Raw genomic sequence first — 56985 nt, 5'->3', positions numbered from 1 at the left:
CGATGGCCAAACTGGTTAAGGTCCGCTCCGGCTACGAAGCGGCGCTGGCCGCGGTCTTGGGATCGGCGGCCGACGCGCTGGCCGCCGAGAGCTTCGGCGCGGCCCGGTCCGCGGTCGCCGCGCTCAAACAAGCCGACGGCGGGCGCGCCGCGCTGGTGCTCGGAGACTGGCCCGCCGATCACCCCGACCCGCAGACCGCCCCGGCGGGGGCGCTGTGGGCGCTCGACCTGATCGATGCCCCCGCGCGGCTGCGCGGGGCGATCACGGCCATGCTCTCGGGCGTGGCGGTGGTCGGCGACCTGGACCGGGCGCTGACCCTGGTGGCGGAGTATCCCCGGTTGCGCGCGGTCACCCTCGACGGCGACCTGGTGGGCGCCGGCTGGGTGAGCGGCGGCTCCGATCGCAAGCTGTCCACGCTCGAAGTGACCTCCGAAATCGACAAGGCCGGCGACGAGCTGACCGCCGCGGAGGCCCGGGTGGCTCAGCTGAGCGCGGCGCTCTCCGGCGCGCTGACCGAGCAGGCCGCCCGGCAGGACTCCGCCGAACAGGCGCTGGCCGCCCTCAACGAATCCGACAGCGCCATCTCGGGGATGTACGAACAGCTCGGCCGGCTCGGTCAGGAAGCCCGCACGTCCGAAGACGAGTGGAGCAGGCTGCTGCGGCAGCGCGAGGAGCTCGAAGCGGGCCGGACCCAGACCGTCGCCGAAGTCACCGAACTGGAAACCCGGCTGCGTAACGCCCAGGAGAACCGGCAGGTGCCGGCCGACGAACCCGTGAACCGTCAGCAGATCGCCGCCGCCACCGAAAACGCGCGCAGCGTCGAGGTGGAGGCCCGGCTCGCGGTGCGCACCGCCGAAGAGCGCGCGAACGCCGTGCGCGGGCGGGCGGATTCGTTGCGCCGCGCGGCCGCCGCCGAACGCGAAGCCCGGGTGCGCGCCCAGCAGGCGCGTGAGGCGCGACTGCGCGCGGCCGCGGTGGCGGCGGCGGTGGCCGACGCCGGCCGGTTGCTGGCGCGGCGGTTGAGCGGGGTCGTCGAGGCGGCGTCGGCGATCCGCGACGCGCTGGCCGCCGAGCGCCAGCAGCGCGCGACGGCGATGGCGGCGGTGCGCGACGAGGTGAACGCGCTCAGCGCCCGGGTGGCCGCGCTGACCGACTCGCTGCACCGCGACGAGGTGGCCAACGCCCAGGCGGCGATGCGGATCGAGCAGCTCGAGCAGATGGTGCTCGAGCAGTTCGGCATGGCGCCCGCCGATCTGGTCGCCGAGTACGGACCGGAGAATCAGCTGCCGCCGACGGATCTCGAAATCGCCGAGTACGAGCAGGCCAAGGAGCGCGGCGAGCAGGTCTTCGCGCCCGCGCCCATTCCCTACGACCGGGCCACCCAGGAGCGCCGGGCCAAGCGGGCCGAGCGCGAACTGGCCGAACTGGGCCGGGTCAACCCGCTGGCGCTGGAGGAGTTCGCCGCGCTCGAGGAGCGCTACAACTTCCTGTCCACCCAGCTCGAGGACGTCAAGGCCGCCCGCAAGGACCTGCTCGGCGTGGTCGACGAGGTCGACGCCCGCATCCTGCAGGTGTTCAGCGAGGCCTACACCGACGTGGAGCGCGAATTCACCGAGGTCTTCACCGTGCTGTTCCCCGGCGGCGAGGGCCGGCTGCGGCTGACCGACCCGGGCGACATGCTCACCACCGGCATCGAGGTGGAGGCCCGCCCGCCGGGCAAGAAGGTCACCCGGCTCTCCCTGCTGTCCGGTGGCGAGAAGGCGCTGACCGCGGTGGCCATGCTGGTGGCGATCTTCCGGGCCCGCCCGTCGCCGTTCTACATCATGGACGAGGTGGAGGCCGCCCTGGACGACACCAACCTGCGCCGGCTGATCTCGCTGTTCGAGCTGCTGCGGGCGCGCTCGCAGCTCATCATCATCACCCACCAGAAGCCGACGATGGAGGTCGCCGACGCGCTCTACGGCGTGACCATGCAGGGCGACGGCATCACCGCGGTGATCTCCCAGCGGATGCGCGGCCAGCAAGTGGAGCAACTGGTCACGACCTGATCGGCGGCTCGGGACCGTTGCCAGGCCCGGTGACCGACCGGCACCGGACCGCTTGAAACAATGTCAGCGTGTCCCAAGGTCTTTGGATCGCGCTCGCGGTCCTGATAGTTCTAGCCGTCCTGGTCGCGCTGGTCCTCGGCCTGCTGCGGCACCGCCGGCGCCGGATCAGCTTCTCGACCCGGACCGAACCCGGGGCGATCGACCGCTCCGGCGGCTACACCGCGTCCTCGGGCATCGCCTTCAGCCAGACACCGACCGCTGCGCCCGCCGAGCGGCTCGACACCACCGGGCTGCCCGCGGTCGGCGACGACGCCACCATTCCTCGCGACGCGCCGCGGCGCACCATCTCCGACGTCGGCCTCCCCGAACCCGAGACCGTGACGCCGCCGCCCCCGGCGCCGGAGGCCCCGGCCGCCCCCGTGGCGCCCGAAGCCCCGGCGGCCCCGGAGATCGAGGAGATCGCGCCGCCCGAGGGCCGCCTGGAACGGCTCCGCGGCCGACTGGCCCGCTCGCAGAGCGCGTTCGGCCGGAGCATGCTGGGCCTGATCGGCGGCGGCGACCTCGACGAGGACGCCTGGCAGGACGTCGAGGACACGCTGCTCGTCGCCGACCTGGGCCCCGTGGTCGCCGAATCGGTCATCGCCCAGCTGCGCGCCCGGCTGGCCGGCAGCGGCGTGCGCACCGAGGCCGACGCGAAGGCCGTGCTGCGCGACGTGCTGATCACCGAGCTGCAACCCGGCATGGACCGGTCGATCCGGGCGTTGCCGCACGCCGACCATCCATCGGTGCTGCTGGTCGTCGGTGTGAACGGCACCGGCAAAACCACCACCGTCGGCAAGCTGGCCCGGGTCCTGGTCGCCGACGGACGACGCGTCCTCCTGGGCGCCGCCGACACCTTCCGGGCCGCGGCCGCCGATCAGCTGCAAACCTGGGCGTCGCGGGTGGGCGCGGAGGTGGTGCGCGGTGCCGAAGGCGCCGACCCGGCATCGGTGGCGTTCGACGCCGTCGACAAGGGCATCACCGCGGGCGTCGACGTGGTGCTCATCGACACCGCGGGCCGGCTGCACACCAAGGTCGGGCTGATGGACGAACTCGACAAGGTCAAGCGCGTGGTCACCCGGCGCGCCGCGGTCGACGAGGTGTTGCTGGTGCTCGACGCCACCATCGGGCAGAACGGGCTGGCCCAGGCCAGGGTGTTCGCCGAGGTCGTCGAGATCACCGGCGCCGTCCTGACCAAGCTGGACGGAACGGCCAAGGGCGGCATCGTCTTTAGGGTCCAGCAGGAGCTCGGAGTGCCGGTCAAGCTGGTCGGCCTCGGCGAGGGCCCCGACGACCTCGCGCCGTTCGAACCGGCCGCGTTCGTCGACGCGCTGCTCGGCTGACACGCCCGTCGCGGTGCGTGGGACGTTAATCCCGCCGAAACACGACGGCACCATCTCCGAAACAACCGTTGCGCAATCTTCTCAATCAGGTCGTCAGACGCGTCTGTGACGGCCAGTCGCGGCCCCGACCGGAGGAGATTGCGAGTGACATACCCGATGCTGGGCCAGCCCAACACCGGCGATACCGCCTGGATGCTGGCCAGTTCCGCGCTGGTGCTGTTGATGACGCCGGGTCTGGCGTTCTTCTACGGCGGTATGGTGCGCGCCAGAAGCGTGCTGAACATGCTCATGATGAGCATCAGCGCGATGGGCGTGGTCACCGTGCTGTGGGTGCTCTACGGCTATTCGGTCGCCTTCGGCGACGACGTCGGCAACTTCGTGGGGAAGCCGACGTCCTACTGGGGCCTGAAAGGCCTCATCGGTGTCAACGCGGTGGCCGCCGATCCGACCAAAGGCACTGCGGCAACGGACATTCCACTCGCCGGCACCCTGCCCGCCACCGTGTTCGTGGCATTCCAGCTGATGTTCGCGATCATCACGGTCGCGCTGATCTCAGGCGCGGTGTCCGACCGGCTGAAATTCGGCGCCTGGCTGGTGTTCGCCGGCCTGTGGGCGACGTTCGCCTATTTCCCGGTCGCCCACTGGGTTTTCGCGTTCGACGGCTTCGCCTCCGAGCACGGCGGCTGGATCGCCAACAAGCTGCACGCGATCGACTTCGCCGGCGGGACAGCGGTGCACATCAACTCCGGTATGGCGGGCCTGATGCTGGCCATCGTGCTGGGCAAGCGGCGCGGCTGGCCCACCACGTTGTTCCGGCCGCACAACCTGCCGTTCGTGATGCTCGGCGCCGGATTGCTGTGGTTCGGGTGGTACGGGTTCAACGCCGGATCGGCCACCAGCTCCAACGGTGTCGCCGGGACGACCTTCATCACCACGACGGTCGCGACGGCCACCGCGATGCTCGGCTGGATGCTCACCGAACGCATCCGTGACGGCAAGGCGACGACGCTGGGGGCCGCGTCGGGCATTGTCGCGGGCCTGGTGGCCATCACGCCCTCCTGCTCGTCGGTCAACGTCCTGGGCGCGCTGGCCGTGGGCCTGGTCGCCGGGGTGGTGTGCGCGCTGGCGGTCGGCCTGAAATTCAAGTTCGGCTTCGACGACTCGCTCGACGTGGTCGGGGTGCACCTGGTCGGCGGCCTGGCCGGCACGCTGCTGGTGGGCCTGCTTGCCGCCCCGGAGAGCCCGGCCATCAACGGCGTCACGGGGGTGTCCAAGGGTTTGTTCTACGGCGGCGGCTGGGCTCAGCTCGAGCGGCAAGCGGTCGGTGCGTTCAGCGTTCTCATTTACTCTGGGGTGGTTACGCTGATCCTGGCCTTGATCCTGAAGTACACCATCGGGCTTCGTCTCGACCCAGAAGCGGAAGCCGGGGGTATCGACGAGGCCGAGCACGCCGAGAGTGGTTACGATTTCGCGGTGGCTACCGGCTCGGTGCTCCCGCCCCGGGTCGCTGTCGCGGACACCCGCAACGGCGTGAAGGAGGACCGAGTGGGCGACAAAGTGGAGGCAGAGCAGTCATGAAGCTGATCACCGCGATCGTAAAGCCGTTCACGCTCGATGACGTGAAGACCAGTCTCGAGGACGCGGGCGTCCTGGGGATGACGGTCAGTGAAATCCAGGGCTACGGACGGCAGAAGGGTCACACCGAGGTCTACCGCGGTGCCGAGTACTCCGTTGACTTCGTGCCCAAGGTGCGGATCGAGGTCGTTGTCGACGACTCCATCGTCGACAAGGTCGTGGACAGCATCGTCCGCGCGGCGCGCACCGGCAAGATCGGTGACGGCAAAGTGTGGGTCAGTCCCGTGGAAACCATTGTGCGCGTGCGCACCGGCGAGCGCGGAACCGATGCGCTATGACATTTTCCGTCAATTGCTGATCCAACCCGGGCGGGCCGCGAGGGCATGACCCCGAACGGCTCCGATCCGCCCGGGCACCCAGCGGGGACAGGAAGCGCCGGCGGGGCAGTCGATTTGGCTGCCTCGCGGCGCCAACTGCTGTCCGAGGGTGCCAAGCTGCACGCCGCCGAACTGCGCCACGCCTGGCTGGATCTGCACGAATCCTGGCTGATGGCCAAGGCGGCCGAGATCGAGATCGACGACGACAGCGGCTTCGCGATCGTCGGCATCGGCGGGTTGGGCCGTCATGAGCTGTTGCCGTATTCGGATCTGGATCTGATGCTGTTGCACGACAACAAGTCCGACGACGTGCTGGGCAAGGTCGCCGACAGGCTGTGGTATCCGTTGTGGGACGCCAACGTTCGGCTCGACCACAGCGTGCGGACGGTGTCGGGGGCCCTGGGTGTCGCCAACGCCGACATGATCGCGGCGCTGGGAATGCTGGACGCGCGCCACATCGCCGGCGACGCGCGGCTGTCCGAGGAACTGATCGCGGGCGCAAGACGTCAGTGGCGCAGCGCAATTCGCTCCCGGATGGACGAGCTTGTCGCAATGACGCAGGCCCGCTGGGAACGCTGCGGTCGGATCGCGCAGCGGGCCGAGCCGGACCTGAAATCGGGCCGCGGCGCCCTTCGCGACGTGCAATTGCTGGACGCGCTGGGCGTGGCCCAGCTCATCGACCGCCACGGCATGGCCCGCCCGGAATCGCCGGGCGGCTCGTTGGACGACGCCCACCTGACGCTGCTCGACGTGCGCACCGAGCTGCACCGGGTATCCGGGCGCGGACGCGATCAGCTGCTGGCCCAGTACGGTGACGAACTCAGCGCGGCGTTGCACATCGGTGACCGATTCGACTTGGCCCGCAAGCTATCCGACGCCGGCCGCACCATCGCCTATCACGCCGAGACGGGACTGCGCACCGCCGAGAACGCGCTGCCGCGCCGCGGCGTGTCGGCGTTGGTACGCCGGCCCAAGCGCCGCCCGTTGGACGAGGGCGTCGTCGAATACGCGGGGGAGATCGTGCTCGCCCGCGACGCGCGCCCCGACACCGATGTGGGACTGGTGCTGCGGGTGGCCGCCGCGTCGGCCGACACCGGGCTGCCGATCGGCGCCGCCACGCTGAGCCGACTGGCCGCCGGCGCGCCCGAGATGCCGGTGCCCTGGCCGCGGGAGGCATTGGACGACTTGCTGGTTGTGCTGTCCGCCGGGCCGACGACGGTGGCCACCATCGAGGCGCTCGACCGCACCGGCCTGTGGGGCCGGCTGCTGCCCGAGTGGGACGCGATCCGCGACCTGCCGCCGCGCGACGTCGCGCACAAATGGACGGTGGACCGCCACGTCATCGAGACGGCGGTCAACGCCGCGCCGCTGGCCACCCGCGTGGCGCGGCCCGACCTGCTCGCGCTCGGTGCGCTGCTGCACGACATCGGCAAGGGCCGCGGCGTCGATCACAGCGTGCTCGGTGCGGGCCTGGCATTGGATATCGGCCCTCGGCTGGGGATCTCGCCCGCCGACGCCGAAACGCTCGCGCAACTGGTGCGCCACCACCTCCTGCTGCCCGTGGCGGCGACCCGAAGTGATCTGAACGATCCCAAAACCATTGAGCGCGTGTCGAAAACGCTCGACGGAGACCCGCTGCTCCTAGAAGTGCTGCATGCGCTGACCGAAGCCGACTCCAAGGCCACCGGCCCCGGGGTGTGGAGCGAATGGAAGGCGTCCCTGATCGAGGAGCTGGTCCGGCGCTGCCGGATGGTGATGGCGGGGGAGCCGCTTCCGAAGGCTGAACCGACTGCGCCCCAATATCTTTCGCTTGCCGCCGATCGCGCGGTCCACGTGGCGATCAAGCCCAGCGGCGGCGAGCGGCTCGACGTGGTGATGGCCGCGCCGGATCAGCGGGGATTGGTCTCCAAGGCCGCCGCGGTGCTGGCGCTGAACTCGCTGCGCATCCATTCGGCATCGGCGAGCACCGACGCGGGTTTCGCGGTCGTCGAATTCGTGGTGTCGCCGCTGTTCGGTTCACCGCCGGAAGCGGGCCTGCTGCGCCAGCAGTTCACCGGCGCGCTGGCCGGTGATGTCGACGTGTTGGCCACGCTGGAGAAGCGCGACAGCGACGCCGCCGGCGCGACGCGGGCCGGCGAGGTTCAGGTCGGGGTGCCCGTGACGCGCTCGACCGCACCGCCGCGCATTCTGTGGGTCGATACGGCCACGGTGGGCCAGCTGATCGTCGAAGTCCGCGCCATGGACCGCCTGGGGCTGCTCGCCCTGCTGACCCAGGCGCTGGAACGTGCGGGAACCGACATCATTTGGGCGAAGGTCAACACATTCGGGTCGACGGCGGCCGACGTCTTCTGTGTGACGGCCCCCGAGGCCGGGCACGGCGCGCGAGACGCGGTTGAGAAAAGCCTGCTCGCCGCGCTGGGCGGCCCTGCGGTCGAAGTGCTCGAGGAACCCGTCGGCGATTAACCCTGATTACGACGGCGGTGCCGGGTGATCATCGCAACTTCTGGGCGAATTCAATGATGTTGCCATCCGGGTCGGCGATGTGGAGCGTCCTTTCATGCCATGGCCGGTCCATCGGTCCGTTGAGGATCTCGACACCGAGGTCGCTCAACCGTTCCGCTTCCTTGTCTACGTCGTCGATCACAAAGCCGATCTCGCCGCACGGCGGGTGGCCGCCTTCGCGGCCGATGAGCTCCGGCAGCTTCGACCGTTCGAAAAGCGAGAATTTGGTGTTCGCCATCTCGAATTCGACATAGCCGTCGCCCTCGATGCGTACTTTGAGCCCGAGCACATCGCGGTAGAAGGTCACCGAGCTCCTGAGCGATTCGACATATTGGATGACGTAGTCCACGCGACGCATGAAATACATAGTATCGACGAACGCTGCCACACGGATGACGACAATGGATGAGGAGCAGCGGGTGGTCGGCAATGATTCGGAAACAGTGCGCTGCAGCCGGTTTCGCCGGCTCTAGCCCAAGCCGAACCGCAAAACCACTGCGGCTCTTCCGAGTTCGTTGAATCCGGTCTCAATGTCTTACGAAAATACCGGTGCGCCACACAGCGCGAGCCGGCTCACCGGTCGCCCTCGGCATCGGCCGTATCCAGGCGAACGACCCGCATCTTGCCGTGGGTGAGGCAGGCAGCATATCCGTGGTGTTTGCTGTACAGCTCCCATGCAGTGAGGTTGTCGTTCGACGGCACGTCGATCTTGTGATCGTCGGAGAATTCGAGATGGAGATCTCCGGCGTCGTCCCAGGCGGCACCTGTGCAGATTGACCCGGAGAAATCGAAGAGCGCACGCAGTTGGTCCGCTGGATCGTTCGGGTCGATAGCGACTACTTCGGCGGCCGAGGTTTCGATGGCGGGCAGAGTCAGACGCATCGGTGCCGTAATCACAAGCTCGTTGTAGTCCTCGAAATTCAGCACCAGCCCGTCGCGGAACATGATCCGCTGCACCGCACAGCCCTCGAGCCACTGCTCGATCACTTTCTGTTCGGTCATAAATCCACTCTGACCCCAATTTGTCACATGCACAAGCGGGTACGTCATGCGTGCAAGGGCGGAAAATGCCGCGCCTTAACGCGGCCGCAACGGCACCACGGAAGGGGTCCAGCCGGCCGGTTCGCTTGTACCGATCATCGCCGTTCGGACACGCCCTGGCTCACGACGGCTCGGCGTTGAGCCGGCGCGCGGCATCGATGCGCGCCCGCAACTGTTCGCGGCTCGCCGCGGCGATCGGGGGGCCGCCGCAGCGGCGCCGCAGTTCGTTGTGAATCCAGCCGTGCGGCTTGCCGGTCCGGTGATGGGCGATCGAGACCAGGGTGTTGAGCTCGCGGCGCAGCTCGCGAAGCTGCCCGTGCACCGTCGCCGACGGGGCCTCGCCGGTCGCCCCGGGTTCCCTGGGCGGCTGGGCCCGTTTCTGCAGCTGCTCCTCCTGCCGCTGGTGCAGCAGCGCCCGCATCTGCTCGGCGTCGAGCAGCCCGGGGATGCCGAGGTAATCCGCTTCTTCGTCGCTGCCGGCCGGGGCGGCGGTGCCGAATGACGATCCGTCGAAGATGAGCTGATCGAGTTCCGCGTCGGCGCCCAGCGAGGTGAACCCCTTGTCGAGGTCGCTCTTCTCGTCCTGCGTCTTGGTGGCGGGATCGCCGTCGAGGGGATCGCCCTCGGATTCCCGGTGCGGCTCGCCGAGCACGTGATTGCGCTGGGCCTCCAGCTCGCTGGCCAGCTGCAGCAGGTTGGGCACCGACGGCACGAAGATGCTGGCGATTTCGCCCTGGCGGCGCGACCGCACGAACCGGCCGATGGCCTGCGCGAAGAACAGCGGCGTCGACGCGCTGGTGGCGTAGATCCCGACCGACAGGCGCGGCACGTCGACGCCTTCGGAGACCATGCGCACCGCGACCAGCCAGCGGCTGGTGCCCGCGGCGAATTCACTGATGCGGGCCGACGAGCCGGGGTCGTCGGAGAGCACCAGGGTCGGCGCCTCGCCGGTCAGCTTGGTCAGCAGGACGGCGTAGGCGCGGGCCGCGGTCTGATCCGAGGCGATGACCATGCCGCCGGCGTCGGGGATGTGCGTGCGCAGCTGGCGCAGCCGCAGATCCGCGGCGGTGATCACCGCCGGCATCCATTCGCCGGCGGGATCCAGCGCGGTGCGCCACGCGCGCGCGGTCTGCTCGGCGGACAGCGGTTCGCCCAACCGCGCGGCGTGTTCCTCGCCGGCGCTGTCGCGCCACCGCGCCTCCCCCGAGTACGCGAGGAAGACCACGGGCCGGACCACGCCGTCGGCGAGGGCGTCGGTGTAGCCGTAGGCGTGATCGGCCTGCGAGCGCCGAATCCCATCGGGGCCGGCCTCATAGGTCACGAACGGGATGGGGCTGTCGTCGCTGCGAAAGGGCGTGCCCGTCAGGGCGAGCCGGCGGGTGGCGTCGTCGAAGGACTCGCGGATGGCGTCGCCCCACGTCTTGGCGTCCCCGCCGTGGTGGATCTCGTCGAAGATGACCAGCGTTTTGCGCTGCTCGGTGCGGACCCGGTGCAGCGTCGGATGCGCGGCGACCTGAGCGTAGGTGACCATGACGCCGTGATACTCCGGCGCGATCCGCGGGTTGCTGTTGGAGAACCTCGGGTCCAGCGCGATGCCGTGCCGCGCCGCGGCCTGCGCCCACTGCACCTTGAGGTGCTCGGTGGGCACCACGACGGTGATCTGCTCGACGGCGCGCTGCCCGAGCAGTTCGGCCGCCACCCGCAGCGCGAACGTCGTCTTGCCGGATCCGGGCGTGGCCACCGCCAGGAAGTCGCGCGGCTGGCCGGCGAGGTATTTCACGAGCGCCCTGCGCTGCCAGCCGCGCAGTGCCGCGCTGCCGCTGTCGTCGCTATGGTCGGTGTCGGTGCGCGCCTGGATGCTGCTGGCCGGCATCGACACAGGCCCCCCAATCGTTGCTGTTCGACACGGCCAGCTCGGTTGAGTGGCGGCTGTGAAATCTAGCACGCCAACGCTTTTCGGTGTTGGAGCGACTCGACTCGCTATCGCGCGTGGGTCACCGCTTCATGGGTTTGCAGCCAGTCGCGGATGCGTTCGGCGACGTCGGCCCAGCCCGGTTCCAGCATCATGTTGTGGCCCATGGAAAAGAATTCCGGCTCGGTTCCGTAGGCGCGCGCCGTGTTGCGCACCTCGCGGACGCTGACGAAGCCGTCGTACTCGGCGCCCAGGACCAATATCGGCGTCGTCACCCGCTTGGTTCTGACGCGGCGGATGATCGGATCGGTCATGGCGGCGCGCACGCTCTCGGCCCCGGCCTGTTGCCGGCAGGCTTCGACGACGTCCTCGGGCGTGTCGGCGCAGAACAGGTATTCGCGGGCCAGCGCCGGGGTGGCGAGGAATTTCAGCAGCGTGGGATCGCTCCACGATTCCATCGTCATCGACGGCCGGCGGCGCCAGACCCGCAACGCCAGGGTGAGCACGCCCTGCGGCGGCACGGAACCCACCAGCACCGCGGCCGGGGCGCTGCGCTCTTCGAGGTAGCGCTGGATCACGAAGCCACCCAGCGAATGGCCGATCAGGATGGGCCCGCCACCGAGGTCGTCGGCCACCGAGCGGACGTCCTCGATGTAATCGGCGATGGAAACCTTGCGCAGCGGCTTCGGCGCGGGGCTGGTGCCGTGCCCGCGCAGGCTCACCGCGACCGTCCGGTAGCCGGCGTCGGCGAAGAAGTCCTGGAAATGTTGCCAACACCACGCGCCGTGCCACCCGCCGTGGACGAAGAGTAGGGGAACCGGGTGCTCGGCGGTGCAGGAGCCTTTGTCGATCACCTCGAGCATCAGGTCATCCCTTCGCTAGCCCCTTGCCGAAACATAAGCCACGGCGACGCGCGTCCGGGGCGAATTCATGCCGACCGGGCCGGCGAGTGTGCTGCTGGCCGCACATTCGCAGCCGAAAAGACGGCAGGCCGCACACTCGTCGTCCACGCGACAAGCTGCGCCCGGCTGGGACACTGGCCGGCCGCGCTGGCCAAGACCACTAGGCTGGCGGGGTGTTTGAATCGCTGTCCGACCGATTGACCGGCGCTCTTGCCGGACTACGCGGCAAGGGTCGACTGACCGACGCCGATATCGAGGCCACCACCCGCGAGATCCGGCTGGCGCTGCTCGAAGCCGACGTGTCGTTGCCCGTGGTGCGCGCCTTCGTCACCCGGATCAAGGACCGCGCCAAAGGCGCCGAGGTCTCCGGTGCCCTCAACCCGGCGCAGCAGGTCGTCAAGATCGTCAACGAAGAACTCATCGGCATCCTGGGCGGACAGACCCGGCAGCTGGCGTTCGCGAAGACGCCGCCGACCGTCGTGATGCTCGCCGGCCTGCAGGGTTCCGGTAAGACGTCGCTGGCCGGCAAGTTGGCCGCCTGGCTGCGCGGTCAGGGGCACACCCCGCTGCTGGTGGCCTGTGACTTGCAGCGCCCCGCCGCGGTGAACCAGCTGCAGGTCGTCGGTGAGCGCGCCGGCGTGCCGGTGTTCGCGCCGCACCCCGGCGCGTCCCCCGAATCCGGGCCCGGCGACCCGGTCGCGGTGGCCGCGGCCGGCCTCGCCGAAGCCCGCTCGAGGCACCACGACGTCGTCATCGTCGACACCGCCGGCCGGCTGGGCATCGACGACGAGCTGATGGCCCAGGCCGCGGCCATCCGCGACGCCGTCAACCCCGACGAGGTCCTGTTCGTCCTGGACGCGATGATCGGCCAGGACGCCGTCACCACCGCGGAGGCATTCCGCGAGGGCGTCGGCTTCACCGGTGTGGTGCTGACCAAGCTCGACGGCGACGCCCGCGGTGGCGCGGCGCTCTCGGTGCGCGAGGTGACCGGCGTCCCAATCCTTTTCGCCTCCACCGGCGAGAAGCTGGAGGACTTCGACGTCTTCCACCCCGACCGGATGTCGAGCCGCATCCTGGGCATGGGCGACGTGCTGAGCCTGATCGAGCAGGCCGAGCAGGTCTTCGATGCCGAACAGGCCGAGGCCGCCGCGGTCAAGATCGGCAGCGGCGAGCTCACGCTCGAGGACTTCCTGGAACAGATGCTCGCCATCCGCAAGATGGGGCCGATCGGCAACCTGCTGGGCATGCTGCCCGGGGCCGGGCAGATGAAGGACGCGCTGGCCCAGGTCGACGACAAACAACTCGACCGCCTGCAGGCCATCATCCGCGGCATGACCCCCGCGGAGCGCGCGGACCCCAAGATCATCAACGCGTCGCGCCGGCTGCGCATCGCCAACGGTTCGGGTGTCGCGGTGTCCGACGTCAACCAGCTGGTCGACCGCTTCTTCGAGGCCCGCAAGATGATGTCGTCGATGCTCGGCGGCATGGGCATCCCCGGCATGGGCCGCAAGTCCGCCACCCGAAAGTCCAAGGGCGCGAAGGGCAAGAAGGGGAAGAAGGGCGGACGCGGTCCGACACCGCCCAAGAGCAGGAATCCGCTCGGTGCCATGCCGGGCATGCCCGCCGGGTTCCCCGACCTGTCGCAGATGCCCGAGGGCCTCGACGAGCTGCCACCCGGGCTGGCCGACTTCGACCTGTCCAAGCTGAAGTTCCCGGGCAAGCCGTGACGATCGCGAGCGCGGCGGAGCCGGGCGAAGCGGGTCGTCACCATGGGACCGGACGAAACTAGCCGCCGTGCGCATGCACGTGCGGGGCGTGGGGCTGCCCGACGAGACCGAGATCGAACTGTGGATCGTCGACGGCCGCATCAGCACCGAACCGGTCGCCGGCGCCGACACCGTCTTCGATGGCGGCTGGATCGTGCCCGGGCTGGTCGACGCCCACTGCCACGTCGGCCTCGGCCATCACGGTGAGATCCCGCTCGACGAGGCCATCGCCCAGGCCGAGATCGAACGCGACGTCGGCGCGTTGTTGTTGCGGGACTGCGGCTCGCCCACCGACACACGCAGCCTCGACGACCGTGACGACATGCCGCGCATCATCCGCGCCGGCAAACATCTGGCCAGGCCCAAGCGTTACGCGGCGGGCTTCTCGCGCGAGCTGGAAGACGAGTGGCAACTGCCCGAGGCGGTCGCCGAGGAGGCGCGCCGCGGCGACGGGTGGATCAAGCTCGTGGGCGACTGGATCGATCGCAGCGTCGGCGACCTCGCGCCGCTGTGGTCCGACGACGTGCTCAAGGCCGCGATCGAGACCGCCCACGCGCACGGCGCGCGAGTCACCGCGCACGTCTTCAGCGAGGACGCGCTGCCCGGACTGATCAACGCCGGCATCGACTGCATCGAGCACGGCACCGGGCTGGACGACGACACCATCGAGCTGATGGTCGAGCGCGGCACCGTGTTGGTCCCCACGCTGGTCAACATCGTCGAGAATTTCCCCGGCATCGCCGAGGCCGCCGCGAAGTATCCGGCCTACGCCGCCCACATGCGCGACCTGCACGCGCGCGGCCTGTCGCGGATCGCCGCCGCCCGCGAAGCGGGCGTGCCCATCTACGCGGGAAGTGACGCCGGCACCATGGTCGCGCCCGGCCGCATCGCCGACGAGGTCGAGGCGCTCAAGGGCATCGGGATGAGCCCGACGCAGGCGTTGGGGGCGGCCTGCTGGGACGCGCGGCGCTGGCTTGGCCGGCCCGGCCTCGACCACGGCGCCTCCGCCGACCTGCTGTGCTTCGCCCGCGATCCCCGGTCGGGACCCGCCGTTCTGAACAGGCCCGATCTGATCATGCTGCGCGGCACCATTTTCCGTTCACCCGCCTAGCCCGGCGCGTCGCCGACACGGCGCCCTTCGGTGGCGCACACTCACCCACAGACCCGTTGATTTCCACGGCTCGGCCTGGAAAAGATTGCGAGTGCTTGCTATCTATGTTAGCGTTCCGGCAACCGACGACTTGGAGGACGCCATGGCCTACGACGTGATCATTCGCGACGGATTGTGGTTCGACGGCACCGGCGACGCGCCGCTGACCCGCACGCTCGGCATCCGCGATGGCGTCGTCGTCGCCGTCTCGGCCGAGGCGCTGGACGAGACCGGCTGCACCGAGGTGATCGACGCGGCCGGCAAGTGGGTCGTGCCCGGCTTCCTCGACGTGCACACCCACTACGACGCCGAAGTCCTGCTGGATCCCGGCCTGCGCGAGTCCGTGCGCCACGGCGTCACCACGGTGCTGCTGGGCAACTGCTCGCTGTCCACGGTCTACGCCGATTCGCAGGACGCCGCCGATCTGTTCAGCCGGGTGGAGGCGGTGCCGCGCGAATACGTCTTCGGCGCGCTGAGTTCGGGCAGGACCTGGTCGACCGCGGCGGAATACGTCAAGGCGATCGACGCCCTGCCGCTCGGTCCCAATGTCGGTTCGCTGCTTGGGCATTCGGACTTGCGCACCTCGGTGCTCGGACTGGAACGGGCCACCGACGCCACGGTCCGGCCCACCGACGACGAGCTGGAGAAAATGGCGGCGCGGCTCGACGAGGCCCTCGACGCCGGGCTGCTCGGCATGTCCGGCATGGACGCGGCCATCGACAAACTCGACGGCGAACGCTTCCGGTCCCGCGCCCTGCCGTCCACCTTCGCGACGTGGCGGGAACGGCGCAAGCTGATCAAGATCCTGCGCAAGCGTGGCCGGATCCTGCAGAGCGCACCGAACCTGGAGAACCCGATACTGTCGCTGATGTTCTTTTTGACCAGTAGCCGAATCTTCGGGCGCGGCAGGGGAGTCCGGATGAGCATGCTGGTATCCGCGGACGCCAAGTCGATGCCGCTGGCCGTGCACACGTTCGGGTTGGGCACTCGGGTGCTCAACAAGCTGCTACGGTCCAGCGTGCGCTTCCAGCACCTGCCGGTACCGTTCGAATTGTATTCCGACGGAATCGATCTGCCGGTGTTCGAGGAGTTCGGCGCGGGCACCGCGGCGCTGCATCTGCGTGATCAGTTGCAGCGCAACGAACTTCTGGCCGACGAAGCCTACCGCCGGCGGTTCCGCCGCGAATTCGACCGCATCAAGCTCGGGCCGTCGCTGTGGCACCGCGACTTCCACGATGCGGTGATCGTCGAATGCCCCGATAAGACGTTGGTCGGCAAGAGCTTTGGCGCGATCGCCGACGAGCGTGGCCTGCACCCGCTGGACGCTTTCCTCGACGTGCTCGTCGAGAACGGCGAGCGCAACGTGCGGTGGACCACCATCGTGGCCAACCATCGGCCCAAGCAGCTCAACAAGCTCGCCGCCGACCCCAGCATCCACATGGGCTTCTCCGACGCCGGCGCGCACCTGCGCAACATGGCCTTCTACAACTTCGGACTGCGCATGCTCAAGCGCGTCCAGGACGCGCAGGCGGCGGGCGCGCCGTTCCTGTCGACCCAGCAGGCGGTGCACCGTCTCACCGGCGAACTGGCCGAGTGGTTCGGCATCGACGCCGGCACGCTGCGCCACGGCGACCGGGCGGACTTCGTCGTGATCGACCCGGCCGGTCTGGACGAATCGGTCGACGGTTACCACGAAGAAGAGGTGCCGTTCTACGGCGGCCTGCGCCGCATGGTCAACCGCAACGACGACGCCGTCGTCGCCACCGGCGTGGGTGGCGTCGTCGTGTTCAGCGGGGGCCAATTCCGCGACGGCTACGGGGAAACGGTGAAGTCGGGCCGCTACCTGCGGGCGGGTGAGCGCGCCCGTGGGCGCCACCGCGACTTGAGCCGAAGCGCCTGACGTGGCCAGAACTCAGCAACAGCGCCGCGAAGAAACCGTCGGGCGGCTGCTCGACGCGTGCATCGCCACCATCATCGAGATCGGTTATGCCCGGGTGTCGGCCGCGGTGATCACCAAGCGGGCCGGGGTGTCGGTCGGGGCGCTGTTCCGCCACTTCGACACCATGGGCGACTTCATGGCGGCCACGGCGTCCGAGGTGTTGCGTCGCCAGCTGGAGTCGTTCACCAAGCGCGTCACGGAGATACCGGCCGACCAGCCCGCGCTTGAAGCGGCGCTGGCGATCCTGCGCGACATCACCAGCGGTCCATCTAACGCCGTGCTCTACGAGCTCCTGGTCGCCGCCCGCACCGACGAAAAGCTCAGGGAGACTTTGCAACACGAGCTGGGGCAGTACGCCGCGAAGATCCACGACGCCGCCCGCGCGCTGCCGGGCGCCGACCGGTTCCCCGCCGACACCTTCCCGGTGTTCGTGGCGCTGATGACCAACGTGTTCGACGGGGCCGCCGTGGTGGAAGGGGTGCTGCCCCAACCGGAGATCGCGGCCCAGCGGATCCCGGTGTTGATGGCGCTGCTGACCGCGGCCCTGCCGGACACGGACTCCTGACGAGCGGCTACAGCGAGCCGATGCCGGACTGCGGGCTCTGGGCGAATCCCCAGTCGAACAGCGTCGCCGCCTGATCCCAGTACGTCGGTCCGCCCTCCTTGATCAGCCCGTACATCATGGCGATCACCAGCCGACGGCCACCGCGCGCGGCGGCCCCGACGAAGGTCTTGCGGGCGGCGTTGGTGAAGCCGGTCTTGCCGCCGATCGCGCCGGGATAGCGCTGTAACAGCTCGTCCTGGTTGGTGATCGGGTGATCGCCGTTGTCGCCGGGGAACATTGCCGAGGGCTCGGCGGTGATCTGCGCGAAGACCGGGTTTTGCATCGCGGCGCGGAAGATGACCGCCAGGTCGTGCGCCGTCGACGAGCCCGAACCCCCGGGGCCGTCCAGGCCGGACGGCGTCGCCGCGTGCGTGTTGGTGGCACCCAGTGAGGCCGCCTTGGCGTTCATCTTGGCGACGGTGACGTCCGGGCCGCCCAGCAGATGCGCCAGCGTGTTGGCGGCGTCGTTGCCCGAAACCAGCAGCAGGCCATCGAGGAGTTGGCGCGCGGTGTAGGTGCGGCCCGGTTTGATGCCGACGCAGTTGCACTCCACCTGGGTGTCGGCGACGTCGGCGACCACGGTGGAGTCCAGGCTCACCGAGTCCAGGACCACCTGGGCCAACAGCGTCTTGATGGTGCTCGCCGGCGGGTGGGCCACGTTCTGGTCGCGGCCGGCCAGCACCTGACCGCTGTCCAGGTCGGCGATGATCCAGGTTTGCGCCGGCCCGTCGGGAATCGGGATCGAGCCGGCGGGCTGGCTGCTGTCGGCCCGAGAAGTGGTGGGGCTCGCCAAGCTGACGGTGGCAGCGACGGCGAGCAGCGCCGCGGCCGTGCCCAAGAGCTTCCGCATGGGCGCAAAGTTTAACTTCCGGGGCCTCAGGGACATCTATTTCCGCCGTGAACGCGGCCCGGCCCCGTCGGCATAAAGTGCCCGTCGGCCGGTGTTCCACCAACTATGAGTGAGCGCATCGACTACGCACAGGTGGCCCCGCGGGGCGTACGAGCGCTGGGCGGTGTTCATATGTACGTGACCCAGTCGGGTCTGCCGCCTACGCTGCTGACCACCGTCTACCTGCGGATCTCACTGATCAACGGCTGCGCCTACTGCATCGACATGCACTCACGGGAATTGCGCGAATTAGGGGTCTCCAACGAGAAGATCGCCCTGGTTCCGGTATGGCACGAAGCGGGTGAGCTTTTCGACAGCCGCGAGCGAGCCGCCCTGGCGTGGGCGGAAACCGTCACCCGGATATCGGCCACGGGCGCGCCCGACCGCGCATACGCCGCGGTGTCGGAGCATTTCGACGACAAGGAACTGGTCGACCTGACGATCGCCATCGGGCTGATGAACGCCTACAACCGGTTGGCGATCAGCTTCCGCACCCCGCCGGCGGCGGTGAACGCGGAACACGCCCAAACACAGGGGAATTGACGACGCTATCCGCCGCACCGACGCGCCCGGTCGAGGCACTGCGGTGGCGATGACGACGCCGGGTGTTGAATCGATGCATGTTGAGCCTGGCCGAGATATCCGACCGCCTGGAGATCCAGCAGCTGCTGGTGGATTACTCCACCGCCATCGACAACCGCCGATTCGACGATCTGGACGAAGTGTTCACCCCCGACGCCTACATCGATTACACGGCGCTCGGAGGCATCGAAGGCCGCTTTCCCGAGGTGAAGAAATGGCTCGCCGAGGTGCTGCCCAACTTCCCGGTGTATTCACACATGCTCGGCAACTTCTCGGTGCGCATCGACGGGGACACGGCGTCGTCGCGGGTGATCTGCTTCAACCCGATGGTGCTGCCGGGCGACCCCGGAAAAAGGGGAGATCAGATCCTGTTCTGCGGGCTCTGGTACGACGACGAGTTCGTGCGCACGCCGCAGGGCTGGCGGATGAGCCGACGGGTCGAGACCAAGACCTTCCAGAAGGTCATGTGAGCGAATTTCTGATCGCCGCCCCTGTTCTGGCACAATAGGCGGCTGTCCGCCCGCGATCACGGTCGCGCGATGGTCAGAAACGCGAGGCAAAACCGGATCCGGGCATCCCGCCCCGATCGCTGAATTGCAGCGTGACACGCACAGGAGAGATCGCTTAACCATGGCTGTGAAGATCAAGCTCACCCGGCTTGGCAAGATCCGCAATCCCCAGTACCGCATCGCCGTCGCCGACGCGCGGACCCGGCGCGACGGGCGCTCCATCGAGGTCATCGGCCGCTACCACCCCAAGGAAGACCCGAGCCTGATCGAGATCGACTCCGAACGCGCCCAGTACTGGCTGTCCGTGGGTGCACAACCCACCGAGCCCGTCCTCAAGCTGCTGAAGATCACCGGTGACTGGCAGAAGTTCAAGGGTATGCCCGGCGCCGAGGGCCGCCTGAAGGTCAAGCCGGCCAAGCCCAGCAAGCTGGAGCTGTTCAACGCCGCGCTGGCCGAGGCCGAGGGCGGACCGACCACCGAGGCCGCGAAGCCGAAGAAGAAGGCCCCGGCGAAGAAGACCGCGAAGGCCGCCGAGGCGGAGTCACAGGCCGCCCCGGAGGCTCCCGCCGAGACCGCCGCCGAAACCAAGCCGGCCGAGGCGCCCGCCGAGGGCGGCGAGCAGGCCGAGTCGACGACCGAAAGCTGACCGCGGCGATGAGTACGGTTGTCGTTGACGCTGTTGAGCACCTGGTTCGCGGGATTGTCGACAACCCCGACGATGTCCGGGTGGACATGGTGACCAGCCGCCGTGGGCGGACGGTCGAAGTCCACGTCCATCCCGACGACTTGGGCAAGGTGATCGGCCGGGGCGGTCGCACGGCGACCGCGTTGCGCACGCTGGTCGCCGGTATCGGCGGCCGCGGCATCCGCGTCGACGTGGTGGACACCGACCAGTAGGCCAGCGCTGCTCATGGAACTCCCTTGGAGTTGACCGTCGGGCGTGTGGTGAAGGCGCACGGCATCAGCGGCGAGCTGGTCGTCGAAATTCGCACCGATGATCCCGCGGCCCGGTTTGCGCCGGGTAACACGTTGCGCGCCAAGCCCTCTCGTGGGGGTGCGGAACGCAGCTGCGTCATCGAGAGTGCGCGCGAGCACAGCGGGCGAATGCTGGTGCGATTGGCCGGTGTCACCGACCGCGACGCCGCCGACGCGCTGCGCGGCACCCTGTTCGTCGTCGATTCCGATGACCTGCCCGAGATCGACGAGCCGGACACCTATTACGACCATCAGCTCGAAGGCCTGCGCGTCCGCACGACCGGCGGCGAGCAGGTCGGTGTCGTCGCCGAGGTGCTGCACACCGCGGCCGGCGAACTGCTCGCGGTACGGCGCGAGGCGGGTGTGGCCGGCACCGAAAGCCCGGAAGTGTTGGTGCCCTTCGTGACCGCGATCGTCACCTCGGTGTCGCTGGACGACGGCACCATCGAGATCGATCCGCCCGACGGCCTGCTGGATCTGTAGGGGCCTTCCAGATGAGAATCGACGTCGTCACGATCTTTCCGGCCTACCTGGACCCGCTGCGGCAATCGTTGCCGGGCAAGGCGATCCAGTCCGGTCTGGTCGAGCTGGCCGTACACGACCTGCGGCGGTGGACGCACGACGTGCATCGCTCGGTCGACGATGCGCCCTACGGCGGCGGCCCGGGCATGGTGATGAAGGCGCCGGTGTGGGGCGATGCGCTCGACGAAATCTGCTCCGGCGAAACACTTTTGGTTGTTCCGACGCCGGCCGGCGCCCTGTTCACCCAGGCCACCGCCGCGCGCTGGAGCGCCGAGAAGCACCTGGCATTCGCGTGCGGCCGCTACGAGGGAATCGACCAGCGGGTCATCGAGGACGCCGGGCGGCGGATGCGGGTCGAAGAGGTCTCCATCGGCGACTACGTGTTGCCGGGCGGCGAGTCGGCCGCGGTGGTGATGATCGAGGCCGTGCTGCGCCTACTCGACGGCGTCCTCGGCAATCCCGCATCGCGCCTTGATGATTCGCACTCGCCAGCCCTGGACCGCCGTCTGGAGGGTCCCAGCTATACCCGGCCGCCGAGCTGGCGCGGACTGGAAGTCCCCGAGGTGCTGCTCTCCGGTGACCATGCGCGTATCGCCGCGTGGCGCCGGGAGATTTCGCTGCAGCGCACCCGCGAACGCCGCCCGGAGCTGCTGGAGCCGGGCCATTTGGCTGAGCCGGGCCATTGGCCTGAGCCCGGCGAGGATCCGCGAGACTAGAGGCCGCGCGCCCCCGCGTCGATGCGGCCCTCGGGGAAGATCGTCTTGACCGCCCGGGTGATGGTGTCGCGCGCGGTGGCGTCGTCGGAGGGCTGCAAAGACTGCACCACCATGATGTAGCGGTGGTCGGCCCCGATCACGCCCGTCGACAGATGCATCCAGTCGCTGCCGATGCAGCACATCCAGCCCTGCTTGACCGCGACCGGTTCGGCGTACAGGCCGTCCGGGATGCCGAACCGCTGCGGGTATCCGTCGACCCCGGTGGGCGTGGACTGGGCCAGGTCGTTCACGATGACCTGCGCCCCGTCGGCGGGCAGGCCCCCGGAGCCGTCCAGCAGCATCTCGTAATAGCGGATCAGGTCGGTCACCGAGCTCATCGTGTTCCACCAGCGCCCGTCGCTGGGTCCGGTGGTGGACGTCAGCCCGTAGCGGGTCGCTACCTCGGAGATGATGGCCGACCCGCCGCCCTGGCCCCAGAACCGCTCGGCCGCGCCGTCGTCGGAGGACTGCAGCATGATGTCGAGCGCCTGGCGGTCCTCAGCGCTCAGGGCGGTCTTGCCCTCGGCCTCGTGCAGCAGCAGATCGTCGGCGATGAACAGCTTCGCCACCGACGCGGTGCCCACGACCTGGCCGTTGCCGTGGGAAACCAGCTGGTGGGTGCGGCGGTCGAGGATGGCCACCGACAGCGCGGCGCCGCTGCCGGCGGCCTCGTCGGCGGCCTGCTGGACGCGGGCCTGCAGTTGAGCGAATCCCACGCTCGGCAGTGCCTGGGGCGGCGGCTCCTGCGGCGGTGTGGCGGCCTCGAGCATCAGTGCCGCCGACTGCGGCGGTGACGTTGCTGGCGGCCGCTGGGGGATGACCCGAACGGGCGCGCTGACCGGCAGGCTGTACACCTTGGCCTGAACCAGCGCCTCGGAACCGGCGGCCACCAGCAACGTCACCGCCGCGGTGGCGGTGAGCAGCGTCAGCGGCCGTACCCGCATTCGACTCCTCCGGCGTGACTTCGACGTGATGTGGACACACGTGCAAGGGCGGGACCCCTCGCGCCACCTGCACCGGCCCTCACGCCATGGTGCCCGCAGCGCGTTCTGACCCCAGTCATATGTACCATTCACCAGCGCGTTCGGCTCGCCGCGAACCGCCGACTTCGCGTGATTTTCGCGGCACGCACACTGTCTGGCACAATTGACCAGTTGTCTCCAGCGGTTGCAGGCCGGTTGGGCCGTTTCCCGCCTGCTGCGAGATACGCCAGAAAGCCCATCGGCCCGGCGACCGCCTCACACCTGCGTGTGGGTAGCTGCCGTCGGCCGCGACCGCAAGGAAGTGTCTCTCAGATGAACCGGCTGGACTTCGTCGATCAGGCGTCGCTGCGCGACGACATCCCGGTTTTCGGCCCGGGCGACACCATCAACGTGCACGTCAAGGTCATCGAGGGCGCCAAAGAGCGCATCCAGGTGTTCAAGGGCGTGGTGATCCGCCGCCAGGGCGGTGGCGTCCGCGAGACCTTCACCGTCCGCAAGGAAAGCTATGGCGTCGGCGTCGAGCGGACCTTCCCGGTGCACTCGCCCAACATCGACCACATCGAGGTGGTGACGCGCGGGGACGTCCGCCGCGCCAAGCTGTACTACCTGCGGGAGCTTCGCGGCAAGAAGGCCAAGATCAAGGAGAAGCGCTGAGCCGGGACGCCTTGGCGGCGCTGGTGATTCGCCTTAACGGATTCCGAAGCGGATCGCTCGCCGGGCCACAACCCGCGCTGGCTACGCTGATCTCGTGACCGACACCGCGGATTCATCTAACCCCCAGTCCCACGCTGGCGAATCAGATCCGAAGGTCTCTACGCGCAATCCGGAGACGCGCCCCCAGGACGCCGATACGGCGGACGGACCGGTCCCCGAACCAGGGCCGGTGGGGGAGGCACCCGATCCGGGCGAGGCCGACCGCGCCAAGCACTCCACGCTGCGCGAATTCGCTCTCCTGGCGGTGATCGCCGTCGTGCTCTACTACGTCATGTTGACCTTCGTGGCGCGGCCCTACCTGATTCCCTCGGAATCCATGGAGCCCACGTTGCACGGCTGTACGGGCTGCGTCGGCGACCGGATCATGGTGGACAAGGTCACCTATCGGTTCAGCGCGCCAAGCCCCGGGGACGTCATCGTGTTCAAGGGCCCGCCGCCCTGGAACCTCGGCTACAAGTCGATCCGGTCGAACAACACCGTGCTGCGCTGGGCGCAAAATGCGCTGTCCTTCATCGGCTTCGTGCCCCCGGACGAGAACGATCTGGTCAAGCGGATTATCGCGGTCGGGGGGCAGACGGTGGCGTGCCGCGCGGAGACCGGGCTGACGGTCGACGGCAAGCCGCTGAAGGAGCCCTACCTGGATCGCAACACCATGGCGGCCGACCCGTCCGTGTACCCCTGCCTGGGCAGTGAGTTCGGGCCGGTCGCGGTTCCGGCCGGACGGTTGTGGGTGATGGGCGACAACCGGACGCACTCGGCGGATTCGCGCGCCCACTGCACCAGCGTGCCCGCCGAGGCGCTCAAAGGTGTGTTGTGCACCGGTGATCCCACCTCGGGGACCGTGCCCGTGTCCAACGTCATCGGCAAGGCCAGGTTCATCGTGTGGCCCCCGTCCCGATGGGGCGGCGTGGAGTCGGTGAACCCGCAGCAGACTCGATAGCCATGGCTTGGATATGACCCAGACGTGGCCGCCACGGACGGTGATCCGGAAGTCGTCAGGGTTGCGCACCCTGGAATCGGCGCTGTACCGCAGCGGATTGGGCCCGGTGGCCGGCGTTGACGAGGTGGGCCGCGGCGCCTGCGCCGGCCCGCTGGTGGTGGCGGCCTGCGTGCTCGGGCCGGGGCGAATGGAAAGCCTTGCCGCGCTTGATGATTCCAAGAAGCTCACCGAGGCCGCCCGGGAAAAGTTGTTCCCCCTGATTCGCCGCTACGCGCTGGCCTACCACGTGGTGTTCATCCCGCCCGCCGAGGTGGACCGGCGCGGCGTGCATGTCGCCAACATCGAGGGGATGCGCCGCGCCGTCGCCGGGCTGGCACTGCGGCCGGGGTATGTGCTGAGCGACGGTTTCCGGGTGCCCGGTTTGGCGGTCCCGTCGCTGCCGGTGATCGGCGGCGATGCCGTCGCCGCGTGCATCGCGGCGGCCAGCGTGCTGGCCAAGGTCAGCCGGGACCGGCTGATGGTCGCCATGGATTCCGATCACCCCGGTTACGGTTTCGCCCTGCACAAGGGGTACAGCACGCCGGCGCACAGCACGGCGCTGGCGCAGCTGGGCCCCTGCCCGGAGCATCGTTATTCGTTCATCAATGTGCGGCGGGTCGCGAACGGGTCGGGCGCCAAGCTGGTGGCCGACTGCGCCCCGGACCCACCGCTGCAGCGCGACGGATATCGGTGAGGAAAGATGGGAACAGGATCCCGGGGACAGTATGTGGGAGAAGGACGTCTGAGCGGATGAGTGGCCGATGAGCGCAGAAGATCTCGAAAAGTACGAAACCGAGATGGAGCTCTCGCTCTACCGCGAATACAAGGACATCGTCGGCCAGTTCAGCTACGTCGTGGAAACCGAACGGCGCTTCTACCTCGCCAACAGCGTGGAGATGACGGCGCGCAACGCCGACGGCGAGGTCTACTTCGAGCTGCGGCTGTCTGACGCCTGGGTGTGGGACATGTACCGGCCGGCGCGGTTCGTCAAGCAGGTCCGGGTGGTCACCTTCAAGGACGTCAACATCGAAGAGGTCGAGAAGCCCGAGCTGCGGCTTCCCGAATAGCGCCGGGTGCCGTGACTACGTGTCGGGCCGAAGCTCGTTTTCCACCGCGGACGGCAGCTGACCGCGCTGATCGATGACGACGCGCGCCACGTCGGCCAGCTTGATATTCAGCGCCTGGGAGTGGCGGCGCAGCAGGTCGAACGCCTCGCTCTCGCTCATTTCGTGCAGCATCATCAAAATGCCGACCGCCTTGCCGATCTCGCGGTTGCTGAGCAGCCCCCGCCGCAGGCTGGCGGCGTCTTCCCCCTTGGCGACCGCGTTGATGGCGACGCTGGCGAAGGCGGCCAGCACCGCCGCTCGCCCGGCGGACTCGGCATCGAACACGTTCGGGGTATCGCTGAAAAGGTTGAGCGCCGCCCCTTTGCGTTTGTCGACCAGGAGGCGAAATCCCATCGCGCCCCGCACCGGCGTGTCCGCGACCAGGACCGCCGCCAGCTTGGGCCACAGCGACGGCGTGGTCAGGTCCGGGTCGACCTGGGGCGTCTCCTCCTCGATCGCGTCGATGCACGGCCCGTCGCCCGCGCGCCGCTCCAGCTCGTCGACCTGCTGGGCGAGGCGGTCACTGGCACCGACGGTGACGTATCGGTCGTTCTCGCGCACCAGGATGCTGGCGTGGTCGCAGCCGCGGATGGCCAGGGTGGCCGCGATGCAAATGGCCGAATACATCTCGTGGGCGTCCGAGCCTTGATAGATGATCTCGGCCAGAGCTGCGAAAACCGTCGCGGGGTCGGCTTTCTCCCCACCGGTCGGGGACGCGTCCGCGCGGGCTTTCGCTTCGTCCGCCATGCTGTTCCTCAATTCCTGCGGTGTCGGCGGTGTGGCTTGTCGGTCGCCGTAGATTATCGACCGCCGACCCCACACTTACACGCGGTTTGGTGTGGCTGCGCAGTTTCGGCCGACCGCGGGAGGGAAGGACGTCTACATGGGTGTGACCGTCGCGGTGACCGGACCCACCGGGGAGATCGGTATCTCCGCGGTGACGGCGCTGGAGCGCGAACCCGCCGTCGACGCCATCATCGGGATGGCTCGCCGCCCGTTCGACCCGTCCTCGCGCGGCTGGCTGAAGACCACCTATCAGCGGGGCGACATTCTGGACCGCGAGGCCGTCGATGCCGTGGTCGCACAGGCCGACGTGGTGATCCACCTCGCCTTCATCATCATGGGCTCGCGCGCCGAGAGCGACCGCGTCAACCTGCAGGGCACCCGCAATGTCTTCGAAGCAACGGTGGCCGCCGAACGACCGCGGCGCCTGGTGTACACCTCGTCGGTGGCGGCCTACGGCTATCACGCCGACAACCCGGTCCCGCTGACCGAGGACGTGCCGGTGCGCGGGTCCGCCGAGCATTACTACTCCGCGCAGAAGGCCGCTAGCGAGGCGATGCTCGCCGAGATCACCAAAGATTCGCCGCTGGAGGTCTTCGTCTTGCGGCCGTGTGTGGTCGTCGGGCCCAACGCCACCGCCCTGTCCGACGCCATGCCGTGGAATCAACTGCCCGGCCCCATGCGCGCCGTCGTCAAAGCGGTCAAGGCTATTCCCATGCTGAAGCCCGTGGTGCCCGACCCGGGTTTTCCGCTGCAACTGGTTCACCATGACGATGTCGCGTCCGCGATCGCGCTGGCGGCCACCGCCCCGGCGCCGCCGGGGGCGTACAACATCGCCGGTGACGGTGTGGTGGCGGTGGCCGACGTGGCCAAGGCGCTGGGTGCGCGGTCGGTGCGGGTTCCCGCCGTCGCGGCCTCGGCGGCCTCGGCGGCGATTTCGCGGCTGCCGCTGATGCCCTCCATGCTGGAATGGCTGCACACCGCGCGCACGTCGATGGTCATGGACACCACCAAGGCCAAGACCCAACTGGGCTGGCGGCCCGTCTACTCCTCCGCGCAGGCCTTGGCGGCGCTGGCTAAGACGGTCTAGGGCGGTCTAGGGCGGTCTGGGGTGGTCTGAGACCGCGAGCACCCGCGCCCTACCCGCAAAGCGGTAATTTGATGCTGTGAGGTCTCACCGTTCGGCCACGTCTGGGCCTGCCGCCGCCGATTACGACGAACACGCGGTCACCGTGACGCCCCGTAAGCGCGAGGCGGCGGGCGTTCGGGCGGTGATGGTTTCGCTGCAGCGGGGGTTCGAGCAGATGGGCGCGCTGCGCACCGCGGCGGCGCTGGCCCGGCTCAACCAGCGCAACGGCTTCGACTGCCCCGGCTGCGCGTGGCCCGAGGAGCACGGCGGGCGCAAGCTGGCCGAGTTCTGCGAGAACGGCGCCAAGGCCGTCGCGGAGGAGGCCACGAAACGCACCGTCACGCCGGAATTCTTCGCCCGGCACTCGATCGCCGAGCTGTCGGCAAAGCCCGAATATTGGCTTTCCCAGCAGGGCAGGCTCACCCACCCCGTGGTATTGCGCCCCGGTGACGACCACTACCGGCCCATCGGCTGGGACGCCGCCCATCGGTTGATCGCCGACGAACTGGGCGCCCTGGACAGCCCCGACGAGGCGGTGTTCTACACGTCGGGCCGCACCAGCAACGAGGCCGCGTTCTGCTACCAGCTGCTGGTCCGGTCTTTCGGCACGAACAACCTGCCGGACTGCTCCAACATGTGCCACGAGTCCTCGGGCTCGGCACTCACCGAGTCGATCGGCATCGGCAAGGGTTCGGTCACCGTCGAGGACGTCGAGCTCGCCGACCTGATCGTCATCGCCGGACAAAACCCGGGCACCAACCACCCGCGGATGCTGTCGGTGTTGGAGAAGGCAAAAGCCAACGGCGCCAACATCATTGCGGTGAACCCGCTGCCCGAAGCCGGATTGATCCGGTTCAAGGACCCCCAGAAGGTGCGCGGCGTGGTCGGCCACGGCATTCCGATCGCCGACGAATTCGTGCAGATTCGTCTCGGCGGCGACATGGCGCTGTTCGCCGGGCTGGGCAGACTGCTGCTCGAGGCCGACGGCCGCGCCCCGGGAACGGTCATCGACACCGCATTCGTCGAGGCGCATTGCGCGGGGTTCGACGAATACCGGCGGCGGACCCTCGACATCGACCTCGACGACGTGTTCGCCGCCACCGGCATCGAACGGCAACAGCTCGAACGCGTCGCCGCCATGCTGATGGCGTCGCGGCGGACGGTGGTGTGCTGGGCGATGGGCCTGACGCAGCACGCCCACGCGGTCGCCACCATCGGCGAGATCACCAACCTGCTGCTGCTGCGGGGCATGATCGGCAAGCCGGGCGCGGGAGTGTGCCCGGTGCGCGGACATTCCAACGTGCAGGGCGATCGCACGATGGGCATCTGGGAGCAGATGCCCGAGGAGTTTCTGGGAGCCCTGGATCGTCGGTTCGGCATCACCAGCCCCCGCAAGCACGGGTTTGACACCGTGGCCGCGATCCGGGCGATGCGCGACGGGCGGGCAAAGGTGTTTGTGGGAATGGGCGGCAACTTCGCGTCGGCCACCCCCGATACCGTCGTCACCGAGGCCGCCCTGCGCAATTGCGCGCTGACCGTGCAGATCTCGACCAAGCTCAACCGCAGCCACCTCGTGCACGGGAACACCGCGCTGATCCTGCCCACCCTCGGCCGCACCGACCGTGACATTCGTGGCGGGCGGAAACAAGTTGTCTCGGTTGAGGATTCGATGTCCATGGTGCATCTGTCACGCGGCAGCCTGCACCCGCCCGGCGACCAGGTGCGCAGCGAGGTGGAAATCGTCTGCCAGCTGGCCCGCACCCTTCTCGGTGCCGCGCACCCGGTTCCGTGGGAGAGCTTCGCGGCCGACTACGACACCATCCGCGACGCGATCGCCGCGGTGGTGCCCGGTTGCGCCGACTACAACCGCAAGGTGCGTGCGCCCGACGGGTTCCAGCTTCCGCACCCGCCGCGCGACACACGCGAATTCCACACCAGCACAGGGCGCGCCAACTTCGCCGCCGAGCCGCTGCAGTGGGTGCCGGTGCCCGCAGGCCGGCTGGTGCTGCAGACGATACGCAGCCACGACCAGTACAACACCACGATCTACGGCCTCGACGACCGCTATCGCGGGGTGAAGGGCGGTCGTCGGGTGGTGTTCATCAACCCCGCCGATATCGAAGCGCTGGGCCTGACCGCGGGCGGGCGCGTCGACCTGGTGTCGGAGTGGACGGACGCCGACGGCCGGCTAGAGGAACGGCGCGCGAAAGACTTTCTGGTGGTTGCGTATTCGACTCCGGTCGGCAATGCCGCCGCCTACTATCCGGAGACCAACTCGCTCGTTCCCCTCGATCACACCGCGGCGAAATCGAACACCCCGGTGTCGAAGGCCATCGTCATCCGGGTGGAGCCCGCGGTCGGCGGTGACATCGCGTAGTGGGGCACGTAACGTCGCGCCGGCGGGTGACGCACCTGACCGCCGAGAAAGCGATCACCCGATCGGAAACCCTGGTGGTCGAGGAGCCGTTGGAGATCCGGGTCGACGGCGCGCCGATCACCGTGACGATGCGCACGCCGGGATCGGATATCGAACTCGCCCAAGGCTTTTTGCTCACCGAGGGCGTCATCGGCGGCCGCGATGATGTGCACAGCATCCGTTACTGCGCGGGCCGCGGCGACGACGGCGCCAACACGTACAACGTGCTGGACGTGACGCTGGCCGCGGGGGTCCCCCCACCCGACCTCGATGTCACCCGCAACTTCTACACCACCTCGTCGTGCGGGGTCTGCGGCAAGGCGTCACTGGACGCGGTGCGGTTGATCAGCCGGTTCACCCCGGGCGCCGATCCCGCCACCGTCGCCGCGAGCACGCTGCAGGCGATGCCCGACCAACTTCGTGCCGCGCAGAAGGTCTTCGACAGCACCGGGGGACTGCACGCGGCGGCACTGTTCGGGGCCGACGGCGAGATGTTGGTGGTGCGCGAGGACGTGGGCCGGCACAACGCGGTCGACAAGGTGATCGGCTGGGCGTTGGAGCATCGGCGGATACCGCTGCACGCCTCGGTGTTGCTGGTCAGCGGACGGGCGTCGTTCGAGTTGACCCAGAAGGCCGTGATGGCGGGGATTCCGGTGCTGGCGGCCGTGTCCGCGCCGTCGTCGCTGGCGGTCTCGCTGGCCGAGGAGTCCGGCATCACGCTGGTGGCGTTCTTGCGGCAGGACTCGATGAACATCTACACCAGGGCCGACCGCATCACCTAGCCACGGTCGGGGTTGCCCCGCCGGCTGTGGATGGACGCCGCACTGGGGATAACCGGCCGGCGCGAGTGGCTGCGGGGCGCGTCGGCGGTCCGCCCCGTCAGGGTCACCGGGCACGGTGGCCGCATGACAACCGAAACGACGATGACCCGGATCCAGCTGGGGGCGATGGGTGAGGCGCTCGCCGTGGATCATCTGACGCGGACGGGCTTGCGGATCCTGCACCGCAACTGGCGCTGCCGTTACGGCGAACTCGACATCATCGCCTGCGACGACACTTCAACGGTGGTGTTCGTCGAGGTCAAAACCCGCACCGGCGACGGGTACGGGGGACTGGCGCATGCCGTCACGCCACGCAAAGTCCGGCGGTTGCGCAGGCTGGCCGGGCTGTGGCTGGCCGGCCAGGATCGGCGTTGGGCGGCGATCCGCATCGATGTGATCGGCGTGCGGGTCGGTCGCCGCCGCACCCCCGAGATCACGCACCTGCAAGGGATCGGCTGATGGCGCTGGGGCGCGCGTTCTCCGTCGCGGTGCGCGGCGTGGACGGCGAGATCGTGGAGATCGAAGCCGACATCACGTCCGGACTGCCGGGCGTGCACCTGGTGGGTCTGCCCGACGCCTCGCTGCAGGAGTCGCGCGACCGGGTCCGGGCCGCGGTCGCCAACTGCGGCAACACCTGGCCGATGGCGCGGCTCACGCTGGCGTTGTCGCCGGCGACGCTGCCGAAGATGGGCTCCGTGTACGACATCGCCCTGGCCGCGGCGGTGCTCTCGGCGCAGCGAAGGAACCCGTGGGACCGGCTGGAGAAAACGGTGCTGCTGGGCGAGCTGTCACTGGACGGACGGGTCCGGCCGGTGCGCGGAGTGCTGCCCGCCGTGCTCGCCGCCAAACGCGACGGATGGCCGGCCGTGGTGGTCCCGGTGGACAACCTTGCCGAGGCCAGCCTGGTGGACGGCATCGACGTGTGGGGCGTGCGGACCCTGGGGCAGCTGCAGAAATGGCTCGGCGGCACCGGCGCCCTGCACAACCGGATCCGTCCGGACGGCACCATCGAGGAGCCGGTGATGGATCTGGTCGACGTGGTCGGGCAGACGCAGGCGCGCTTCGCGGTGGAGGTGGCTGCCGCCGGGGCACACCACCTGATGCTCACCGGCCCGCCGGGAGTGGGCAAAACGATGCTCGCGCAACGCCTTCCGGGCCTGCTGCCGCCGCTGTCGGAAAGCGAGTCACTGGAAGTCACCGCGATCCATTCGGTGGCCGGGTTGCTGTCGGGGGACACTCCGTTGATCACCCGGGCGCCGTTCGTGGCGCCCCATCACAGTTCCAGCGTCGCGGCCTTGGTCGGCGGGGGCTCCGGGATGGCGCGCCCCGGCGCCGTCAGCCGGGCCCATCGCGGGGTGCTGTTCCTCGACGAGTGCGCCGAGATCCGGGTGAGCGCTCTGGAGGCGTTGCGAACACCGTTGGAGGACGGGGAGATTCGCCTTGCCCGCCGCGACGGGGTGGCGTGTTATCCGTCCCGATTCCAGCTGGTGCTGGCCGCCAACCTGTGTCCGTGCGCGCCGGCCAATCCGCAGGACTGCATGTGCCCGGCGGCATCCAAACGCCGTTACCTGGGCAAGTTGTCCGGGCCCCTGCTGGACCGCGTGGACCTGCGGGTGCAGATGGATCCCGTGCGGGCAACCGCGTTCTCGGGACGCGACGGCGAATCCACGGCACAGGTTCGTCACCGGGTAGCGGCGGCGCGCGAGGCCGCCGCGCAGCGCTGGCAGCCGCACGGCTTCCGCACCAATGCCGAGGTCAGCGGGACCCTGCTGCGCCGAAAGTTCCGTCCCAGCACCGCGGCGATGGAGCCGCTGCAACGGGCGCTGGATCGCGGGTTGCTGAGCATCCGCGGGCTCGATCGCACGTTGCGGGTGGCGTGGAGCTTGGCCGACCTGGCCGGCCGCACGTCGCCCGGGCTCGACGAGGTCGCGGCCGCGCTCAGCTTCCGCCAGCCCGGGGCGCAGCGATGAGCGCCGCAACCGACGGTGCCGCGCTGCGCGCGTGGGCCTATCTGTCCCGGGTGGCCGAACCGCCCTGCGCCGGGCTCGCCGCCCTGGTGCAACGCGCCGGGCCGGTCGAGGCGGCCGAGCGGGTCCGGCGCGGATCGGTCGACGAGGATCTGGCGCGGCACACCGAGGCCAGGCGCGACATCGACACCTCCGCGGCCGATCTCGAGACGATCGCGCGGCGGGGCGGGCGGTTGATCACCCCCGACGACGACGAGTGGCCGCTGCTGGCGTTCGCCGCATTCCGCGGCGCCGAACCACGCCGCCGCGGCGGCCCACCGATGGTTGTGCCGATGGTGTTGTGGGCGCAGGGACCCGCCCGACTCGATGAGGTCGCGCAACGGGCGGCCGCCGTGGTGGGGACGCGCGCTTCGACGCCCTATGGCGAGCAGGTGGCCCGCGAACTGGCGGCCGATTTGGCGCAGCGCGACGTCGCTGTCGTCTCGGGCGGCGCCTACGGCATCGACGGCGCCGCGCACCGGGCGGTGCTGGACTGCGACGGGGTCACCGTGGCGGTCCTCGCTGGCGGGCTCGACGTCCCCTACCCGAGCGGGCACACCGCGCTGCTGCACCGCATCGGCCAGCACGGGCTGTTGTTCACCGAATACGCGCCCGGTGTCCGCCCGGCCCGCCACCGATTCCTGACCCGCAATCGCCTGGTGGCCGCCGTCGCGGGCGCGGCAGTGGTGGTGGAAGCGGGTCTGCGCAGCGGCGCCGGGAACACCGCGGCCTGGGCGCGCGCGTTGGGGAGAGTGGTGGCCGCGGTGCCCGGGCCCGTGACGTCGTCGGCGTCGGCGGGTTGCCACGCTCTGCTGCGCGACGGCGCCGAGCTGGTCACCCGCGCCGACCACATCGTCGAGCTCATCGGCCACATCGGCGAATTGGCCCCCGACGAGCCGCGCCCGGTCACACCGTTGGACGGCCTGAGCGACGCAGAGCGCCGGGTATACGAGGCGTTGCCCGGCCGCGGCGCCGCCACCGTCGACGAGACCGCGGTCGCGTCGGGGCTGATACCCGAACAGGTGCTCGGGCCGCTGGCGATGCTCGAGCTGGCCGGGTTGGTGCAGCGACAGGACGGGCGCTGGCGAATCGTCCGCGCCGCCGCAGCCCGAGCCGCGCCGACGCGGCGACTCGTATAGTCGACGGCGAGTCGGGCATCGGACAGGAGGACACGTGGCAGGTCGACCACTGCAATGCTTCGAAGTTGTCGGTACCGAGCAACTCACCCCGCACATGGTGCGGGTGGTGCTGCGGGGCAAGAATTTTGACGCCTTCGTGCCCAGCAAGTTCACCGACTCCTACGTCAAGCTGGTATTCGTCGCCGACGACGTGGACGTGGCCGGCTTGCCCGAGCCGCTGACCCTCGACAGCTTCGCCGGGCTGCCACCGGAGAAAAGGCCATCGGTGCGCACCCTCACCGTCCGACAGGTCGACATCGAAGCCCGCCAAATCGCACTGGACATCGTCGTGCACGGCGAGCACGGGACCGCGGGCCAATGGGCGTCGACGGCCCAGCCCGGCCAGCCGATCTACCTGATGGGCCCCGGCGGCGCGTACACGCCCGACCCGGCCGCCGACTGGCACCTGCTGGCCGGCGACGAATCGGCGCTGCCGGCCATCGCCGCCGCCCTGGAAGCGTTGCCGCAAAGCGCGGTCGGGAAGGCCTTCATCGAGGTGGCGGGTCAGGAGGACGAGATCCCGCTGACCGCACCCGAAGGCGTCGAGGTGCACTGGGTGTATCGCGGCGGCCGCGCCGACTTGGTTCCCGAGGACCGCGCCGGCGACCACGCGCCGCTGATCGAGGCCGTCACCAGCTCCCCGTGGCTGCCCGGGCAGGTGCACGTCTTCATCCACGGCGAGGCGCAGGCCGTCATGCACAACCTGCGGCCCTACATCCGCAAGGAGCGGGGCGTGGACGCGAAATGGGCCTCGTCGATCTCGGGCTACTGGCGCCGTGGCCGCACCGAAGAGACGTTCCGCCAGTGGAAGAAGGAACTGGCCCAGTCAGAATCCGCGGCAGAGACGGCGAACTCGTCCACCTGACGGCTCGGCTGGCATTCTCTTTTCCATGGCATTCGGCGACTACCAGAACGAGATCTACTTCAAGGGCCTGGGCGGGGTGGCGCCCGCGCTGCCGATGGCCTTCGCGGAGTTGGAGGCGCGGGCCGAGCGGGCCATGTCGCCCTCGGTGTGGTCCTACGTCGCCGGTGGCGCCGGGGACGAACGCACGCAGCGGGCCAACCGGGAGGCGTTCGATCGCTGGGGCCTGATCCCGCGCATGTTCGTCGGCGCCGCCGACCGCGACCTGTCGGTCGAGATGTTCGGCCTGAGCTTGCCGTCTCCGGTGTTCATGGCGCCAATCGGCGTCATCGGCATCTGCGCTCAAGACGGCCACGGCGACTTGGCCACCGCGCGTGCGGCCGCGGCCACCGGCGTCCCGATGGTTGTTTCCACCCTGACCGCCGACCCGATGGAAGACGTCGCCGCGCAGTTCGGCGAGACGCCCGGTTTCTTCCAGCTGTACACGCCGAAAGATCGTGACCTGGCCGCCAGCCTCGTGCGGCGGGCCGAAGCCGCCGGCTACCAGGGCATCATCGTCACCCTCGACACCTGGATTCCGGGGTGGCGCCCGCGCGACCTGTCCACGGCGAACTTTCCCCAGTTGCGGGGCCTTTGCCTGAGCAACTACACCAGCGATCCGGTCTTCCGCGCCGGCCTGGCCCGCCCGCCGGAAGAGGACCCGCAAGGCACCGTGCTGCAGTGGGTGACCACCTTCGGAAATCCGTTGACCTGGGAGGACCTTGGCTGGCTGCGGTCGCTGACCGACCTGCCGCTGATCATCAAGGGCATCTGTCACCCCGACGACGCCCGGCGCGCCAAGGACGGCGGCGTCGACGGCATCTACTGCTCCACCCACGGCGGCCGCCAGGCCAACGGCGGCCTGCCCGCGCTGGAGTGCCTGCCGGGCGTGGTCGAGGCGGCCGACGGGTTGCCCGTGCTGTTCGACTCGGGCATCCGCAGCGGAGCCGACGTCGTCAAGGCACTCGCGCTGGGCGCCACCGCAGTGGGTATCGGCCGGCCGTACGCCTACGGCCTGGCCCTCGGCGGCGACGACGGCATCGTGCACGTGCTGCGCTCGATCCTCGCCGAAGCGGACCTCATCATGGCCGTCGACGGCTATCCCACGCTCAAAGATCTCACCCCGGACACGCTTCGGCGCGTCGGCTAGAGCGCCCCGCGGGGCCCTGCGACCGTGGGGGAGTGCAGGCGATCCTCGAGGAGTTCGACGAGTACCTGGATTTGCAGTGCCTGCGTTCGGCGCACACGCGTCGCGCCTACCTCGGCGACCTGCGTTCGCTGTTCGCGTTCGCGGGCGAGCGCGGCGCCGGCCTGGACGGGTTGAGCCTGCCGCTGCTGCGCTCGTGGTTGTCCGCCGCGGCCGCGGCCGGCGTCGCCCGCACGACGCTGGCCCGACGCACCTCGGCGGTCAAGGCGTTCACCGCCTGGGCCGCCCGGCGTGGCCTGCTGGACGGGGATCCGGCTGCGCGGCTCCAGGTCCCCAAGGCGCACCGCAGCCTGCCCGCGGTGCTGCGCCAGGATCAGGCCCTCGACGCGTTGGCCGCCGCTAAATCCGGTGCGCAGCAAGGTGATCCGATGGCGCTGCGGGACCGGCTCATCGTCGAGATGCTCTACGCCACCGGGGTCCGTGTCAGCGAACTGTGCGGTCTGGATATCGACGACGTGGACACCCGGCATCGGCTGCTGCGGGTCCTCGGTAAGGGCAACAAGCAGCGCAGCGTGCCGTTCGGGGCGCCGGCCGCCGACGCCCTGGATGCGTGGCTGGCCGACGGGCGCCCCGCCCTGGTCAACGCCGAGTCGGGCCCGGCGCTGCTGTTGGGCGCGCGGGGACGCCGGATCGACGTTCGCCAGGCCCGCACCGTGGTGCACCAGACCGTCGCCGCGGTGGACGGCGCACCGGACATGGGACCGCACGGCCTGCGGCACAGCGCGGCCACACACCTGCTCGAAGGCGGGGCCGACCTCCGCGTCGTCCAGGAACTGCTCGGCCATTCCAGCCTGGCGACCACGCAGCTCTACACGCACGTCGCGGTGTCGCGGCTGCGTGCGGTGCACGACCAGGCCCACCCCCGGGCCTGAGTACCGCCCCGCCTTCCCGACGCCACATGGGCCCCGCTTGCCACAACAGCCCCTGAGGCGGATGGGCACGGCGTTTGCCCACCTCATAGCGACAGCCGATTTTCGCAGGTCACCGGCCCGCCGCGACATTGTCGCTGTGAGGCGGGCACAACGCCCGCCCACCGGCGGAGGGGCGCCTGTGGCCGCTGTTACTGACGTTGCGTGGCGTTGGCCGGCTGCAACGGTTTGAGCCGGATCGGGGTGGACTTCAGCAGGCCCAGCGGGTCGACATAGTGGGCCCTCGACGCCGGGCCCCGCATCGCGCCCCAGTGCAAACACGCCGCGGCCGAGCACCCCGGATGACCGGCGACCAACGCACCGATCTCGGTCCCGGCCATCACCTGCTGGCCCGCGCGCACGGCCGCGCGGACCGGCTCGTAGCTGGTGCGCAATCCCCCGGGATGAGCCAGTGACACCACCGGCCGTCCGGCCAGCAGCCCGGCGAACACCACGGTGGCCGCACCCGCGGCGAACACCGGCTGACCGGCGGTGCCGGCCAGGTCCACGCCGCGGTGCCCGGGATGCCAATCCTGCACCGGGGCGTCGAAGGCGCGGGTGACGGCCGGGCGCGGGCGCAACGGCCAGTCCAGGCGATCCCCGTCGGCAACCGCCGGTACCGTGCTGGCCAGGGCCGCGCTCAGCAGCAGCGCAATCCATCGCATCCAGGCAGTGCAGCGCGGGGCGTCCGGCGAGTCCATCCGGCCTGGCCGGTTTTGTGGACGGCGACGCCGCTTGGGGAAGCGTGGCAAAACCACCTGCTGACTCGGTGTAAACTGCTGGTCGCAGCTCGTTCGCGGGCTGACTTCGCGCGTCCGCATCGCGTCTCCGGTTCCACTAGGAGAACGCAATCGCATGCCGGGCGGTCCCGACCGGGTTTTTCCCGCCGGGTCCGGCATCGCCGCAGGCGCCAGGGCCCGGCTTCACCCGATGCCAGGCGACAACCGACACAAGTAAGGCACCAGCATGGCCGTAGTAACCATGAAGCAGCTGCTCGACAGCGGCACCCACTTCGGGCACCAGACCCGTCGCTGGAATCCCAAGATGAAGCGGTTCATCTTCACCGACCGCAATGGCATCTACATCATCGACCTGCAGCAGACGCTGACCTTCATCGACAAGGCGTACGAGTTCGTCAAGGAAACCGTCGCCCACGGCGGCAGCGTCCTGTTCGTCGGCACCAAGAAGCAGGCGCAGGAATCGGTTGCCGCCGAGGCGACCCGCGTCGGGATGCCGTATGTGAACCAGCGCTGGCTGGGCGGCATGCTGACCAACTTCTCCACCGTGCACAAGCGGCTGCAGCGTCTCAAGGAGCTCGAGGCGATGGAGCAGACCGGTGGTTTCGAGGGCCGCACCAAGAAGGAAATCCTGATGCTGACCCGGGAGAAGAACAAGCTGGAGCGCAGCCTGGGCGGTATCCGCGACATGGCCAAGGTGCCGTCGGCGATCTGGGTCGTCGACACCAACAAGGAGCACATCGCAGTCGGCGAGGCTCGCAAGCTCGGCATCCCGGTCATCGCGATCCTGGACACCAACTGCGACCCCGACGAGGTCGATTACCCGATTCCGGGCAACGACGACGCGATCCGTTCGGCCGCATTGCTGACCAAGGTCATCGCGTCGGCCGTCGCGGAGGGTTTGCAGGCCCGTGCCGGCGTCGGCCGCGCCGACGGCAAGCCCGAGGCCGAGACCGCCGAACCGCTGCCCGAATGGGAACAGGAACTGCTGGCCTCCGCCGCTGCGACCGCTCCCGCGTCCGGCCCCACCGATGCCGCTGCGGTCGCGCCCGAACCCACTACCGACCCCTCATAGGAAGGCTGACCATTGGCGAACTTCACCGCTGCCGACGTCAAGCGGCTTCGGGAACTCACCGGTGCCGGCATGCTCGACTGCAAGAACGCGCTGGCCGACAGCGATGGCGACTTTGACAAGGCCGTCGAGGCGCTCCGGATCAAGGGCGCCAAGGACGTCGGCAAGCGTGCCGAGCGGGCGACGGCCGAAGGTCTGGTCGCCACCCAGGGTGGCGCGATCATCGAGCTGAACAGCGAGACGGACTTCGTCGCCAAGAACGCGGAGTTCCAGGCGCTGGCCGACCAGATCGTGGCGGCCGCCGTGTCGTCGAAGGCCACCGACGTCGACGGCCTCAAGGCCGCCAGCATCGGTGACAAGACCGTCGAGCAGGCGATCGCCGAGCTCTCGGCCAAGATCGGCGAGAAGCTGGAACTGCGCCGGGTCGCGAACTTCGACGGCACTGTCGAGGCCTACCTGCACCGGCGGTCGGCCGATCTGCCACCGGCGGTGGGCGTGCTCGTCGAGTACCAGGGCTCCGACAAAGAGGCCGCGCACGCGGTCGCGCTGCAGATCGCCGCGCTCAAGGCCCGCTACCTGTCCCGGGACGACGTGCCCGAGGAGGTCGTGGGCAGCGAGCGCCGCATCGCCGAGGAGACCGCCAAGGCGGAGGGCAAGCCGGAGCAGGCCCTGCCCAAGATCGTCGAGGGCCGGCTGAACGGCTTCTTCAAGGACGCCGTGCTGCTCGAGCAGCCGTCGGTGTCCGACAGCAAGAAGACGGTCAAGGCGCTGCTCGACGACGCCGGTGTGACGGTGACCCGGTTCGTGCGTTTCGAGGTGGGGCAGGCCTAAGGCCTGCCCGCCGGCGCGAACAAGACGCAAAACCTTACGGTGGCCCGCGTGCGCAGTTAGCGTCACTGCTATGCGGCACGTGCACGCTTTCGGCGACGACGCCCTCGGCGATCTGGATGCGGTCGGCCTCGCCGAGGCCATCCGATCCGGGCGGGTCGGCAGGGCCGAGGTTGTCGAGGCGGCGATCGCCCGTACAGAGGCCGTCGACCCGGCCCTAAATGGGTTGGCGTACGCGGGTTTTCAGCAAGCCCGGGCCGTCGCCGCGCAGGCCGGCAAGGCCACCCCGGCAGGCGGCTTCTTCTCCGGCGTCCCGACGTTCATCAAGGACAACGTGGACGTCGCGGGCCAGCCCACGATGCACGGCACCGACGCGTGGACGCGCTGGGATGCCGTCGCCGACAGCGTGTTCACCCAGCTGTATCTGGCCACCGGGTTGACCTCACTGGGCAAGACGCAGTTGTCGGAATTCGGTTTCAGCGCGTCGGCCGAACACCCGCGGCTGGGTCCGGTCCGCAACCCGTGGGACACCGAATACACCGCCGGCGCATCATCATCGGGATCGGGCGCGTTCGTCGCCGCCGGTGTGGTGCCGATCGCGCACGCCAACGACGGCGGCGGCTCGATCCGTATCCCGGCGTCCTGCAACGGTCTCGTCGGGCTCAAACCGTCGCGCGGCCGGTTGCCCCTGGACGCGACGCTGCGCCGGATGCCGGTCGGCGTCGTCGTCAACGGCGTGGTGACCCGTTCGGTGCGTGACACCGCGGCGTTCTACCGGGAGGCCGAGCGGATCCGGCGCAACCCCAAGCTCGCGCCGGTCGGGGACGTCACCGGCCCCGGGCGACAGCGGTTGCGGATCGCGGTGCTGACCCGCTCGGTGCAGCGCGAGTGCAGTCCCGAGCTACGGGAACTGACGCTGAAGTCGGCCGGTCTGCTCGAGGAGCTCGGCCACCGCGTCGAACACGTCGACGAACCGCCGGTGGCGGCCAGCTTCGTCGACGATTTCGTGCTGTATTGGGGGTTTTTGGCGCTGGCCCAGGTGCGCGGCGGACGACACATGTTCGGCGAGACGTTCGAGCGCGACAGGCTGGACTGCCTGACGCTGGGTCTCATGCGACACACCAGCCGCAACCTGCACCGCCTTCCGCGGGCGATCATGCGCCTGCGTGGGGCGCGGCGGCGCACTGCGCGGTTCCTCGGGACCTACGACGCGGTGCTCACACCGACCGTCGCCGACGAGACACCCCGCATCGGCTTCCTGGCGCCAACCGATTACCAGCAGGTGATCGGCCGGCTGATCGAATGGGTCTCGTTCACCCCGCTGCACAACGTCACCGGTGAACCGGCGATTTCGCTGCCGTTGGCCCAGTCTGCCCACGGGATGCCGGTGGGCATGATGCTGTCGACCGGTATGGGGCAGGAGGCGCTGCTGCTCGAACTGGCCTACGAGCTCGAGGAGGCGCGGCCGTGGGCGCGCATCCAGGACGCCGGGTGATCAGACGCGCTAGTCGTCCCCGAGTTTCTCGAGCATCCTTTTGAATTCGCGCTGCTGAGTTTCGGTGAGCTTGCCCAGGATCCGGGCGTCGGCGCCGCGCACCGCCGCTTCGGCGCGCTTGAGCAGGGCGCGGCCCGGACCGGTCAGCTTGGCCGGGAGCGCGCGCCCGGAAGACACCGATGAGGGCCGCGCCACCGCCCCGACGCCTTCCAGCTTGCGTAGCACTGTGTTCATCGCCTGCGGGGTGACGCCCGCATGGCGGGACAACTCGGCGCTCGACATTCCCGGGTACATCGAAAGGATGCGCAGGCAAACGAATTCGGGCAGGGCCAGGTCCAACGGACTCAACACGGCGGAAACCTCTGGTCGCAGCACCGTCGCCACCCGGTAGAGCAAATAACCAAGGGGCGCGTCGTCCTGATTCATATCAACCATGTTGACATACTTTCGGCGGGCCGATGCGCACATTCTCACCGACCGCGATTGCCGCCCTGACAACGGGGTAACCGACCGGCGGTAACACGTTTCCCACACCGCTTTTGGCACGCGAGGAGGTTCGATGCCGAAAACGACAAAAGGCGGAGCGCCCAAAAAGAGCGAATTGCCCAGCACTTTGCGGCGTTCCAACGCCAAAGCCCAACGTACGTTCGCGAAATCCCACGACGCGGCCGCCGACGAGTACGGCAGCGAAGAACGGGCCCACCGGGTGGCCTACGCCGCGGTCAAGCACAGTTTCGAAAAGGTCGGCGACCATTGGGAGCCCAAGGAGAAGAAGGGCCCGTCCGACGAGCGCGCCGAGCGTGGCGGGCGACAACCGTCCGGCGAATCGGCCGAGGGCGTCGACGCCAACGCAAGCAAAAAGCATCTGCTTGACGTGGCCCGCCGGCTCGATGTTCCGGGCCGATCGACAATGAACAAGTCGGAGTTGGTCGAGGCGATCAAGAAGCACAATCGCCGGGTCCGCGGCCGCTGAGACCACCCAGGAGCACTGATATGAGCGAGCCCGAATCCGTCATCCAGCAGCTTCGCGACGTCCTCGACAAAGAACAGGGCCTTGACGATCGCCTCGAGCGCTCCCTCGAGCAGGCGCGCCGGCAGGCCGAGGCGCAGCTGAACCCGGACCTCTACGCGGCGCTCGAGTGGCCGCACGACATCGGCGAGTACCAGGACTACCTGAAGCGCTTCATCAGGTGGGTGCCGCACGAGTCGGATGCCGAGGCCTGGAAGAACGAAAATCGGCAGGCTCAAGAGGTCAGTGATCGCTTGGCGCACTTCTACTTCCTGGTCGACCAGGGTGACAAGTCGCCGCAGGACTCCGGTGTCTTTCGGGACTGGATGACCGAGTTCGCCCGGCAATGGGGCGATTTCCTGGACACGCCGGAGTCGTTCAACCCCGACGTCTTGCAGTCATTCATCGACAATGCGCCGGAGTACCGCATCCATGAGTCATTGGTCGACGGGGTACCGAACGCGCCCAGCGGATGGCTGACGGCCAACCAGTTCATCGCCCGGGAAATCAACGGCGGGCTGCGCCCGATCGCCGAGCCGACCAGCAACCTGGTGGTGACCTCACCGGCCGACTGCAAATACCAGCACGCCTACGAGATCGATGCCGAATCAAACATCCCGGCCACCACCGTCAAGAACGAAAAATACGGCAATATCAAGCAACTCATCGCAGGCAGCCAGTACAGCGAGAGCTTTGCCGGCGGCACCTTCGTCCACTACATGCTGCCGGTGCATGCCTACCACCGCTACCACCTACCGGTCGCGGGTCTGGTCAAGGAATCCTTCCGGATCAACGGGAAAGTCTTCATGCAGGTCGGCCTGGAAGAACACGAGTTCGCCTCCCGCGACAGCGCCACCAGCGGATACGAGTTCTCCCAGACCCGCGGGGTGGTCACCATCGACACGTCGCAATCGGAGTGCGGCGACATCGGCACCGTGGCGGTCATCCCGGTGGGCATGGCGCACGTGTCGTCAGTCGTCCTCACCTCGGTCCCCGGCAAACACATGGCCAAGGGGGAAGAGTTCGGCTACTTCCAGTTCGGCGGCTCGGACATCATCATCCTTTTCCAGGAGGGGGTCGATCCCCAGCTGGACAAAAGCGAGGAGTTCCGGCTGGTCGGTTCGCCGGTCGCGCGCTGCCGTCGTCCCGCTACCTGATGCGTCGACGGCCCGGCTCGTTTTCGCCGGCGGCGCCTTCCTCGGGGGCGTTTAAGGTGCATCCCCGTTGGGAAGCCTGCGGCAGGCTTGATCCGCCATGCGTTGTCCGGTGTGAGTGTTGGGCTGGACGACGCGACTATCGCGTTAAACGAGCAGCGCCGAGTCGGGGGATGGCTGCGCCGTAGCGCGATGACGCGGAAGTCCGTGTCCGCCGGCTCGTAAATCGCGCGGCCACCACCCGAAGAAATCAGCAGCGATCGATGCGGCGCTGTCGCGGTTTCGTCGACGGATTCCGAAGAGAAAGGACATGGGAGACATGAGCGGCCCGCTCGGCTTGTCGATCGGGGCGGCCAACCTGGTGGCCGCGCGCACAGGTAGCGGCCCGGTGACCCGCACCTCAGTCTTGACGCTGTTCGGCCACCGACCCCCCGAGGTGGGCATGCCGGGCGAGAATCCTCGCCTGAACGAAACCGGCCTGCTTCTCGGCGGATTCGTCGAGCGGGTCGGAGACGCCGAGCCGTTACTGGCTGCCGACGGATCGAGCCACCCCAGCGCGGGGCTCACCGCTGCCGCGCTCGATGGGATGGCGCGCAGTGTCGGTTATGGGGAGCCGATTTTCATCGCGGTGCCCGGGCATTGGAACGAGCACCAGGTCTGCGCCCTGCGGGCGGCATTGCGTGGTTACCCGGCCCTCGCGCCCGATGCGCCACCGGCTTTCATCTGCGACGGCACGGCCGCGCTGGCCGCGTTGGACACCCAACCCGGATTTCCCGGCGACGGCGCGGTGGTGCTGTGCGACTTCGGCGCGAGCGGCAGCAGCATCACGCTGACCGATGCGGCCGCGAACTTCCGTCAGATCGCGCCCACGTTGCGCTACACCGGCTTCTCCGGCAATCAGATCGACCAGATGATCCTGCGACACGTCGCGCTGAACGCCGACGCCGACGCCGACGCCGCCGGCACGGCGCCGTTGGCACCGTTGGGCCGTCGCCTCGAACAATGCCGGAGCGCGAAGGAACAACTGTCGTCGGCGACCGTCGCCGTCATCCCTGCCGATCTTCCCGGTGTCGGAGCGGACGTCCGGTTGGCCCGCGGCGGGTTCGAGGAGCTCATCTGCGAACCTCTGCACCGTTTCGTCGACTGCGTCGTAGATGTGTTGCAACGCAATCGGATTCCCGCGGATCGGCTCGCCGCCGTCGCTACGATCGGCGGCGGCGCCTGTATCCCGCTCGTCACCAACTTGCTATCGGAGCGGCTGCAGGCGCCGGTTGTCACCACACCGCAACCTCTGTTGAGTGCGGCCACTGGCGCCATGGTCCTGGCCCAATTGCGTTCTTCGGCCGGTGCGCCGTCCCGGGCCGGGGCCGTCGGCTCAGCCGCAACCGCCACGGGTCAGGCGCCGGTCGCCCTGACGGAAGGCGTCGCCGCCACCGAAATGGCCCCGATGGCATGGGCCGTGGGGGCCGCCTACAGCGCAGCGGGACACGCGGCGGCCGACGGCGATCAGTCGGCAACGTACCGCGCCTTGGCCTGGTCCCAGGAAGCCTCTTCGGGTGAGCCCACACCCCCTGTGGGAAGCGATCACGACCCCGACGGCCACGACCCCATCCCGCCGAGCGCTGAACCCTCCCACGGTGCTGCAGAAGTCGCACCCATGCCGCGGCGGAGGCGATGGTTACGACGCTCGGCAGTGCTCATCAGCACCACCGGTGCGGCCGCGTTGATACTGCTCGTGGCCGCGGCGTTGGCCGTGCGGCTAAGCGGCACCGGGAACAAGCCAACCGACGACGTGCCCCACGTCATCCCGCCGGTCGAATCGTCGCGGCTCGAGCCGCCTCCGCCGGCGTCGGCCAGCACCGCCCCGGCCTCACCGAATTCCGAATCCACGGAGTCGCCGTTGCCGCCGTCGACGACGGTCACAACCACCCAGCCACCGGTGACGACGACGACCCATCCGACGACGACCCATCCGACGACCACCTATCCGACGACCACCTATCCGACGACCACCTATCCGACGACGCCGTATCCGACGACGCCGTATCCGACGACGCCGTATCCGGTGACCACCTATCCGACGCCTCAGTATCCGATCTCCCCCTATCCGACAGTGAGCAACAGCGCGGCGCCGCCGTACCCGACGATGTCCGTGCCCGTCATACCGCACTGACCTCCAAATCCGTTGTGTTCCTTGCCGATCCATGCGCTTACAGAAGCAACCTGTGAAGACGCTGGTAGCTTTACGGCGACGCGTTTGCGGGCGGGTCAGTTGGGTAGTCAGCCGCAATGGCCGGTCTCCTGGGGCGACTGTGGCGCACGGTGTGGCACAAGGTTCTGTCCTCGCCCCTGCTCACGCTCAACGGCTATGTCGCCTTCGATCTGCCGCGCGCGGTGACCGGGCTGGGCGCATCGCTGTTGATGGGTTTGGTGGCGGTGCACGCCTACGTGGCGGCCACCCGGCCGGGCCTGCCGCTGTACTTCTGGGTGTATCTGGCCGTGCTGATCGCCGCCTGCCTGGGCGCGACGGCCGCGATGGCGTTTGCCGTCAAACCCCTTGTGCCGCAAGCGGGCTGGTATGTCGGCAGCTTAATCTGCGCGGCCTTCCTGGTGATCTATCTGGCCAGCCGGTTTGCCGGCCTGCCGGGGTTGGTGGCGTTGACCGGCCGGTGGGACCTGGCGCCCGGGACGTTCGCCATGGCGTTCGCCGGGGGCTTCATCGCCGTGCACACCACCGTGCTGTCCGGCGTCAACGTGGCCTACCCGCAACGGCAGAACTGGCACGACTGAACGGTGACGACATGACAGTGCTCGACTATCCGGCGTGGCTGCGCATCGACCATTGGCTCAACGTCCTCTTTTTGACCTTGGTGATCCGCAGCGGCATCGAGATTTTGTCGACGCACCCGAAGTTGTACTGGCACGACGACAGCAAGCCGGGCAGCGAGTGGGCGCGCTTCACGGTCAAGGAAATGCCGATCAACAAGCTGTACGACACCCTCGATGAGGAGGAGGACTACAGCTCGCTGTTCGCGCTGCCCGGCCACAAGAAGCTGGGCATGGGCCGGCACTGGCATTTCTTCTCGGTGATCGGCTGGATCCTCGTCGGGCTCTCGTATTACATCTTGCTGTTCGCCACCGGCCAGTGGCACCGGTACTGGCCGGCGTCGTGGTCGATCTTCGGCGAGGCGTGGAACGACATCGTCACCTACATGAGTTTCAACCTGCCGCCGCTGCTGCCCGGCGAACCCCTGGATGCCATCCAGAAGCTGACCTACGCCGGCGTCATCTTCGTGTTGGCGCCGTTCCAGATCCTGACCGGCGCCGCCCAATCACCGGCCATCGAGGCCGCATTCCCCTGGTACGTGCGCATGTGGGGCGGCCGGCAATGGGCGCGCAGCCTGCACTTCGTCGGCCTGGTGGCGTTTTTGGTCTTCATCGTCATCCACCTGTCGATGATTTTTTTCTGGAGTTGGGGCCAGCTGACTGCGTCGATGATCTTCGGTTCCGTGCGCAACATCGGTTGGGCCACCGCCTTGTCGCTGGTGATCATCGCGGCCATCGTTGCCGTTCACGTCGCGGCGACGGTGTGGAGTCTGCGCCGGCCGGTTCAGGTTCGCCGCGTGCTCGGCGCCGTGGTCACCGGCGTCCGCAAAATCGCGCTGCGGCCACTGAATTCGAAGCAGAATTACCCCGAGCGGATGACCTCCAAGGAACACCGGGTCAACGGCAAACCGCCGACGAGTGCTGAGTACAAGGTGATGGCCGTGCACAACTTCGTCGACTGGCGGGTGCGGGTGGGCGGCCTGGTCGAGAACCCGGTGACGCTGGACCTGGACGCGTTGCGTTCCCTGGCCGATCAGGAATCGCAGCGCGTGATGCACAACTGCGTGCAGGGCTGGACCAGCATCGGCCAGTGGACCGGGGTTCCGCTGGCGCAGTTGGCCGACCATGTGCGTCCCCTGCCGCAGGCGAAATACATCTGCTTTCTGACCATGCAGGACACCGGCCGCGACGAGCCGAACGCGGAAGGGGAGGGCCAGTTCTACGAGGTGATCGACCTCGAACTCGCGTACAAGCCGCAGACGTTGCTGGCTTACGAGATGAACGGAAAGCCCCTGCCCATCAAGCACGGAGCGCCGCTGCGGTTGCGGGTGGAGACCCAGGTCGGTTTCAAGATGGCGAAGTGGATCAACCAGATCGAGTTCATCGACGACTACTCGGGCATCGGCCACGGGCTGGGTGGGTGGCGTGAGGACAACGTCCACTACGACAAGGACGTGGAGATCTGACATGAGCGCAAATGGCGTGCGGCCCGAGCTGATCGACCTGAACAGCGTTGAGCGCGAACGGGTTGTAGAGCTGGTGTCCGTCAAGGGCGGGCACTGCGCCGGATGCGGTGCCAAGGATTTCGCCGTCGGGCATGCGCTGTATCTCGGGTTTCTGTTCCTCGACGAGGACGACGACGCCTTCATGGTGGGGTTGACGTGCGGCAACCGCGAATGTCCCGCGCCGCGGACCGGAATCGTGTTGGCGGCCAACGAGTTTCTGAGTGACTATCGCGAGATCTCCGATATCGAGGACATCGCGAGCCGCGCCAGGGCGAGGCAAGCTAGCGCAACGTGGGGTGGCTCGGGGTATCGGTGAACCGGGGTCGGGCGAGATCGAACCTGTCGATCAAATCCGACACCGAACGCAGGTCGTCACACAGGGATTGGAACCGGCGTTCGGCGCCTTCATCGAGCACCCCGAGGCAGCTGTAGTGCACCAGGCGCCGAAACCGCCCGGCAAGCGCTGCCCCCCAACGGATTCCGAAGTCGTAGATCTGTCCCTCGGGCACGTCGTCGATCCGTGCGAGCTCTTTGAGCGCCGCGATCTGCGCGTCGAGCAGCTCGACGTCGTCATCGATCCCGATCGGCTCGGGTTTGCGCGCTGTCGTGCTCATCTGCCCTCCATCACAGGTGTGGCTTCGCCACGCTGATCGCGTAGGGCTGGCCGCGCAAGGTCAGATACACCCGCTTGGGACCGATCGCCATCCCGGACAGTGGTGCCGAGGCGACCGGGCCCGACGGCAATCCCGCCCGGTAGTCGATGGTGCGGATCACCCGGATGGTTCCGTTCGGAAAGCCGGTGAAACTCGCCGTTTCCAGCACCGCCACGTCGCGGTCGGTGGCCGCGTAGATGCGCGTGTCATCGGTGCCCAGATAGCGAATCGGCGACGACAGCTCGGTGCGGGCCAGCACTTCCAGCCCGTCACCGCCGCGGCGCGAGTCGACCGCGTACAGCACCCTGTCGTCGCGGCCGGCCACGTAGCTGCGCGTGACCTGCGTTCCGTCGCCGGCCCACGCGGCGACGGCCAGCGGAAGTGAGCCGCGCTTTTCGGGTGGCGACGTGGACCCCTTGTAATAGCGGATGCCTGAGGCTCCGTAGAGGTGATACTCGATTGCCCGCCCGCGGTTAGACCCGTCGATGGTGTCCGCCGATTCTCCCGGGTAGGTCGCGGTCGGCAGCGCGCGGAACCCGTACTGGTCCACCGGCGTCACCGACGAACCGTCGGCGGCCAGCGCCAGCAGCACGCGCATGCCGGCGTCTTCGGCGAGGTAGGAAGGCGCGGGGCCGGCGTCGAATGCGGCGATCGGCCGCAGGGTCGCGATGTCGACGACGGCGACCTTGCCGCGCTCGGGCTGCGGTACGAAGACGTGCCGGTCGTCCTTCTGGCTGATCTGCAGGTTGCGCCCCGAGCCGACGGGCTCCGACAGCCGGGTATGGGCGGTGCCGGGGCCGGCGTAGGTGACCGCGGCCAGCCGATGATCGTCGGTGAGGCCCAGCAGCGCGTTGTCGTGATACGACCACACCGGGTCATGCATGGTGGCGCCGACGGCCGCCAAACTCACCGCGGGCGCGCTCTCCAGTGAGGATCCGGGCGCCGAACACCCTGCCACCGCCATGATTCCGGCGGCCGCCGCGCTCGACCACCGCCGTCGCAACGTTCGCCGCTGACCGCTTCCGATGGCCACGATCGGTGCCATCCTTTCACCGTTTGCCCGTCCGGGCTGTACCCCGTGGGCGCCCCGTTACACCTGCCCGAGGACCCCCGAAAGGATCGCCGTCTACAAAATCGGCCGACCGCCCGTGACGGCCACCCGCGCCCCCGAGATGTAGCTCGCGTCATCGCAGGCCAGCAGCACGTAGATCGGCGCGAGTTCGGCGGGCTGGCCGGCGCGCCCCAGCGGCACATTGTCGCCGAAGGATTCCACGCTGTCCGGCGGCATCGTCGAAGGGATCAGCGGTGTCCATATCGGACCGGGAGCCACACTGTTGACCCGGATTCCCTTCTCGCCCAACAGCTGAGCCAGGCTGGCGGAGAAGTTGGCGATCGCCGCCTTGGTCGCCGCGTAGGGCGCCAGGGTCGGATTGGGGGTGTCGGAGTTGACCGATGAGCTGCCGATGATCGACGAGCCGGCGTTCATGAACGGCAGGGCCGCCTTGACCAGGTAGAAATAGGCGCCCACGTTGAGCCGGAAGGTGTAATCCCACTCTTCGTCGCTGATCTCGTCGAGGCTTTTGTGCATCATCTGGTAGGCGGCGTTGTTGACCAGGATGTCCACGCCGCCCAATTCCTGCACCGCCCGGTCCACGACGGCGCGGCAGTGGGCGGCATCGGAGAGATCACCGGGCACCAGGACGCATTTGCGTCCGGCGTTCGTGACGTAGCGGGCCACGTCGCGCGCGTCGTCGTCCTCGTTGAGATACGCGATCAGCACGTCGGCGCCCTCCCGCGCGAAGGCGATCGCGACGGCGCGCCCGATGCCGCTGTCGCCGCCGGTGATGATCGCCTTTTTGCCGAGAAGTTTTCCCGAGCCCTGGTAAGTGTTTTCACCACAGTCGGGAATTGGATCCATCTGGGCCTGTACGCCCGGGACGGATTGTTGTTGCGCGGTAAAACCCATGTGATTTCCTTTGCCTTGCTCGAAAGTTCGCCTTGTATGCCTTGCTATGTCTTGCTATTTCGGAGGCCGGCCGGGCAAACGCATACCGGCTTGCCGTTTTACGATTCGCGACGGGTGGGGCCGGCGGTCCGGACATCCGGATCGTCGTCGGCCGGCGGCTCGGGATCCCGCCACTCCTCGCTGCGGCTGGATCGATTGCCGTGGACCGTGCCCTCCACGTCGCGCTTGAGCTCGTCGTCTTCGCATGAGCTGTGCTTGGAGTTGCCCCGTTGCAGCCGATCGCCCCCTTCGCAAAATCGGTCGGCCCGCGTTCCCGCTGCGCGCCGGGGAACGCCATAGCGCACCGATTACCCGCCGGTGCACGGCTCAATCGGAACCGCCGGTGTTAGTGGTGATACAGATGTTAAGCACTGTTGCCAAAGATGTTGGCGTCGAAAACAACCCATTTCAGCAGCCAGCGGACCCTTTATTGGCATGCAGCGGCGGGTACATGTTTAAAGCCGTAGGCGGATGGCTATTTCGCTGCGTATATCCGCATGCCCTTGACGGGGGGCGATTGTGCGTTACGAAAGGAATGGACAATGAAGGTCACCAAAACGGCTGTCAAGACAGTTGCCGCTGCTGCGATTGCGGCTGCGAGTGTTTTTGCCGCGGCGCCGGCTTTTGCTTCGCCACCGCCCAACATTCAGGGATTCGGCACCAGCGAACAACTCGTGGACGGCGCCTTGATCACCAATTACACCGTGAGCAACCTGCAGCCGAGCAATGTGAGCATCCCGGGCTACACGCCTAAAGGCACGCTCTACCAGGCGGACATCAGCGCTCGGTCGGAGGCCGGCCTCGTCACCCCAATGGTCAACGACTTCATCGCCCGCGGGCCCAATGGTCAGAACTACCGCGTGATCGACAAGGTGGGGACGCCGAACGGCCTTAGCCCCGCCCCGATCCCGCAGGGCAGCGAATCGACCGGAACGCTGTATTTCGACGTGACCGGCGCGCCGCCCAACGGCGTCGTCTACAACGACGGGATGCAAGACATTCTGATCTGGACGTCCAACATGGAGGGCGGCTCGGCGCCTGGCACGATGAACAGCCCGGCACCGGGCGCGGCGAACAGCCCGGCACCCGAAGCGCCCGCCAGCCCGGCACCCGGCGCGCCTGCGCCGGCGCCCACCGCCTGATCGGCTGATCCGGCCGTAAAAAACTCCCCGCACCTCCGATGGTGCGGGGAGTTTTGCCGCCTGGGGAATCGCGGGCGCCGGAACGGGGTATCCGGGACTCATGAGTAATCCGGACCACAGGCCAGCGGGCGTGCGCAAACAAGCGCAACGGAACGCCGAGCAAACGCGCGCGGCGATGGAAGAGCGGCGCAGCGGACACGGCGGCGGGCTGAGCGGATGGATCGCCGAGCGCGCCGGCCGATGGGATCTCTCCGGCCAGGACGAGGCCAGCTTGCAGCGACAGAAATATCTGTGGAACGTGCTGGTGGACTATTGGTTTCGGATGGAGATCGACGGTTGGGAGAACATTCCGGAAGCCCCGCCGGCGCTGCTGGTCGGGATCCACTCCGGAGCCCCGTTTGTATGGGACGCCTGGACGGTGGGCCTGCAATGGTGGCGACGGTTCGGGCAGGAACGCGCCCTGCATGGGACCGCCCATGACGCGCTGATGGCAATCCCGTTGTTCGGGCGCTACTTCCGCTCAATGGGGGTGCTCCCGGCCGCGCCGGACGCGATCGCCACCGCCTTGGCCGAAGGGCGTGACGTGGCGTTGTGGCCCGGCGGGGAAGTGGACTCGCTGCGCCCGTGGACCGAGCGCGATCGTGCCAACCTCGCGGGGCGGACGGGCTTCGTCAAGATGGCGATCCGGGCGGGGGTGCCCATCGTGCCCATCGCCACCGTCGGCGGGGCCGACGCGATGCCGGTGCTGATCCGCGGCGACCGGTTGGCCAAAGCCTTGCAGCTGGACCGCTTACTGCGTCTCAAGGTGTTCCCGCTGGCCGTCTCGCTGCCGTGGGGGATCGCGCCGGCGGCGCTTCCCCAGCTGCCGCTGCCGGCCAAGATCAGGACACGTTTCATGCCCGTGGTGGAACTCGACCGCGATCCCGCGCGGGCGGACGACGAGGAATACGTCGACCGCAAATACCACGAGGTGCAGGATTCCATCCAGGACGGCATGGATGCGCTCGCGCGCAAGCGCGCATTCCCGTTCTTCGGGTGACGCCCACGAAAACTGTTGTGACGACGGGCATTAGGCCCCGGAGTGGCTTTGCGAATAGGGGATGGCACTCGACGCCCGGGTCGGCGTCAGCGTCGAGTCGGCGACCATCCATTCCGGCTGCGGGGGGGTCGCCGCTCGGTAGCCGACTCCGCGGACGGTCCCGACCATGAATTCGTGCCGGGTTCCGAGCTTGGCGCGCAGTCGCCGGATGTGAACGTCGACAGTACGGACCCGGCTGCTGCTGTCATAGCCCAACGCCTCCTGCATCAGTCGGGTCCGCGTGAATGCCTGACCAGCATGCAGCACAAGGAAATTCAGTAATTTGAACTCGGTGAGGGTCAGAGCAAGGTCGTCCCCGCCCAGCGACGCGGTGAAGCTGGCCGGGTGCAGCAGCAGCTCGCCGAATTTCAGTGTGCCGTCCGCGGTGCCGCGTCGGCGGCGGACGGCCAGCCGCAGCCGTGCCTGCAACTCTTCCGCGCAGGTGCCGGGCAGCATCACATCGTCGAAGGTGCAGTCGACATCGACCGTCGCACAATCCGCCGGCGCGACCAGGGCCACCACCGCCGTAGCGGGGTTGTCGGTTGCCAGTCGATGGCGTACCGCCTGAGCCGCAGCCATGTTGCTGCGCGCGTCGATGATCGCCACATCCGCGGCGGCGCAACGCCCGTCGGTAGGGGCGGTCAACGCCGCGCGCACCGGGAGCGCAAACGTGGCCAAATCCGGTAGGGCCGATTCGAAATCAGCCTCATCGGTGAGCACCACAATGTCCATCGGCATGTCCAACGACATCTCCAAACCTCGTGAGGTCCCTGCGTTCCCCCCGGTCCGTAGGCGCCTCGCGCGAGATGTCTGACAGCGTTAAGGCCGGGTACCCCCTCGGCCGAAAACTAAGTCGATGGGCCCGGCCCGTTTGCACGGACCGGACCCATCTTTCCCAGCAGGCTTACTGGTTGGACTTCTGGCGTTCTTCGGCCGCCTTGGCGCCGCCACGTGCGGCTTCAGCCTCGGCTTCCTTCTTCGCCGCGTCGCGTTGCGCTTCGGCCTTGTCTTGCTGTGCCTGACCCTCACGCGTGAGGTCATCGCGACCGGCGACCGCGCCGACGGCCTCTTTGGCCTTACCCTTGACGTCCTCGACGACGCCCTTCACCGCTTCAGCGGGTCCCGACTTGTTTTCTTCAGCCATGGATCTGTTCCTCCTCGTTGACGTACTGCGAGCGATCCGCGCTCAACGACGATCGCGAGCGAGCGGTCCGGTCATGCGGTGAAGCCGGTCCTTACTGCTCAAGACTGCCTATGTCACCGCGTTGTAGCGGGTTCCCAGGCCGCACATGCCTCAAACGCTGCGCTCGATGCCGAGATATTCGGTACCGGGAGACTCGAAAATCGCTCCGGTACGCCAACTGTGCGCATAATGCACCCCACCGATGCCGCATTGTGCTGCGATGAGGCAGGATGTGAAATGCCGTTCCGGATGCGATCGCCCGGGATGGCACTCTCATGCGAGGAGTCTGATGACGGAGTCCAGGGAGCCCCACGTCGCCGGCCCGGCGGCTCCGAGGCAGGAACCGACGAATGGACTGGCTTCCGGCCAGCCGCCGACCCGGGCCAGGTATTCGCGAGTGCTACTCAAGCTTGGCGGCGAAATGTTCGGCGGCGGCCAGGTCGGCCTGGATCCCGACGTCGTGGCGCGGGTGGCGCAACAGATCGCGGAGGTGGTCCGCGGCGGCGTCCAGGTCGCCGTCGTGATCGGCGGCGGCAACTTCTTCCGGGGAGCGCAGCTGCAGCAGCGCGGCATGGAACGCACCCGTTCGGATTACATGGGCATGCTGGGCACGGTCATGAACAGCCTTGCGCTGCAAGACTTCCTGGAGAAGGAAGGAATCGTCACCCGCGTCCAGACCGCGATCACCATGGGCCAGGTCGCCGAGCCGTACCTGCCCTTGCGCGCCGTGCGCCACCTGGAGAAGGGGCGGGTCGTGATCTTCGGTGCCGGCATGGGGTTGCCGTACTTCTCCACCGACACCACCGCCGCGCAGCGAGCTCTGGAGATCGGCGCCGAGGTGGTGTTGATGGCCAAGGCCGTCGATGGCGTCTTCTCCGCGGATCCGCGGCAGTATCCCGAGGCCGAATTGATCACCGCGATCAGTCATCGTGAGGTCATCGACCGCGGGCTACGAGTGGCCGATGCCACCGCGTTCAGCCTGTGCATGGACAATGGCATGCCGATCCTGGTGTTCAACCTGCTGACCAATGGCAATATCGCCCGTGCGGTCGCTGGTGAGAAGATCGGGACTCTGGTCACCACCTGAGGGGAAGTGGCGCACATGATCCGCGCCGACGACGATGCAGGACGCAGTGATGAGGAGCGGCGCACATGATCCGCGCCGACGACGATGCAGAACGCAGTGATGAGGAGCGGCGCACATGATCCGCGCCGACGACGATGCAGAACGCAGTGATGAGGAGGAGCGGCGCACATGATTGACGAGGCTCTCTTCGACGCGGAAGAGAAAATGGAGAAGGCCGTAGCGGTTGCCCGTGACGACTTGTCGACGATCCGGACCGGGCGCGCCAACCCGGGGATGTTCTCCCGGATTGTGATCGATTACTACGGCTCGAGCACCCCCATCACGCAATTGGCCAGCATCAACGTGCCCGAGGCACGCCTGGTGGTGATCAAGCCCTACGAGGCCAGCCAGGTGGGCGCGATCGAGACGGCGATCCGCAACTCCGACCTGGGTGTGAACCCCACCAACGACGGCACCCTGATCCGGGTGGCGGTCCCGCAGCTCACCGAGGAGCGCCGCCGCGAGCTGGTCAAACAGGCCAAGAGCAAGGGGGAGGACGCCAAGGTCTCGGTGCGCAACATCCGTCGCAAAGCGATGGAGGAGCTGCACCGCATCCGCAAGGACGGCGAGGCCGGCGAGGACGAGGTCGGCCGGGCCGAAAAGGACCTGGACAAGACCACGCACCAGTACACCACCCAGATTGAAGAGTTGGTCAAGCACAAAGAAGGCGAGCTGCTGGAGGTCTAGCGACCGTTCGGCAGCTGAGGTGATTCAGGCCCGTGGCTAACCCAGATCCCGGCGCAGGCACCCCGCCCGACGAACCGGCGGCCGCGGCCAAGCCGGAATCTTCTTTCACGGCGGTGCGGCAGCCGGCCAAGAAGACCTCGCGGGCCGGACGCGACCTGCGCGCCGCGATCGCGGTGGGCGCCGGCATCGGCGGCGCTTTGGTCGTCACGCTGGTGTTCGCTCCCCGCTTCTGGGTGCCGATCGTGGCGATGGCGATCCTGGTCGCCACGCATGAGGTGGTTCGGCGGTTGCGCGAAGCGGGATTCATCATTCCGGTCATCCCGCTGCTGGTCGGCGGCCAGCTCACGCTCTGGCTGACGTGGCCGTTCCACGCCGCCGGGGCGCTGGCCGGTTTCGGCGCCACCGTGGTGGTGTGCCTGTTTTGGCGGTTGTTCATGCAGGACAACCGCAAGCAGCCCGACCCGTCCGACGGATCAGCGTCGGCGACTTACCTGCGCGACGCGTCCGCCACCATCTTTCTGGCCGCGTGGGTGCCGCTGTTCGCGTCCTTTGCCGCGCTGCTGGTCTACCCCGCGGACGGCGCGGGCCGGGTGTTCTGCCTGATGATCACGGCGGTCGCGTCGGATGTGGGCGGCTACGCCGTCGGCGTGCTGTTCGGTAAGCACCCGATGGTCCCGGCGATCAGCCCGAAGAAGTCCTGGGAGGGCCTCGCCGGCTCGCTCGTCCTGGGCATCACCGCGGCGACGCTGACCGCGACGTTCCTGGCCGGCAAACCGCCGTGGGTGGGCGCGCTACTGGGTGTGGTGCTGGTGCTGACCTGCACGCTCGGCGACCTGGTGGAGTCGCAGGTCAAACGCGACCTCGGCATCAAGGACATGGGCCGGCTGCTGCCCGGCCACGGCGGACTGATGGATCGGCTCGACGGCGTCCTGCCGTCGGCGGTCGTGGCATGGACGGTCCTGACGCTCGTTCCCTAGGTCGGCTCAACGTGACCGATACTGGACAGGTCATGGTCCAACAACTGGTTTTCTCCGAGCCGCGTCCCGGCAAGCCGCCGCGGCACCTGGCCGACCTCGACGCGGACGGCCGCGCGTCCGCCGTCGCCGAGCTGGGCTTGCCGGCTTTTCGCGCCAAGCAGCTGGCGCATCAGTACTACGGCCGGCTGATCGCCGACCCGCGGCAGATGACCGACCTGCCGGCCGGACTGCGTGACGCGATCGCCGACACGATGTTCCCGATCCTGCTCACCGCGGTCTCCGAGGTGGCCTGCGATGCCGGCGAGACGCGAAAGACGTTGTGGCGGGCGCTCGATGGGGTCACCGTGGAGTCGGTGTTGATGCGCTATCCGCAGCGCAACACGGTGTGCATCTCGTCGCAGGCCGGCTGCGGCATGGCGTGTCCGTTCTGCGCGACCGGTCAGGGCGGGTTGAGCCGCAACCTGTCGACGGCCGAGATCCTCGAGCAGGTGCGCGCCGGCGCCGCGGCGCTGCGCGACGACTTCGGCCCCCCTAGTCTGCGGCTGTCCAACGTGGTCTTCATGGGCATGGGGGAGCCGTTGGCGAACTACGCCCGGGTGGTGGCCGCAGTGCAGCGCATCATCGCCGCGCCGCCGCACGGTTTCGGCATTTCGGCCCGGTCGGTGACGGTGTCGACGGTCGGCCTGGCACCCGCGATCCGCAAACTCGCCGACGAAGGGCTCGCCGTGACGCTGGCGCTGTCGCTGCACGCGCCCGACGACGAACTGCGCGACACGCTGGTGCCGGTCAACAACCGGTGGAAGATCGCCGAGGCGCTCGACGCCGCACGGTATTACGCCGACGTCACCGGCCGGCGGGTGTCGGTGGAGTACGCGCTGATCCGCGATGTCAACGATCAGCCGTGGCGGGCGGATCTGCTGGGGCAGCGGCTGCATCGCGCGCTCGGT

At 68.4% G+C, this 56985-nt stretch carries 56 protein-coding genes and 2 pseudogenes (1 of these 58 only partly in view); 43 read left to right on the top strand and 15 right to left on the bottom strand.

Going from position 1 to position 56985, the window contains the following annotated elements:
* The 5 genes from smc to A5775_RS16985 form a co-directional block, all read left to right on the top strand.
* On the top strand, window positions 1–2048 hold the 3' portion of the coding sequence (smc, locus tag A5775_RS17005; RefSeq protein ID WP_067254854.1) for a chromosome segregation protein SMC. Its footprint begins 1543 nt before the window's first position; only the last 2048 of its 3591 coding nucleotides appear in the window; its start codon lies beyond the left edge, outside the window; it ends in the stop codon at window positions 2046–2048.
* A 68-nt stretch (window positions 2049–2116) separates the two neighbouring features.
* On the top strand, window positions 2117–3430 hold the full coding sequence (ftsY, locus tag A5775_RS17000) for a signal recognition particle-docking protein FtsY (RefSeq protein WP_067254851.1): 1314 nt from the start codon (window positions 2117–2119) through the stop codon (window positions 3428–3430).
* A gap of 156 nt (window positions 3431–3586) precedes the next feature.
* Entirely contained in the window at window positions 3587–5008 is a 1422-nt protein-coding gene (locus tag A5775_RS16995) for an ammonium transporter (RefSeq protein WP_067254848.1), read from the top strand.
* Window positions 5005–5343 (top strand): nitrogen regulatory protein P-II, encoded by a 339-nt coding sequence (gene glnB / locus A5775_RS16990; protein ID WP_003878721.1) that lies wholly within the window; start codon window positions 5005–5007, stop codon window positions 5341–5343. Before A5775_RS16995 ends, glnB begins: the two co-directional genes overlap by 4 nt.
* Window positions 5344–5388: 45 nt before the next feature.
* Window positions 5389–7845, top strand: a complete 2457-nt coding sequence (locus tag A5775_RS16985; protein ID WP_082953060.1) for a [protein-PII] uridylyltransferase — start codon at window positions 5389–5391, stop codon at window positions 7843–7845.
* A 28-nt stretch (window positions 7846–7873) separates the two neighbouring features.
* Here A5775_RS16985 and A5775_RS16980 read toward each other — a convergent pair whose 3' ends face one another.
* The 4 genes from A5775_RS16980 to A5775_RS16965 form a co-directional block, all read right to left on the bottom strand.
* Window positions 7874–8242 carry a VOC family protein gene (locus A5775_RS16980; protein ID WP_067255035.1) on the bottom strand — a complete coding sequence of 123 codons (369 nt, stop codon included), beginning with the start codon at window positions 8240–8242 and terminating at the stop codon, window positions 7874–7876.
* A gap of 215 nt (window positions 8243–8457) precedes the next feature.
* Window positions 8458–8886 carry a DUF6188 family protein gene (locus A5775_RS16975; protein ID WP_067254843.1) on the bottom strand — a complete coding sequence of 143 codons (429 nt, stop codon included), beginning with the start codon at window positions 8884–8886 and terminating at the stop codon, window positions 8458–8460.
* Between the two features lie 160 nt (window positions 8887–9046).
* On the bottom strand, window positions 9047–10804 hold the full coding sequence (locus A5775_RS16970; protein ID WP_067254840.1) for a DEAD/DEAH box helicase: 1758 nt from the start codon (window positions 10802–10804) through the stop codon (window positions 9047–9049).
* A 101-nt stretch (window positions 10805–10905) separates the two neighbouring features.
* The gene (locus tag A5775_RS16965) at window positions 10906–11700 is read right to left on the bottom strand and encodes an alpha/beta hydrolase (RefSeq protein WP_067254837.1); all 795 of its coding nucleotides are present in this window, start codon (window positions 11698–11700) and stop codon (window positions 10906–10908) included.
* 212 nt (window positions 11701–11912) lie between these two features.
* Between A5775_RS16965 and ffh the strand changes: the two genes are divergently transcribed.
* The 4 genes and pseudogenes from ffh to A5775_RS16945 all read left to right on the top strand — a co-directional run bounded on the left by ffh (window position 11913) and on the right by A5775_RS16945 (window position 17159).
* Window positions 11913–13466 carry a signal recognition particle protein gene (ffh, locus tag A5775_RS16960; RefSeq protein WP_067254834.1) on the top strand — a complete coding sequence of 518 codons (1554 nt, stop codon included), beginning with the start codon at window positions 11913–11915 and terminating at the stop codon, window positions 13464–13466.
* A 73-nt stretch (window positions 13467–13539) separates the two neighbouring features.
* Window positions 13540–14616 (top strand): amidohydrolase family protein, encoded by a 1077-nt coding sequence (locus A5775_RS16955; protein WP_156660744.1) that lies wholly within the window; start codon window positions 13540–13542, stop codon window positions 14614–14616.
* A 104-nt stretch (window positions 14617–14720) separates the two neighbouring features.
* A pseudogene (locus A5775_RS16950) lies at window positions 14721–16555 on the top strand (amidohydrolase family protein).
* Between the two features lies 1 nt (window position 16556).
* Window positions 16557–17159, top strand: a complete 603-nt coding sequence (locus tag A5775_RS16945; RefSeq protein WP_067254824.1) for a TetR/AcrR family transcriptional regulator — start codon at window positions 16557–16559, stop codon at window positions 17157–17159.
* Window positions 17160–17166: 7 nt separating this feature from the next.
* On the opposite strand, the gene A5775_RS16940 is transcribed toward A5775_RS16945, so the two are convergent.
* Window positions 17167–18048: a D-alanyl-D-alanine carboxypeptidase family protein gene (locus A5775_RS16940; RefSeq protein ID WP_067254821.1), complete on the bottom strand. Its 882-nt coding sequence runs from the start codon at window positions 18046–18048 to the stop codon at window positions 17167–17169.
* A gap of 105 nt (window positions 18049–18153) precedes the next feature.
* On the opposite strand from A5775_RS16940, the gene A5775_RS16935 reads away from it, so the two are divergent.
* From A5775_RS16935 to trmD, 6 genes are all read left to right on the top strand, one after another.
* The gene (locus A5775_RS16935; protein WP_067254818.1) at window positions 18154–18630 is read left to right on the top strand and encodes a carboxymuconolactone decarboxylase family protein; all 477 of its coding nucleotides are present in this window, start codon (window positions 18154–18156) and stop codon (window positions 18628–18630) included.
* A 77-nt stretch (window positions 18631–18707) separates the two neighbouring features.
* The gene (locus A5775_RS16930; protein ID WP_067254814.1) at window positions 18708–19139 is read left to right on the top strand and encodes a nuclear transport factor 2 family protein; all 432 of its coding nucleotides are present in this window, start codon (window positions 18708–18710) and stop codon (window positions 19137–19139) included.
* A 160-nt stretch (window positions 19140–19299) separates the two neighbouring features.
* On the top strand, window positions 19300–19824 hold the full coding sequence (gene rpsP / locus A5775_RS16925) for a 30S ribosomal protein S16 (protein ID WP_067254811.1): 525 nt from the start codon (window positions 19300–19302) through the stop codon (window positions 19822–19824).
* Between the two features lie 8 nt (window positions 19825–19832).
* Window positions 19833–20075: an RNA-binding protein gene (locus A5775_RS16920; protein ID WP_003878715.1), complete on the top strand. Its 243-nt coding sequence runs from the start codon at window positions 19833–19835 to the stop codon at window positions 20073–20075.
* Window positions 20076–20099: 24 nt separating this feature from the next.
* Window positions 20100–20636, top strand: a complete 537-nt coding sequence (rimM, locus tag A5775_RS16915; RefSeq protein WP_067254808.1) for a ribosome maturation factor RimM — start codon at window positions 20100–20102, stop codon at window positions 20634–20636.
* A gap of 11 nt (window positions 20637–20647) precedes the next feature.
* Window positions 20648–21391, top strand: coding sequence for a tRNA (guanosine(37)-N1)-methyltransferase TrmD (gene trmD, locus A5775_RS16910; protein WP_067254803.1), 744 nt, complete (start codon window positions 20648–20650; stop codon window positions 21389–21391).
* Here trmD and A5775_RS16905 read toward each other — a convergent pair.
* Complete coding sequence (locus A5775_RS16905) at window positions 21388–22374, bottom strand: hypothetical protein (protein WP_067254800.1); 987 nt, start codon at window positions 22372–22374, stop codon at window positions 21388–21390. The genes trmD and A5775_RS16905 overlap by 4 nt on opposite strands.
* A gap of 351 nt (window positions 22375–22725) precedes the next feature.
* Here A5775_RS16905 and rplS point away from each other — a divergent pair, with 351 nt between their 5' ends.
* The 4 genes and pseudogenes from rplS to A5775_RS16885 all read left to right on the top strand — a co-directional run bounded on the left by rplS (window position 22726) and on the right by A5775_RS16885 (window position 25173).
* Window positions 22726–23067, top strand: a complete 342-nt coding sequence (gene rplS / locus A5775_RS16900; RefSeq protein ID WP_055403251.1) for a 50S ribosomal protein L19 — start codon at window positions 22726–22728, stop codon at window positions 23065–23067.
* A gap of 229 nt (window positions 23068–23296) precedes the next feature.
* Window positions 23297–24067 (top strand): signal peptidase I, encoded by a 771-nt coding sequence (lepB, locus tag A5775_RS16895; protein ID WP_369827887.1) that lies wholly within the window; start codon window positions 23297–23299, stop codon window positions 24065–24067.
* Between the two features lie 13 nt (window positions 24068–24080).
* Window positions 24081–24852, top strand: a pseudogene (locus A5775_RS16890) (ribonuclease HII).
* Window positions 24853–24867: 15 nt separating this feature from the next.
* A complete protein-coding gene (locus A5775_RS16885) occupies window positions 24868–25173 on the top strand; it encodes a DUF2469 domain-containing protein (RefSeq protein ID WP_067254791.1) in 306 nt (101 codons plus the stop codon).
* 15 nt (window positions 25174–25188) lie between these two features.
* Here the strand turns inward: A5775_RS16885 and A5775_RS16880 are convergent, their stop codons facing one another.
* The gene (locus A5775_RS16880; RefSeq protein WP_067254787.1) at window positions 25189–25959 is read right to left on the bottom strand and encodes a GAF and ANTAR domain-containing protein; all 771 of its coding nucleotides are present in this window, start codon (window positions 25957–25959) and stop codon (window positions 25189–25191) included.
* A gap of 136 nt (window positions 25960–26095) precedes the next feature.
* On the opposite strand from A5775_RS16880, the gene A5775_RS16875 reads away from it, so the two are divergent.
* The 9 genes from A5775_RS16875 (at window position 26096) to A5775_RS16835 (ending at window position 36525) form a co-directional block, all read left to right on the top strand.
* Window positions 26096–27085 carry an NAD-dependent epimerase/dehydratase family protein gene (locus A5775_RS16875; RefSeq protein WP_067255031.1) on the top strand — a complete coding sequence of 330 codons (990 nt, stop codon included), beginning with the start codon at window positions 26096–26098 and terminating at the stop codon, window positions 27083–27085.
* A 76-nt stretch (window positions 27086–27161) separates the two neighbouring features.
* Entirely contained in the window at window positions 27162–29501 is a 2340-nt protein-coding gene (locus A5775_RS16870; RefSeq protein WP_067254784.1) for an FdhF/YdeP family oxidoreductase, read from the top strand.
* Window positions 29501–30322 (top strand): formate dehydrogenase accessory sulfurtransferase FdhD, encoded by an 822-nt coding sequence (fdhD, locus tag A5775_RS16865; RefSeq protein WP_067254780.1) that lies wholly within the window; start codon window positions 29501–29503, stop codon window positions 30320–30322. Before A5775_RS16870 ends, fdhD begins: the two co-directional genes overlap by 1 nt.
* Window positions 30323–30445: 123 nt before the next feature.
* A complete protein-coding gene (locus tag A5775_RS16860) occupies window positions 30446–30820 on the top strand; it encodes a YraN family protein (RefSeq protein ID WP_067255028.1) in 375 nt (124 codons plus the stop codon).
* Entirely contained in the window at window positions 30820–32331 is a 1512-nt protein-coding gene (locus A5775_RS16855; RefSeq protein ID WP_067254777.1) for a YifB family Mg chelatase-like AAA ATPase, read from the top strand. The genes A5775_RS16860 and A5775_RS16855 overlap by 1 nt, the downstream gene beginning before the upstream one ends.
* A complete protein-coding gene (gene dprA / locus A5775_RS16850; protein ID WP_067254774.1) occupies window positions 32328–33506 on the top strand; it encodes a DNA-processing protein DprA in 1179 nt (392 codons plus the stop codon). The genes A5775_RS16855 and dprA overlap by 4 nt, the downstream gene beginning before the upstream one ends.
* Before the next feature lie 34 nt (window positions 33507–33540).
* The gene (locus tag A5775_RS16845) at window positions 33541–34410 is read left to right on the top strand and encodes a siderophore-interacting protein (protein WP_067254771.1); all 870 of its coding nucleotides are present in this window, start codon (window positions 33541–33543) and stop codon (window positions 34408–34410) included.
* Window positions 34411–34435: 25 nt separating this feature from the next.
* A complete protein-coding gene (locus A5775_RS16840; protein ID WP_067254767.1) occupies window positions 34436–35596 on the top strand; it encodes a lactate 2-monooxygenase in 1161 nt (386 codons plus the stop codon).
* 32 nt (window positions 35597–35628) lie between these two features.
* The gene (locus A5775_RS16835; RefSeq protein ID WP_067254764.1) at window positions 35629–36525 is read left to right on the top strand and encodes a tyrosine recombinase XerC; all 897 of its coding nucleotides are present in this window, start codon (window positions 35629–35631) and stop codon (window positions 36523–36525) included.
* Between the two features lie 188 nt (window positions 36526–36713).
* On the opposite strand, the gene A5775_RS16830 is transcribed toward A5775_RS16835, so the two are convergent.
* The gene (locus A5775_RS16830; RefSeq protein WP_067255025.1) at window positions 36714–37226 is read right to left on the bottom strand and encodes a M23 family metallopeptidase; all 513 of its coding nucleotides are present in this window, start codon (window positions 37224–37226) and stop codon (window positions 36714–36716) included.
* 301 nt (window positions 37227–37527) lie between these two features.
* Between A5775_RS16830 and rpsB the strand changes: the two genes are divergently transcribed.
* The 3 genes from rpsB to A5775_RS16815 all read left to right on the top strand — a co-directional run bounded on the left by rpsB (window position 37528) and on the right by A5775_RS16815 (window position 40693).
* Complete coding sequence (gene rpsB, locus A5775_RS16825; protein WP_067254761.1) at window positions 37528–38373, top strand: 30S ribosomal protein S2; 846 nt, start codon at window positions 37528–37530, stop codon at window positions 38371–38373.
* Window positions 38374–38385: 12 nt separating this feature from the next.
* Window positions 38386–39201 (top strand): translation elongation factor Ts, encoded by an 816-nt coding sequence (gene tsf, locus A5775_RS16820; protein WP_067254758.1) that lies wholly within the window; start codon window positions 38386–38388, stop codon window positions 39199–39201.
* A gap of 70 nt (window positions 39202–39271) precedes the next feature.
* Window positions 39272–40693 (top strand): amidase, encoded by a 1422-nt coding sequence (locus tag A5775_RS16815; RefSeq protein ID WP_067254755.1) that lies wholly within the window; start codon window positions 39272–39274, stop codon window positions 40691–40693.
* Between the two features lie 9 nt (window positions 40694–40702).
* Here A5775_RS16815 and A5775_RS16810 read toward each other — a convergent pair whose 3' ends face one another.
* A complete protein-coding gene (locus A5775_RS16810) occupies window positions 40703–41119 on the bottom strand; it encodes a MarR family winged helix-turn-helix transcriptional regulator (RefSeq protein ID WP_067254752.1) in 417 nt (138 codons plus the stop codon).
* Window positions 41120–41252: 133 nt separating this feature from the next.
* Between A5775_RS16810 and A5775_RS16805 the strand changes: the two genes are divergently transcribed.
* The 6 genes from A5775_RS16805 to A5775_RS16780 all read left to right on the top strand — a co-directional run bounded on the left by A5775_RS16805 (window position 41253) and on the right by A5775_RS16780 (window position 47503).
* On the top strand, window positions 41253–41666 hold the full coding sequence (locus tag A5775_RS16805; RefSeq protein WP_067254749.1) for a ChaB family protein: 414 nt from the start codon (window positions 41253–41255) through the stop codon (window positions 41664–41666).
* Window positions 41667–41686: 20 nt separating this feature from the next.
* Complete coding sequence (locus tag A5775_RS16800) at window positions 41687–42859, top strand: phosphatidylserine decarboxylase (RefSeq protein ID WP_067254744.1); 1173 nt, start codon at window positions 41687–41689, stop codon at window positions 42857–42859.
* A gap of 316 nt (window positions 42860–43175) precedes the next feature.
* Window positions 43176–45029, top strand: coding sequence for an Hsp70 family protein (locus A5775_RS16795; RefSeq protein WP_067254740.1), 1854 nt, complete (start codon window positions 43176–43178; stop codon window positions 45027–45029).
* Window positions 45030–45145: 116 nt separating this feature from the next.
* The gene (locus tag A5775_RS16790) at window positions 45146–45646 is read left to right on the top strand and encodes an oxidoreductase (RefSeq protein WP_067254737.1); all 501 of its coding nucleotides are present in this window, start codon (window positions 45146–45148) and stop codon (window positions 45644–45646) included.
* Between the two features lie 11 nt (window positions 45647–45657).
* A complete protein-coding gene (locus A5775_RS16785; protein ID WP_067254734.1) occupies window positions 45658–47148 on the top strand; it encodes a molybdopterin-dependent oxidoreductase in 1491 nt (496 codons plus the stop codon).
* 1 nt (window position 47149) lies between these two features.
* On the top strand, window positions 47150–47503 hold the full coding sequence (locus A5775_RS16780; RefSeq protein ID WP_067254731.1) for a hypothetical protein: 354 nt from the start codon (window positions 47150–47152) through the stop codon (window positions 47501–47503).
* On the opposite strand, the gene A5775_RS16775 is transcribed toward A5775_RS16780, so the two are convergent.
* From A5775_RS16775 to A5775_RS16760, 4 genes are all read right to left on the bottom strand, one after another.
* Complete coding sequence (locus A5775_RS16775; protein ID WP_067254727.1) at window positions 47469–47801, bottom strand: hypothetical protein; 333 nt, start codon at window positions 47799–47801, stop codon at window positions 47469–47471. The two genes, A5775_RS16780 and A5775_RS16775, sit on opposite strands and share 35 nt — an antisense overlap.
* Before the next feature lie 10 nt (window positions 47802–47811).
* Window positions 47812–48885: a hypothetical protein gene (locus A5775_RS16770; protein ID WP_067254723.1), complete on the bottom strand. Its 1074-nt coding sequence runs from the start codon at window positions 48883–48885 to the stop codon at window positions 47812–47814.
* Window positions 48886–48966: 81 nt separating this feature from the next.
* Entirely contained in the window at window positions 48967–49806 is an 840-nt protein-coding gene (locus A5775_RS16765) for an SDR family oxidoreductase (protein ID WP_067254719.1), read from the bottom strand.
* A 98-nt stretch (window positions 49807–49904) separates the two neighbouring features.
* On the bottom strand, window positions 49905–50150 hold the full coding sequence (locus tag A5775_RS16760; RefSeq protein ID WP_067254715.1) for a hypothetical protein: 246 nt from the start codon (window positions 50148–50150) through the stop codon (window positions 49905–49907).
* Window positions 50151–50387: 237 nt separating this feature from the next.
* Between A5775_RS16760 and A5775_RS16755 the strand changes: the two genes are divergently transcribed.
* The gene (locus A5775_RS16755; RefSeq protein ID WP_067254712.1) at window positions 50388–50987 is read left to right on the top strand and encodes an MPT63 family protein; all 600 of its coding nucleotides are present in this window, start codon (window positions 50388–50390) and stop codon (window positions 50985–50987) included.
* 100 nt (window positions 50988–51087) lie between these two features.
* The gene (locus A5775_RS16750) at window positions 51088–52026 is read left to right on the top strand and encodes a lysophospholipid acyltransferase family protein (protein WP_067254708.1); all 939 of its coding nucleotides are present in this window, start codon (window positions 51088–51090) and stop codon (window positions 52024–52026) included.
* 30 nt (window positions 52027–52056) lie between these two features.
* Here A5775_RS16750 and A5775_RS16745 read toward each other — a convergent pair whose 3' ends face one another.
* Window positions 52057–52803, bottom strand: coding sequence for a winged helix-turn-helix domain-containing protein (locus tag A5775_RS16745; protein ID WP_197512666.1), 747 nt, complete (start codon window positions 52801–52803; stop codon window positions 52057–52059).
* A gap of 166 nt (window positions 52804–52969) precedes the next feature.
* Window positions 52970–53209, bottom strand: a complete 240-nt coding sequence (locus tag A5775_RS16740) for a general stress protein CsbD (RefSeq protein WP_067254701.1) — start codon at window positions 53207–53209, stop codon at window positions 52970–52972.
* 328 nt (window positions 53210–53537) lie between these two features.
* On the opposite strand from A5775_RS16740, the gene pyrH reads away from it, so the two are divergent.
* The 4 genes from pyrH to rlmN all read left to right on the top strand — a co-directional run.
* Window positions 53538–54335 carry a UMP kinase gene (pyrH, locus tag A5775_RS16735; RefSeq protein WP_067254698.1) on the top strand — a complete coding sequence of 266 codons (798 nt, stop codon included), beginning with the start codon at window positions 53538–53540 and terminating at the stop codon, window positions 54333–54335.
* 168 nt (window positions 54336–54503) lie between these two features.
* Window positions 54504–55061, top strand: coding sequence for a ribosome recycling factor (gene frr, locus A5775_RS16730; RefSeq protein ID WP_067254696.1), 558 nt, complete (start codon window positions 54504–54506; stop codon window positions 55059–55061).
* A 32-nt stretch (window positions 55062–55093) separates the two neighbouring features.
* Window positions 55094–56038, top strand: a complete 945-nt coding sequence (locus tag A5775_RS16725; protein WP_067254693.1) for a phosphatidate cytidylyltransferase — start codon at window positions 55094–55096, stop codon at window positions 56036–56038.
* Window positions 56039–56070: 32 nt separating this feature from the next.
* On the top strand, window positions 56071–56985 hold a 915-nt coding region (rlmN, locus tag A5775_RS16720), incomplete at its 3' end, for a 23S rRNA (adenine(2503)-C(2))-methyltransferase RlmN (protein WP_067254690.1).

Source organism: Mycobacterium sp. 852002-10029_SCH5224772, assembly GCF_001667315.1.
Lineage (GTDB): Bacteria > Actinomycetota > Actinomycetes > Mycobacteriales > Mycobacteriaceae > Mycobacterium.
This window is presented reverse-complemented; position numbering and strand designations above follow the sequence as displayed.

Bases quoted from the DNA above. Each gene is read 5' to 3' on its own strand.
- A5775_RS16995 (WP_067254848.1), top strand. From the start codon at position 3,587: ATGCTGGGCCAGCCCAACACCGGCGATACCGCCTGGATGCTGGCCAGT.
- glnB (WP_003878721.1), top strand. From the start codon at position 5,005: ATGAAGCTGATCACCGCGATCGTAAAGCCGTTCACGCTCGATGACGTG.
- A5775_RS16985 (WP_082953060.1), top strand. From the start codon at position 5,389: ATGACCCCGAACGGCTCCGATCCGCCCGGGCACCCAGCGGGGACAGGA.
- A5775_RS16980 (WP_067255035.1), bottom strand. From the start codon at position 8,242: ATGCGTCGCGTGGACTACGTCATCCAATATGTCGAATCGCTCAGGAGC.
- A5775_RS16975 (WP_067254843.1), bottom strand. From the start codon at position 8,886: ATGACCGAACAGAAAGTGATCGAGCAGTGGCTCGAGGGCTGTGCGGTG.
- A5775_RS16965 (WP_067254837.1), bottom strand. From the start codon at position 11,700: ATGCTCGAGGTGATCGACAAAGGCTCCTGCACCGCCGAGCACCCGGTT.
- A5775_RS16955 (WP_156660744.1), top strand. From the start codon at position 13,540: ATGCACGTGCGGGGCGTGGGGCTGCCCGACGAGACCGAGATCGAACTG.
- A5775_RS16940 (WP_067254821.1), bottom strand. From the start codon at position 18,048: ATGCGGAAGCTCTTGGGCACGGCCGCGGCGCTGCTCGCCGTCGCTGCC.
- A5775_RS16935 (WP_067254818.1), top strand. From the start codon at position 18,154: ATGAGTGAGCGCATCGACTACGCACAGGTGGCCCCGCGGGGCGTACGA.
- A5775_RS16930 (WP_067254814.1), top strand. From the start codon at position 18,708: ATGTTGAGCCTGGCCGAGATATCCGACCGCCTGGAGATCCAGCAGCTG.
- rpsP (WP_067254811.1), top strand. From the start codon at position 19,300: ATGGCTGTGAAGATCAAGCTCACCCGGCTTGGCAAGATCCGCAATCCC.
- A5775_RS16920 (WP_003878715.1), top strand. From the start codon at position 19,833: ATGAGTACGGTTGTCGTTGACGCTGTTGAGCACCTGGTTCGCGGGATT.
- trmD (WP_067254803.1), top strand. From the start codon at position 20,648: ATGAGAATCGACGTCGTCACGATCTTTCCGGCCTACCTGGACCCGCTG.
- A5775_RS16905 (WP_067254800.1), bottom strand. From the start codon at position 22,374: ATGCGGGTACGGCCGCTGACGCTGCTCACCGCCACCGCGGCGGTGACG.
- rplS (WP_055403251.1), top strand. From the start codon at position 22,726: ATGAACCGGCTGGACTTCGTCGATCAGGCGTCGCTGCGCGACGACATC.
- A5775_RS16885 (WP_067254791.1), top strand. From the start codon at position 24,868: ATGAGCGCAGAAGATCTCGAAAAGTACGAAACCGAGATGGAGCTCTCG.
- A5775_RS16880 (WP_067254787.1), bottom strand. From the start codon at position 25,959: ATGGCGGACGAAGCGAAAGCCCGCGCGGACGCGTCCCCGACCGGTGGG.
- A5775_RS16875 (WP_067255031.1), top strand. From the start codon at position 26,096: ATGGGTGTGACCGTCGCGGTGACCGGACCCACCGGGGAGATCGGTATC.
- A5775_RS16860 (WP_067255028.1), top strand. From the start codon at position 30,446: ATGACAACCGAAACGACGATGACCCGGATCCAGCTGGGGGCGATGGGT.
- A5775_RS16855 (WP_067254777.1), top strand. From the start codon at position 30,820: ATGGCGCTGGGGCGCGCGTTCTCCGTCGCGGTGCGCGGCGTGGACGGC.
- dprA (WP_067254774.1), top strand. From the start codon at position 32,328: ATGAGCGCCGCAACCGACGGTGCCGCGCTGCGCGCGTGGGCCTATCTG.
- A5775_RS16840 (WP_067254767.1), top strand. From the start codon at position 34,436: ATGGCATTCGGCGACTACCAGAACGAGATCTACTTCAAGGGCCTGGGC.
- A5775_RS16830 (WP_067255025.1), bottom strand. From the start codon at position 37,226: ATGCGATGGATTGCGCTGCTGCTGAGCGCGGCCCTGGCCAGCACGGTA.
- rpsB (WP_067254761.1), top strand. From the start codon at position 37,528: ATGGCCGTAGTAACCATGAAGCAGCTGCTCGACAGCGGCACCCACTTC.
- A5775_RS16815 (WP_067254755.1), top strand. From the start codon at position 39,272: ATGCGGCACGTGCACGCTTTCGGCGACGACGCCCTCGGCGATCTGGAT.
- A5775_RS16810 (WP_067254752.1), bottom strand. From the start codon at position 41,119: ATGAATCAGGACGACGCGCCCCTTGGTTATTTGCTCTACCGGGTGGCG.
- A5775_RS16805 (WP_067254749.1), top strand. From the start codon at position 41,253: ATGCCGAAAACGACAAAAGGCGGAGCGCCCAAAAAGAGCGAATTGCCC.
- A5775_RS16800 (WP_067254744.1), top strand. From the start codon at position 41,687: ATGAGCGAGCCCGAATCCGTCATCCAGCAGCTTCGCGACGTCCTCGAC.
- A5775_RS16795 (WP_067254740.1), top strand. From the start codon at position 43,176: ATGAGCGGCCCGCTCGGCTTGTCGATCGGGGCGGCCAACCTGGTGGCC.
- A5775_RS16790 (WP_067254737.1), top strand. From the start codon at position 45,146: ATGGCCGGTCTCCTGGGGCGACTGTGGCGCACGGTGTGGCACAAGGTT.
- A5775_RS16785 (WP_067254734.1), top strand. From the start codon at position 45,658: ATGACAGTGCTCGACTATCCGGCGTGGCTGCGCATCGACCATTGGCTC.
- A5775_RS16780 (WP_067254731.1), top strand. From the start codon at position 47,150: ATGAGCGCAAATGGCGTGCGGCCCGAGCTGATCGACCTGAACAGCGTT.
- A5775_RS16775 (WP_067254727.1), bottom strand. From the start codon at position 47,801: ATGAGCACGACAGCGCGCAAACCCGAGCCGATCGGGATCGATGACGAC.
- A5775_RS16770 (WP_067254723.1), bottom strand. From the start codon at position 48,885: ATGGCACCGATCGTGGCCATCGGAAGCGGTCAGCGGCGAACGTTGCGA.
- A5775_RS16765 (WP_067254719.1), bottom strand. From the start codon at position 49,806: ATGGGTTTTACCGCGCAACAACAATCCGTCCCGGGCGTACAGGCCCAG.
- A5775_RS16755 (WP_067254712.1), top strand. From the start codon at position 50,388: ATGAAGGTCACCAAAACGGCTGTCAAGACAGTTGCCGCTGCTGCGATT.
- A5775_RS16750 (WP_067254708.1), top strand. From the start codon at position 51,088: ATGAGTAATCCGGACCACAGGCCAGCGGGCGTGCGCAAACAAGCGCAA.
- A5775_RS16745 (WP_197512666.1), bottom strand. From the start codon at position 52,803: ATGCCGATGGACATTGTGGTGCTCACCGATGAGGCTGATTTCGAATCG.
- A5775_RS16740 (WP_067254701.1), bottom strand. From the start codon at position 53,209: ATGGCTGAAGAAAACAAGTCGGGACCCGCTGAAGCGGTGAAGGGCGTC.
- pyrH (WP_067254698.1), top strand. From the start codon at position 53,538: ATGACGGAGTCCAGGGAGCCCCACGTCGCCGGCCCGGCGGCTCCGAGG.
- frr (WP_067254696.1), top strand. From the start codon at position 54,504: ATGATTGACGAGGCTCTCTTCGACGCGGAAGAGAAAATGGAGAAGGCC.